This is a genomic window from Pseudomonas sp. NFPP02 (assembly GCF_900119355.1).
GTDB lineage: Bacteria > Pseudomonadota > Gammaproteobacteria > Pseudomonadales > Pseudomonadaceae > Aquipseudomonas > Aquipseudomonas paracarnis.
On the sequence record NZ_FPJI01000002.1, the window covers coordinates 59,489 to 115,405 of the forward strand.

Consider the following 55,917-nt stretch of genomic DNA (forward strand, 5'->3'; position numbering starts at 1 on the left):
TGGGTGTGGGCTGTCATCGTCCCCCGAAGTCTCCAAACCGGTTGAACCGGCGCCTCTCGCCGAGCTGCACAGCGCGCCGATCCAGAATGCAGTGGTCAAACGCATGGCCATGCCGGCACCGATGGCGGTGCGTGAAATGGCGATGATGAATGACCGCAGCGAATCCCGAGAGCAATACGCCAACCTGCCCGACAACCCTGTGCACCGCGTTACCGAAACCCCCGTCTCCACCTTCAGCGTGGATGTCGACACCGGCAGCTACGCCAACGTAAGGCGCTTCCTCAACCAAGGCCGCCTGCCGCCCGAAGGCGCGGTTCGGTTGGAGGAAATGGTCAATTACTTTCCCTATGACTACGCACTGCCCACCGACGGCTCACCCTTTGGCGTCACCACCGAAGTGGCCGCCACATCGTGGAACCCGCGCACAAAACTGCTGCGCATTGGCATCAAGGCCTCCGATAAAACCGTGGCCGAACTGGCGCCCGCCAATCTGGTTTTCCTGGTGGACGTGTCCGGCTCCATGGACCGCCGCGAAGGCTTGCCGTTGGTCAAAAGCACGCTGAAGTTACTGGTGGATCAACTGCGTGATCAGGACCGTGTGTCACTGGTGGTCTATGCCGGTGAATCCCGCGTGGTGCTCAAGCCCACCTCGGGCAGTGAAAAAGCCAAGATCCGCAACGCCATCGACCAACTCACCGCCGGCGGCTCCACCGCAGGCGCGTCGGGCATCGAGTTGGCCTACCAGATGGCCCGCGAAGGCTTTATCGACCAGGGCATCAACCGCATCCTGCTGGCCACCGACGGCGACTTCAACGTGGGCATCAGCGACTTCGACAGCCTCAAGCAGATGGCCGTGGCCCAGCGCAAAAGCGGCGTATCGCTGACCACCCTCGGCTTTGGCGTGGACAACTACAACGAACACCTGATGGAACAACTGGCCGACGCGGGCGACGGTAACTACGCCTACATCGACAACCTGCGCGAAGCACGCAAGGTGCTGGTAGAGCAACTCAGTTCCACCCTGGCCGTGGTGGCGCGGGATGTGAAACTGCAGGTGGAATTCAACCCGGCCCAGGTCAGCGAGTACCGCCTGCTGGGCTATGAAAACCGCGCCCTGAAGCGTGAGGATTTCAACAACGACAAGGTTGATGCCGGTGAGATTGGCGCAGGGCACACAGTGACGGCGTTGTATGAAATCGTGCCCAAGGGCGAGAAGGGCTGGTTGGACCCTTTGCGCTATGCCGCTGCGCATGCGACCGAAGGCCAATCCGCAGAGCTTGCGATGCTACGGGTGCGCTACAAACCCGCTGCGGGCGGCAACAGCCAATTGATCGAACGCCCCATCGCCAACCAAACCACCCCGGCCAGCGACGACCTGCGCTTCTCGTCTGCCGTGGCCGCCTTCGCCCAACAGCTCAAGGGCGATGGCCGCTACACTGGCAGCATGAGCTTGCAAGACACCGCCAGATTGGCACGCTCGGCCCGCGGCGATGACCCGTTCGGGCTGCGCAACGAGTTCGTGCAACTGGTGGAGTTGGCCCAAAGCCTCAAACCCTGACCTCGCTCACAACCGAGATCAAATGTGGGAGGTGGCTTGCTGCTAAAGCTTTTTGTAGGAGCGAGCTTGCTCGCGAAAAACTCACAGGCACCGCGTTTATCCAGGAAGCACCCGTTATCGTTGACGTTCTTCGCGAGCAAGCTCGCTCCTACAGTAACCCTGCTTCGGCTGACCAAAAGGAGTTCGCCCATTACATGGCCGTTCCAGACGACTCACCCAGCGACGAATCGCTGCTGGCCCGCTACCGAACCGGTGACGCGGGCGCCTTCGAAACCTTGTACACGCGCCACCGCCAGGGCCTGTACCGCTTCCTCGTGTCCCTGTGCAACAAAGCCGAACTGGCCGAAGAAATCTACCAGGACACCTGGCTCAGCCTGATCCGCAGCACCACCCAGCCACAAGGCCGGGCGAGTTTTCGCACCTGGTTGTTCCAGATCGCCCGCAACCGCCTGATCGACCACTGGCGCAAGCACGGCATCCACAACCCCCTGCACGACAGCTACGATGAACAGCTCCACGCCCAGGCCGGTGACAGCGACGGCCCCGAGCAACAACTGACCCTCAGCCGCGACCAGGCGCGCCTCGACGCGGCCCTGCAAGCGTTGCCCGAAGACCAGCGCGAAGTGTTTCTGCTGCGCCTGCACGGCGAGCTCGAAGTACCGCAAATCGCCACCCTCACCGGCGCCCCGCTGGAAACCGTAAAAAGCCGCTTGCGCTACGCCCTGCAAAAATTGCGGCGCCTGCTGGCCGAGGAGGTACCCGTATGACTGACTCCCGACACACCCCGGACGACGCGCTGCTTCAGCACTACCGTCAACACAGCACGGGCGAACCGCCCGCGTCCCTCGACGCCTTCATCCTCAACGCCGCCCGCCGCGAAGCCCCGCAGCCGCAACCCAGCCTGTGGCAACGCTGGCTGCAAGCCTGCCAACGCCCGCGCTGGCAAATGGCATTTGCCACCGTCGCCGGGTTGGCACTGATGATCGGCGTGGTCATGCGCTCCCCCGTGCCGCCACCCGAAATCTCCACCGCGACATTCTCTGCGCCGCACCACGAAGAAGCCGCCCAGCCAGCGCCGCAAGCCTTCTCCGCCCCCGCGCCAATGGCCCGGATGGCGATGGCGCCACGCGTTGAAAGTGCTCCGGCTCAAGCCGAAAGCGCATTGGCGGATCAGCCAGCGCTGAAACTCAGCAAACGGGCGCTGCCTACGTTGGAAGCAGGTCTGCAGGAAATTGTGAACCTGCGCCGAGCGGGTGAAGCCAGGGCCGCGGATGAAAAACTGCTGGCGCTGTACCAACGCTTTCCCGAGGAGGACTTGCCGGCGCGGCTAGAGGCGTTGCAACAGCATTGAACCTGTCGCCACGAACCAGCCCCAGGCCTGTCGACCTGGGGCTTTTTATTACAACCCGCCGTAGGCCCGGGACCAGGCCACCGTGTCCGTGAGGGTCTGCTCCAGCACGCGAAAGCTCAACCCCAGTTCTTCTTCACTTTTACGGTGGTCAAAGCGGGTACGGTGCTCCTCGCGTATCAACAGCCGCAACGTCGCCATGCTCAGCAAGATGGGCTTGCCGGTCAGGTAGGCGTAGGCCTCTTGCACCGCTGCCAACAGGTACAGCGCGGGCAGCGGCAGTTGGCGCGAGGGTACCTTGACCCCGGCAATACGCCCCAGCACCGGCATCAGCTGGCGCATGGTCAAGTTGCGACCGGCCGCGAGATAACGCTCGCCCCGTCGCCCGCTTTGGGCGGCAGCAATGTGCGCCCAGGCCACATCGCGGGCATCGACCAGAGAAAAGGTGCCCGGAATCAGCCCCGGCAGCTTGCCGTTGATAACGTCCCGGACCAACTGCCCCGAAGACGTCGGCCCACGGTCACCCGGCCCCCACATCCAACCGGGCAAGACCATGCAAGCGTGCATCTGCGGATGGCTTTCAAGAAACCTCAACACCTCCCGCTCAGCCAGGATCTTGCTGCGGTAGTAGTCATCCGCATCGGCTTCGACCCGCAGGCACGTCTCGTCGATCGGCGTACCGGGGGCACCGTCGAGCACGGCAATCGACGAGGTGTGCACAAACCGTCGCACACCGGCGTCATAGGCCTGTTGCAGCAGGGCTCGGGTACCGACGACATTGATCTTCTCCAGTTCCTCCCAATGGCTGCCGCCCTTGTAGTTATCCCGAAAAAACGCCGCGCAGTGAAACACCGTATCGCAGCCTTGCAACGCCGCCGCGAAGGCATCCACATCCGCCATGTCCCCCACCACCTGCTCCACGCCCGGCACATCGCCGAACTGCTGCGCGCCCTTGGCCGCCGAGCGCACCAGCGCCTTCACCGCATAACCCCGTGCGACCAGCTCCCGTACCAGGTTATTGCCCAGCAAGCCGGTGGCACCGGTCACAAAGGTGCTGCGCAAGCGATTGGGGTTCGTGTTCATACAGGCCATTCCATTTGTTGAGAAGGCCAGTAGATATACCGGTCAGCCCGCGCCGTAAAAACAGCGCCTACGGCATAATGGCTTTGCACATCTGCACACCAGGGAAGCGCGGAGATATGGCATTGCAGGCAAATTGGGACGATCTTCGACTGCTGCTGGCAGTCTCACGGCGCGGCAGCTTTTTACAGGCAGGCCAGTTACTTGGCATTGCGGCGTCTACCGTCTCCCGCCGCCTCACCCAACTGGAAACCGCCCTGGGCGAACCACTGGTGGAACGCGGCGTGGAAGGCTGCCGGCTCACCTCCCGAGGCCAAGCCCTGGTAGACGTCGCCCTGGCAGCCGAATCCGGCCTGCGACGCCAGGCCCCCGCCGACGGCACGCCAGCAACCCTCAGCGGCACCGTGCTGGTGAGCGCCGGCGAAGGCTTTTCCGCCAGCGTGCTTGAGGCCGCCAGCCGCTTCACCTCCCAGCACCCAGGCTGTTCCGTAGAACTACAGGTCACCACCGACTTTCACAAAATCGTACGAGGCGTGGCCGACATCGCCATACGCACCGCACACCTGGGCGAACCTTCCCTGATCTACCGAGGGCTCGGCAAACTCGCTTACGGCGTATTCGCAACTGCTGAATACCTGCAACGGTTTCCTGCGCTAACGCCAGCTACCGCCGCCAGTATCGCCTTGCTGCCGCCGCTGGATCTGCTGCCGCAAATGCGCGCTGCGAAAGCTGCGGGGGTGGACCGTGCGCCGATCAGGGTGAGTTCGTTTGCGGTGCAGCTTGAATCGGTGAAGCGGGGGATGGGGGTGGCGGTGTTGCCGCGTATTTTGGCGACGGGGTTGAGTGAGGTTTTTCAGGAGATAGAACTGCCGGCAATGGAGGTTTATTTGGTTACGCGGCCGCAGGCGTTGAAGCAGGGGCATATTCAGGGGTTTTTTGGGGTGTTGGAGGGGGTGTTGCGCGGTGAAATTTCAAGCCTGGAAAAGCAGCATTCCGGGAATTCATCAAGGCCTTCGTAATACTCAACCCATCGGGATGTAGGCGCTTAGCCACTCGTAGCAACATCGAGTTGCGCGTGCAAGTGGCTCACAAAAAAGCCCCGGGTCTAAAGACCTCGGGTGTTTCATTCATATCTGGCTCCACACTTCTGCGGCGATGGTGCTGGCGTCCTTTGACATTTCCAACACACCAATGCGTTCTTGCCATTCCTCGAATTTGACAGGTAGAAAGGACGCATTTGTAATGCGCAGCGCAGCTTCGGTGATATACCTCTAAGGCATTAACTGCATCTCCGACAAACCGTATTCCCCCAACGAATACAGCAACGTCCCATACCCCAGCTGGACGTAGCCAACCCTGTCAGCACCATAATCCCCGCCACCACCTTCCACTTGGACGTTATTTGCCATGGCCTGCACATTCGGTGCGCTGAGGCCCTTTCGCACGGCGTAGTGGTTGTAGAGCAGTTCCCATATCGGACGGGTTTCGCCGCGATGATCGGCCGAGATGACGGTCTGTTTGAAGCTGCTGTTGGGGATGGGGGTAAACGGCACCTCCTGGCCAAGGTTGTACTTGGCCACATACTCGGCGCCCTGCAGCACGCGGTTGTTCTGGTAGCCGAACAGGTCGTTGCCCTGGCTCCAGGCCATTTGGCAGAAACTGCCGAGCAGGGCTATGTCGAGCATTGCGTGTGACTGATCACGTCCGCTTTCCTGGACTTGACCAAGGCCATCGCCGTAGAGCTTCCACACCGCGTGGGCGATGGCGCCGTTACCGGTGCCGTGCTTGAAGTAGTCGACGGCCTCGTTGTAGAGATCGCGGCGGTCGGTCAGTACGCCGATGGCCAGCATCGAGTTCATGTTGGCTAGGTCCCAGCTGGCCCCATGATGATCAGGCCGGGCGCCGTCGTGGTTCACCAGGAAGTCATGATTGATGGGGTAGAACACAGTGAGCATCATGCCTTGAAAACGCTGGAAATCTTCCGCCCGCCACTTTGGGTAGCTGCGCAGCAGTTCGGCCGCGTTGGCCAGTTGGTAGCCGTACAAGCCTGCCACCAAAGCTCTGCCGGGCTTGTCTTTGATCGCGGTGAGGGTCAAGGCCCACTGGTTCAAAATACTCACGGCCTTGTCGGCATACGCCGGGTTGTTGGAGATCTGCCAGCGCAGGGCCAGTGCATACGCGGCGGCTGCGTCGTTGAACAGAACACTGTCGTTATTCGGGCCGCCTGAAGTGGGGTACACCACCGGCATCGGGTTGGGCTGCCAGGCTAATGAGGCATGGGGGTTGGCGATCAGCTTCTGCCAGCCGGCCAGCCACGGCTGGTTATAGTTGGCCAGCTTCTCGCGTATCCGCGTGAAGTCCTCCCGGGTCTGGAGCAGGCCAGGATGCACGAACGCTTCGGTATGCAGGGTGGGGGAGGCTTGACTGCCGATACTCATCAATAGCGCATAGAGCAGCACGGCTCTTTTGGACAGGTACTTCAAACGGATCATCGTGTGTACGCCCTGATGGGGAGAACCTTGCGCGGTCTGAAAAGCCATTCGCACAGGACTGGAATCTGCCCCAGGGATAGTTCAGATGAAGCCTGCATACCCGGGGCTTGTTGTCAGAACGTGTAGTTGATTGCAAACAGGCCCAAGCCTGCGGTTTCGCGCCTTACCAGCGGGCTGTCGCTGGCCTGGTCAGCGTATTGAGTCAGCGTCAGGCTGGCCAGCGTTGACCAGTGCGCGTCGAAGGTGTGCTGCCAGTTCAAGGCAGCGGAGTAGGCATAGATCCCGGCGTCGGCGGTGTACTTGCTGTAGATCGAGCGTTGGCTCTGAGCCTGGGTGACGCCGAAGAACGTCTGGTTGTAGCGGCTATCGCCGGCATGGGCGTCGATGGCCAGGCTCAGGGTGTCGCGGTCTGTGTGCAACAAGATGCCTTCCAGGCCAAAGCGGTAACGGTTGCCTCGGTGCTCGCCGGCCATGCGCAGTTCGGCTTCGCCGTTGACCGACAGCCAGTCAAGCAGTTGTTGGCTGAGGGTAAAGTCGGCGACGGTTGCGCCGTTGATATCGCCCATACCTCTGAGCTCGTCGCCGCCCGGGCTGGTGATGCTGTCCTTCTCTTTGCGGCCCAGGTCGTAATTGATCGCTGCGCTGGCGCTAAAACCACTGTCGGATTGAAATTGCAGGCCCACGCCGCGAGTGGTGTCGGCGAACAACGCTCCGTGCTGGATGCTGAGCATCGGCAGTACGAGCGGACGGTAGCGGTCAGCACCCATGTAGCGAGGCGTGACACCCATGCCAAGGCCCAGGGTAACGGTGGTTTCTTCGGCTGTCGGGCTGGCGTCGGTCGCCTGAGCCTGGGGCGCGAGCGCGCAGCACAGCAGCGTGACGGCGCCCAACAGAACGTTGTGGGTAGGGGAGGTGGTGAAGTTCATGGTCAAGCCCTATGTGCAAAAGAAGACAGCAGTGCGCCCGCCGACGCGCGACACAACGCCTCCCTCTGATCGAGCTGTTCAGGCCCGTTGATAGGCTTGGACAGCGATGCAGTGGTCGGCATAGGATCGGCTCGCGAAAGCGGGCGTAGGGCAATACTGGCAGCGCACTTTCAATAAACCGTTCGTAAATTATCAAGGTTTCATCAAGAGGCTTCTTTGTGTCAGGAAAACGTATCCTCATCGTCGAAGACGACGCCGACAGCGCCAACATTCTCGAAGCCTACTTGCTCCGGGATGGCTATGAGGTGGCCCTGGCCGAAGACGGCCAGCGCGGTCTGGACCTGTACAAAAGCTGGCAGCCCGACCTGATCCTGCTCGACGTGATGCTTCCGCGCTTGAGCGGCACCGAGGTGTTATCCGCCGTGCGCCGTAGCAGTGACACGCCGGTCATCATGGTCACGGCCATGGGCGACGAACCGGAAAAACTCGGTGCCTTGCGTTATGGCGCGGACGACTATGTGGTCAAGCCTTACAGCCCGCGCGAAGTGGTGGCGCGGGTGCACGCGGTGTTGCGGCGCACCACCGGCAACCAACCGGTCGAACACCTGCTGCGCCATGAAAACCTGCGGGTGGATCTTGTTGCGTTTACCGCGGCCATTGAGCAGGGCGAAGCACCACCGCAATGGCTGGACCTGACCCCAACGGAATTTAAGCTGCTGGTGACGTTGCTCAAGACGCCGTCCAAGGCCTTCACTCGTGATGAGTTGCTGGAAATCTGCCTGCCGGAAAGCGAAGCTCTGGCCCGCGTCGTCGACACCCACGTGCACAACCTGCGCCGCAAGCTGGAAAACCACGGCATCACCGGCGTTCTGGTCACGGTGCGCTCCATTGGCTATCGATTCAGGTAACGCACATGCTTGAGCAACCGCGGGTCAACGACAAACCCATGTGGCGCTGGATCGGCCTGCGCATGAGCCTGCTGGCGATCGGCGCGGTGGTGGTGATCTCGGTGTGCATGTGGATCAACGTCACACTGTCGGACTGGTATTTTGTGCAGCATCTGCCGCCGGGGCCGCGTGAGGAGCTGCTGGCGTTGCGCGCCGAGCCAGAGCTCAATGAGGCACGCTTGCGTCAAGTGGTTGCCCAGTACTATCCGCTGGACTATTTCCAGCCGGCTATCGCCAATCGCGACTGGCTGATACTGATCGGCCTGGTGCTGGCCGCGATCCCTATCATCATTGGCTTCGGCCTGTGGTTTTCGCGGCCCTTGTCCAGCCAGTTCTCGGCAATTGCCCAGGGCGCCCGGCGAGTCGCCGGCGGTGATTTCCTGACTCGCCTGCCGGTGCACCGCGACGCGCCCGACGAGCTGCAACGGCTGGTCAGCGACTTCAACAGCATGACCACGCAACTGGAGCGCTATGAGCGCGATGTGCGTGAATCCAGCGCGGTCATTGCCCACGAACTGCGCACACCCTTGAACGCCGCCATGGGGCGCGTGCAGGGTATGCTCGATGAGGTATTCCCCAGCGATGCCATGCAGTTGGGCATGGTCAAGCGTCAGCTCGATCAACTCAGAAAGCTGGTGGATGATTTGCACCTGTTGTCGATGGCTCGTGCTGGCCGGCTGGTGCTGGAGCGCAGCGAGTTTTCTCTGGCAGCTCTGGTGGCGGAGCGGTTGGCGTGGTTCCAGCCGCAGTTGGATGAGGCTTGCGTGCTGACGCAGGTCAGTATTGCTGATGGGCTTCGTATGCATGCCGATCGTGATCGCCTGGGCCAGGTGATCAACATTCTGGTCGATAACTTGCTGCGTTATGCGGCCGGGGGAGGCGAGTTGAATGTAACGGCGCGCCGGGTTCACGGTTCGGTGGTGATTGAAGTCGGTGACCGAGGGCCAGGTATCGAAGCCCAGCATCTGGACAGCGTGTTCGACCGCTTCTGGCGTGCAGAGCGCTCCAGGGCACGTTACTCGGGGGGGAGCGGGCTAGGCTTGTCCATCGCCCGTGCGATCTGCCACGCCCATGGCGGTACCATTACTGCCCGCAATCTGGCCGAAGGCGGTACGCTGATCAGGGCGGAGGTTCCTGTGTAGGCGTTTTCTTCTTTGCTTGAGACCGGCGCTCAAGGCGGTGAAATCGTAATGATCGTAGAGCTGGAAAACTGCTTGGGAAAAAGGGAGGGGAAAAGGGGATTTATTTTCACCTCTACTATCCCGACGCGACTCAACACTCTCTCACCACCCACCAAACGCACAAAAAAGCCCCAGATCTCCCGACCTGAGGCTTTTTCATTTCATATCTGGTGCACCCGGCGGGATTCGAACCCACGACCCCTGCCTTCGGAGGGCAGTACTCTATCCAGCTGAGCTACGGATGCTTGTGCGGGCGACATCATACCCATGTCGACCTGATGCGTCCATTCCGGCATTTGCCCCGCCCCCTGTCGTCCATTTCCGACAAAAAATGGCTAATCGCCACCCTCATTCACAACTCCCCGCGCCGCACGTCCCTTTGTTTGCTTTGCTCTTGTGGCTTTACACCGCTTCCACGCCGCAATTCCTCAGGTGAACGCATGCATTCCAAAGGAACCGTGATGCTCGATCTCCCGCTCAGACAAACCCTGCTGGCTCGCTCCGATTTGTTTCGAGGTATGCCGGAGCATCTCTTGCGCTACGTTGCCACCCATATGGTGGAGCGCACGCTGGATGATCGTGAGCTGTTGTATTTCAAGGACGACACCCTCGAATTCATTGCGTTGGTGGTGGAGGGGCGGATTTATTCGGTGGTGCATGGGCCGGATGGGCGCGAGCAGATTATCGGCAGTACCGGGGCCGGGCAGGTGGTGGGGGAGACGGCGTTGATCAAGGATCATGGGCGCGAGTCTTCTACCTTTGCCAGCGGGCCCACGCGTTTGTTGCAGTTGGGTAGCCGGCATTTTGCTGTGTTGTTTGAGGAGCCGGTGTTTCTGCGGCGCCTGTTGATGCTGATGATGCTGAGGTTACTGCACGCCATCGAGTTGCTGGAGTTGGTGTGCCTGCATCGGCTGGAGTCGCGGTTGGCGCGGTTTCTGTTGGCCAATCTGGGTGAGATCGACCTGGCGTTGGCCTTGCCCAGTGTGTCGTTGCCCGCAAGCCAAGGGGTGTTGGCGTCGATGCTGAATACCAGCCGGCCCAAGCTGAATGTACAGCTGCAAGTGTGGCGGCGCAGTGGGGTGATCAGCGGCGATCTGGAGCGCATGGTGATCAACGATGTTGAGCAGTTACGGCGCAAGGCTTTTGCGCTGAATTAGTTGTGGCGGTGTTCCCCAGGTAACAGCGTACCCCCGTCGAGCCCTCGCAGACTGGCCCTTCATCAAGGATGCACAGGAGTGCTGGCGATGGGGATGACTGTTCAGTTCAAGGATCAATGGGCCGCCGATGACCGTTTGTTCGAAGCGAGTTGGCGCGCTGTGCACGGCGAGCTCAGGCGCCGGGCGTTGCGGCGGGCCAAGGGCAATCTGGATCAGGGCCAGGAGTGGTTGTCGGCCACGGCGATCAAGGCCCTGCTGTTTTTTCGGCGTTCGCCGGAGCGCATTCGCGACCCTCAGGGGTTTCTGTTTCTGGTGCTCGATCATGTGTTTCTCGACAGCCTGCGGCGCAGCAAGCGCGAGGGGCGGCTGTTCGATGATTCGGTGGACCTTGAGCACGATCACCTGGCCGCGCTCGCCGCGCCCTGCGCTTCGGTGCTGGAGCGGGTGGAATGTTATGAGCGCCTGGAGCAGATCGAGGCGCATGTTGCACGGTTACCGCTGTTGCAGCAGCGCTTGTTCGAGATGCGTTTTGTCGACGACCTGCCTTACCCGCAAATTGCCGCCGAGCTGCACGTGAAGCTGCCGCTGGTGCGCAAGCGTGTGCAACTGCTGCGCAGTGCCTTGCGCTGAAGGTGATTCACACATGTTGGCGTGGGGCGTTCTAGTGGTATGAGCGCAGCACGCCGCCGCTATCCACACCCAAACCTGGGTGAATGCCATCAAGGAGAGATGTATGACAGAGGTCAACAGCCAGATCACCGACGCGGTCACTCAAACCAACGTCAAGGTGGTGGCCGAGGCGCCAGCCCAGGCCATCGCGTCCCTGTACCAGGTGGCCAGCAGCGCGGCGGGCCTGTCGTTGCAGAACGCGGTCAACAGCCAGCAGGCGATGAATCAGATTTCCAACGCGGTGATCTCCAAGGCCGTGGCGCTGATCATGCAGATTGGCGAGAAGGGCTGAGCCCTCGGGAGATTGATTATGTCGTGGTTCAGCAGAAAGAAACCCGCCGCCTCCCAAGCAACGCCCGCCGCCGACCCACCTGCGTCGGCGCCCGCCGCACCGGCCTCGCGCTCGATCATGGCGCGCATGAACGAGCACCTGCTCAACCAGGTGAGCACGCCGTCATCCGACAGCACGGCGGCGCTCAATAGCCAGATCGTGCAGGCGGTGCAGTTCACCAACGCGCAGAACTTTGCCTATGCGCCGGCGCAGATCGCGGTGCCGGCCGACATGATGATCAGCCAGGCGGCCGGGCTGGTGGCGCAAGCGGCGGCGGGGTACTTCGATGGGGTCAGCAAGATCGCCCTGGCGGCCCAGGCCGTGCTGCTCCAGCAAATGACCGAGAACATCGTCAAGGACAACCTGCCGGCCGCTGCCGAAGACGCCTTGGGCGCCTTGGCCACCGACCTGCTGGTAGGCGCCGCTGCCGCCGTGGCTGCCGCTGCCGGTGCGATGGAAGCCGAAGCCGCCAGCGTGGCCATCGACAAGATCGACCAGAGCATCGCCAAGTACGCCGACACCTTGGCCAACCGGGCCGCGCCAGCGGCCTGAACCGAGCACAGCGCTTCGGCGTTCTGCTGGGGCGGTGCAACAGCAACTTGAAAGCAACTTTTCTTGAGTGAGGAGCGACATCATGGACGTTGGAGATCTTATTTTTTCGGTGAAGCAAGAAGATGACAGTACGACGCGGGCTTTCATCAAAGCCGGTCAGTTGGTCAAAGCCAAGGTGTTCTCACAGGACACGACGTATCTGAATGTGGTCCACCCGGCAATTGCGGTGAGCAAGACCATGGTGATCGAAAGCGTCGGCACTGGCCTGGCGTTGACTGACGTGAGCCTGGAAAAACCCCCTCGCACCGCCATGGTGTTTTCCTGCCGTGACACTGAGCTGGGGTTTGCGGCGGCGCTGGCGGCCAAGCAGTTTTATTTCGACAAGCTCGGCGATGAAATCGACGGCAGTTATAGCGCGTGGAACGCGATGCTTTCTGCATTCAAGAACTGGAAGGCCAACGACACCCTGCAGGCTCGGATCAATGAGTCGATAGCGATAGGCAGCGGTTCCTTTTGCTCACAATTCGCGGCCAACGCTTATGAGGTCGGCAACCTCTACAACGCGGCCAATCTGGTTCCGCCACCGCCGGCCATCTTCAATCGGCAACCCTCAGCGATGACACCGGCAGAGCTCGCGACGTTCTGTGCTGCGTCGCCGCGTTTTTTCTTTGCCGGTTTCTGGGAAGACGGCAGAGAGGTGCGGCTTTAGCGGCCCTTTTGCAGGCGACGTAAAACCCAAGGAGATCGACATGGCACCCCCTTCCACACCCTCGGTCCTGTCTGCCGATGACCGCCAGCGGCTCGAAGCGATGCTGCGCAACCCGCAGATCTTCGCCGGAACGCCCCAGGCCACCGTCGACGAAACCCTCAAGCGCGCTACCGAAGTGCTTGCGCAATCGAAGGCCAACGAACAAGCGCTCAAGACCGCTGCCCTGCAACGTGAAGCGGCGCTGCGCCAGGTGTTGGACGGCGCAGCTCCCGACCAGGATGCGCAACGCAAGGAAGTGCAGGCACTGATCCAGGGGTTGATCGCCCAGATTGAAGCGGCGCTGGGCCCCACTGCAAAACCTTGACCCTGCGTTTCACAGCGCCTGTTCCGCAACGTTCATTGATGAACACGGAATGCACCGTGTACTAAATAAGGAAATTGATCATGCCATTAGTCAACGAGCAAATTACCGACGCGGTCACCCAGACCAACGTCAAAGTGGTGGCCGAATCGCCTGCGATGGCGATGAGCACTATCTATCAATCCATGGCGCAGGCCACGGCGATTCTGTTCCAGAACGCGGTGTCGGCCCAGCAGCAGCAAAACACCCTGGCCCAGGCGGCCACCAACCAGGGCGTGATGCAGATCTACAGCGTCGATACCACCGCAGGTGCGGCGGCCACCGAGAAAGTCGCCCAGGGCGGCGTGTCGGATAACCTCACCAGCCTGTTGACCGTGCTCAAGTCTTTCCAGCCTTAAGCACTGAGCAATAACGGATGTTGTTCTTTCTCAACCCAGGAGTTTCAACCATGAGTACAGTCAGCCCGCAAATCACCGATGCCGTCACCCAGACCAACGTCAAGGTCGTTGCCGAATCACCCGCGATGGCCATGAGCACCATCTATCAATCCATGGGCCAGGCCACGGCGATCCTGTTCCAGAACTCGGTCTCGGCCCAACAGCAACAAAACACCCTGGCCCAGGCGGCCACCAACCAGGGCGTGATGCAGATCTACAGCGTCGACACCACCGCTGGCGCCGCCGCCACCGAAAAAGTCGCCCAGGGCGGCGTGGCCGACAACTTGACCAGCCTGTTGGCCGTGCTCAAGTCGTTCCAACCTTAAGCTGCAGAGCCCCCAGCAGCCCCGGCGCCCACCAGGCTCCGGGGCTGTTGTCGTGTGTGCGTTTGATCCGAAAGATGAACCGGATGCGCCATATTCGTTCTTTTTTTCGAACATCCTATTGCCCTGTACCCCCATTGATCCTAGGATTCGTTTGAGATTTCAAACGCTCTGTCTCCCGTGCGCTCTTTCATTTCTTCTGCGCGCTGGGGCTGATTTCCCTGACGGCAGCCCACAAGGCGCCTTTCAACAACTCTAATTCGCTCCGCGTGCGCGCGGTGCTGTTAAGGAAAGCCGACATGCAGCTTAAAGACACCCAGTTGTTCCGCCAGCAAGCCTTTATCGATGGCGCTTGGGTCGATGCGGACAATGGTCAAACCATCAAGGTCAACAACCCGGCCACGGGCGAGATTCTCGGCACCGTGCCGAAGATGGGCGCCGCGGAAACCCGCCGCGCCATCGAAGCAGCCGACAAGGCCCTGCCAGCCTGGCGTGCGCTCACCGCCAAGGAGCGCGCCAACAAGCTGCGCCGCTGGTTCGAACTGCTTATCGAAAACCAGGACGACCTCGGCCGCCTGATGACCCTCGAACAAGGCAAGCCGCTGGCCGAGGCCAAGGGCGAAATCGTCTACGCCGCTTCTTTTATCGAGTGGTTCGCTGAAGAAGCCAAGCGCATCTATGGCGACGTGATCCCCGGCCACCAGCCCGACAAGCGCCTGATCGTGATCAAGCAGCCCATCGGCGTGACCGCAGCCATCACCCCGTGGAACTTCCCGGCGGCGATGATCACCCGCAAAGCCGGCCCGGCCCTGGCTGCCGGTTGCACCATGGTGATCAAGCCGGCCTCGCAAACCCCGTTCTCGGCCCTCGCCCTGGTTGAGCTGGCGCACCGCGCCGGTATCCCCAAAGGCGTGCTCAGCGTAGTCACCGGCAGTGCTGGCGACATCGGCGGCGAGCTGACCAGCAACCCCATTGTGCGTAAATTGTCCTTCACCGGCTCGACCGAAATTGGTCGCCAGCTGATGGCCGAATGCGCCAAGGACATCAAGAAAGTCTCCCTGGAGCTGGGCGGTAACGCACCGTTCATCGTGTTCGACGACGCTGACCTGGATAAGGCCGTCGAAGGCGCGATCATCTCCAAGTACCGCAACAACGGCCAGACCTGCGTCTGCGCCAACCGCCTGTACATCCAGGATTCGGTGTACGAAGCCTTCGCTGAAAAGCTCAAGGTGGCGGTGACCAAATTGAAGATCGGTAACGGTCTGGAAGACGGCACCACCACCGGCCCGCTGATCGACGAAAAAGCCGTGGCCAAGGTGCAGGAACATATCGCTGATGCCCTGAGCAAAGGCGCCAAGTTGTTGGCCGGTGGCAAGGTGATGGAAGGCAACTTTTTCGAACCGACCATCCTGGTCGACGTGCCGAAAAACGCCGCCGTGGCCAAGGAAGAAACCTTCGGCCCGCTGGCGCCACTGTTCCGCTTCAAAGACGAAGCCGAAGTGATCGCCATGTCCAACGACACCGAGTTCGGCCTGGCCTCCTACTTCTATGCCCGCGACCTGGGCCGAGTGTTCCGCGTGGCTGAAGCCCTGGAATACGGCATGGTCGGCGTCAACACCGGGTTGATCTCCAACGAAGTGGCGCCGTTCGGCGGCATCAAGGCCTCGGGCCTGGGCCGTGAAGGCTCCAAGTACGGGATCGAGGACTACCTGGAAATCAAATACCTCTGCCTGGGTATCTAAGGCACGGGATTGCAGTAAACGCAGAGGGCACGAGAGCGCTGCCCCTTTGCGTGTTTCACATGGTTATTCGCAGTGGCCGGGAAAGCTGTGGCAGTCGATCATCGCATGCTGCCGTAGTTGCCTCCCCGCCACCTATCCTTGAGCCACGCCGCCCGATGAGCGGCGAATGAGGACTTTATGAGCAAGACCAACGCATCCCTGATGAAACGCCGCGAAGCCGCTGTACCGCGCGGTGTTGGCCAGATTCACCCGATCTTCGCCGACTCCGCGAAGAACGCCACCGTGACCGACGTTGAAGGTCGCGAGTTCATCGACTTCGCCGGCGGTATCGCCGTGCTGAACACCGGCCACGTGCACCCGAAAATCATCGCGGCCGTGACCGAGCAACTCAACAAGCTGACCCACACCTGCTTCCAGGTATTGGCCTACGAGCCCTACGTAGAAGTGTGCGAAAAAGTCGCCGCCAAGGTGCCGGGTGATTTCGCCAAGAAAACCCTGCTGGTCACCACCGGTTCCGAAGCGGTGGAGAACGCCGTGAAGATCGCCCGCGCCGCCACGGGCCGTGCCGGTGTGATCGCCTTCACCGGCGCCTACCACGGCCGCACCATGATGACCCTGGGCCTCACCGGTAAGGTCGTGCCTTACTCGGCCGGCATGGGCTTGATGCCGGGCGGCGTGTTCCGTGCGCTGTACCCGAACGAACTGCACGGTGTGAGCGTCGACGACTCCATCGCCAGCATCGAGCGCATCTTCAAGAACGACGCCGAGCCGCGTGATATCGCCGCCATCATCATCGAGCCGGTGCAGGGCGAGGGCGGTTTCTACGTCGCGCCAAAAGCCTTCATGAAGCGCCTGCGCGAACTGTGCGACAAGCACGGCATCCTGTTGATCGCCGACGAAGTGCAAACCGGTGCCGGCCGTACCGGTACCTTCTTCGCCATGGAACAGATGGGCGTTGCCGCCGACCTGACCACCTTCGCCAAATCCATCGCAGGCGGCTTCCCGCTGGCCGGTGTGTGCGGCAAGGCCGAGTACATGGACGCCATCGCCCCAGGCGGCCTGGGTGGCACCTATGCCGGTAGCCCGATTGCCTGCGCAGCAGCCCTGGCCGTGATGGAAGTGTTCGAAGAAGAGCACCTGCTGGACCGCTGCAAGGCCGTGGGCGAGCGCCTGGTGACTGGCCTCAAGGCCATCCAGGCCAAGTACCCGGTGATCGGCGAAGTGCGTGCCCTGGGCGCGATGATCGCGGTCGAGCTGTTTGAAGACGGCGACACCCACAAGCCAAACGCTGCCGCCGTTGCCTCCGTGGTAGCCAAGGCACGTGACAAGGGCCTGATCCTGCTGTCCTGCGGTACCTACGGCAACGTATTGCGCGTACTGGTGCCCCTGACCTCGCCGGACGAGCAGTTGGACAAAGGCCTGGCGATCATCGAAGAGTGTTTCTCCGAACTCTGACCAACCTTAGTCACTGTGGCGAGGGAGCTTGCTCCCGCTGGGGCGCGAAGCGGCCCCGCTCTTTGATTTGGGACTGCTGCGCAGTCCAGCGGGAGCAAGCTCCCTCGCCACAGGTTACAGCCCGTACAAAAAAACCGCTTCGGCGGTTTTTTTGTGCCTGCTTCATTGTACGCACGCGCCTGCATTGTCTAAGGTGCAAGCATTGCCGATGGAGCGTGCTGGATGACTGCTGTTGATTTACCCGCTGTACCTCGAGTGTTAATCGCCGAAGCAGACCCTTGGTCGCGGGACCTGCTCAAGCAAGTGCTGTTGAATGTGCGCTGTGACGCACGGCTGGATGTGTGCGCCGATGGGCAGCACGCCGCCACGCTGTTGGGCGAAAAAACCTATGACCTGATCCTGGCGGATTGGGAGTTGCCGGGCGTGGATGGCCTGAGCCTGCTGCGCAGCGTGCGCCAGAAGCGCCGTTCGCTGCCGTTTATCTTGCTGAGCAGTCGCAACGACAGCGCCAGCGTGCGCGAAGCCTTGCCCCTGGCGCCCACCGCCTACCTGACCCGCCCACTGAACATGGAAAGCCTGACCCAGCGCTTGCAAGACCTGCTGCTCAATGAAGGCGAAAGCGTGTACTGCGAAATTCCACCCCTGGCGCCAGGCATGACTTTGCCAGCTTTCCTGGAGCGGCGCCGGGAGGTCTGCGATGGGGCGCCGTTGCGTGTGGATGTGAAAACCGCCGTGCAACGCAGCCTGGGGCCCGAAGGCCTGGACCTCAAGCAGTTGGAAGACCAGGTGCACAGCGACCCGCAAATCACCGCCGTATTGATCGCCGCCGCCAACAGCGCCGGCTACCACGGCACGCCAGTGCAGACCCTGTCAGAGGCCCTGCATAAGTTGGTGCCCGGCCAGAGCATGAACCTCATCCTGGGCCTGGCGCTCAAGCACAACGTGGTGTTGGGCGACCCTGGGCTGGTGGCCTACGCCGAGCGGCACTGGCAATTGTCCCAGGACAGCGCCGACTACGCCCGGCGCCTGGCGCGCATGCTGGAGCTCGACCACCAGCGCTGCTACAGCGCCTGCATCCTGCATCGCTTGGGCGACCTGGCCTTGTTGCGCTGCCTGGAAGACTGGCGCCAGGGCGGCGGCGCCCTGGATGATGAAGCCATCGGCGAATCCCTCGACGCCTTTGGCGCCGCCTACGGTTCGGCGTTGCGCACGCGTTGGCGCTTGCCGCTGGAGTTGCGGCAGTTGATCGCAGGGATCTATTCACTGGAAGGCGGGGTGTATTCGCGCGAAGCCCTGGTGGTGAACCTGGCGGTGCAAATGGCGCGGCTGACCGAGCACGAAGGGCTTGAAGAACTAGCCGCCAGCAAGACCGCGCGGCTGCTCAAGGTCGGCTTGTCGGAACTGACCCGAGTGCGCAAAACCTGAAACACACACCGAACGCATGTAGGAGCGAGCTTGCTCGCGAAAAACGTCAACGATGACGCGGGCTTCCTGGATAAACGCGGCGCCTGTGAGTTTTTCGCGAGCAAGCTCGCTCCTACAAAAAGGCATAAATGCCAAGCGGTGTTACCCGGCGATAACACGGTTCTTGCCTTGGCGTTTTGCCTCGTACATTGCCGCATCCGCCCGAGCAAACAGGCTGTCGAGGGTGGAGTCGTCTTCGCGCAGGCCGGCCAGGCCCTGGCTGACGGTCACATTGAATTCATGCCCATCGTAGCTGAACACCAACGCCTGGATTTCCTTGCCCAACCGCTCGGCCACCTGCAGGGCCATCTCCGGTGGGCAACCCGGCAGGACGGCGGCGAATTCTTCGCCGCCAATGCGCCCGAACAGGTCGCCACGGCGCAATACCCCGCGACCGCTCTCAGCGATGCGCCGCAGCACCTGGTCGCCCTCCAGGTGGCCGTAGGTGTCGTTGATGTCTTTGAAATCATCGATGTCCAGCAACAGGAACGCCAGCGGGGTGCCCTGCACGCAGGCGTTGTCGAAGGCCTGGTTGGCGAGTTCGAAGAAGTGTCGGCGGTTGCTGCTTTGGGTCAGTACGTCGGTGGTGGCGAGGCGATGGAGTTCCAGCTCAAGTTGCTTCTTTTCGGTGATGTCTTCGGCGATGCCCACCACGATCAGCGCTTCACCGGGCACAACCTGCTGGTTGATGTAGCACTTGTCACTCAACCAGCGGATCTGACCGTCAGCGGTGATGATGCGGTACTCGCGGTCCTCCACGGCGCCCTGTTCCAGCACACGGGCCAGGCTGTGTTCGGCGTAGTCGAGGTCTTCGGGGTGGACGCTGTTGCGCCATTCACGGTGGTCGGCCAGCAGCAGGCCGGCGGAGCGGCCAAACAGGCGCTCGTACGCCGGGCTCACATACAGCACACGGCGTGTTTCCCAATCGATGGCCCACAGCACGGCGTTCACGCTGACCAGCAGGGAACTGAGCAGTTGCTCACGCTCACTCAGCCGCTCGACTTCACCTTGAGCATGCATAAGCGCCAACAGGGTCGCCGCCGCGGCCGGGCGCGGCGGCTCTGCGGTGGGCACATCGGGCAGGCTGGGCTTTTCGTGAACCATCGGTACAACTCTCTCTGGGCGCGCCGCAGGGTGCAAAAGCGGTCACTACAAGGGGTCACCATGATGGCGAAGTGTTCTTTGAGAGAGGGGAATTGCGGTGAAGTTCCGTGATCAGCATGCATTGTCGGTGCCCGGAAAATGGCGCCAAAAAGCCAGTGCGTGGGAGGGCGAACCCTCCCACGGCGCCCTCACGCCGCTGTAGGACGCAACGAGTAAGTCTTCAACTGGTGGGCAAAATCGCGCAGGGATTGGATGCCACTGGCCTCGGCTTCATGCACCCATTCCTTGATCGCAGCCAGCATGTCGTGGCCGTTGGAACTGGTCTTGAGCCAGATCTGCTGCAGCGCCAGGCGCTTCTCGTAGATCACCGTGAGGGCATGGCTGTGTTCCAGCATGCTCTGGATGCGCAAGTGGTGGCGGTCTTCCAGCAAGCTGGTTTCCCGCGACAGCAGGCGCTTGGCGCGGTGGAACTGGTGGCGCACCGAATGATCGACCTTCTCCAGCTCCTGCTTGACCAGCGGGCCAATCACCAACTTGCGGTATTGGGCCATGATCTGGAAGCGGTTGTTGAGGATCGCCATGGCGGTGTCCATGTCCAGGCTGCCCTTGCCTTCGACGCGGTGGGCGATGGGGGCCACGCGCTGCACCTTGGCCAGGCGCAGGAAGCTGAACACTTTTATCCAGGCCCAACCCAGGTCGAACTCCCACTTCTTCACCGACAGCTTGGCGGAGTTGGGGTAAGTGTGGTGGTTGTTGTGCAGCTCTTCGCCGCCGACGATGATGCCCCACGGCACCAGGTTGGTGGCGGCGTCACGGCATTCGAAGTTGCGATAGCCCACGGCATGCCCCAGGCCATTGATCACGCCTGCGGCCCAGAACGGAATCCACATCATCTGGATCGCCCAGATGGTGATACCGATGGTGCCGAACAGCAGCAGGTCGATTACGCCCATGAGCGCCACGCCCAGCAGCGGGTAGCGCGTGTAAAGCTTGCGTTCGATCCAGTCGTCCGGGCAGTTTTTGCCGTAGATACGCAGGGTCTCGGGGTTTTCCGCCTCGGCGCGGTACAGCTCGGCACCTTTGCGCAGCACGGTGGACAAGCCCTTGATCACCGGGCTGTGCGGGTCATCGACGGTTTCGCACTTGGCGTGGTGCTTGCGGTGGATGGCGGTCCATTCGCGGGTGTTCTGCGCCGTGGTCAGCCACAGCCAGAAGCGGAAGAAGTGTTTAAGGCCGGCATTGAGCTCGAGCGAGCGATGGGCCGAATAACGGTGCAGATAGACAGTGACCCCAATAATGGTCACGTGGGTCATCAACAGCGTGACTGCCACCAGTTGCCAGGCGGACAGATCAAGAAAACCGTTGTACCACATAGGCTGTATGGCCCTCAGATAAAGAAAAAAACAGCACCCGCATTATCACTTCCTTTGCAGATAAAACCAGTCACCGTTTCAGATAAGACTTACAAAGTGTTTCCTACTCTATAATCCTGATCCTTTGTAGGGCGATTCTGGTTATTTAGTAAGGATTACTAAGCATATGCTGTTTTCATACCGAGGTGCCCTACGTGCGGGGTTGGTGTACCTGCTGGTTTCCATCCTTTGGCTCCAGCTCAGCCATTACCTATTAATCAACTTTATCGATGAACCCCTGGAGCTGGGACGTTGGCTGCAAGCGCGCGGTTATGTGTGGGTCAGCCTCAGCGCCTTGGTCATCTACTGGATAGGCCGGCGTTTTGCCCGTGCCCATGCGTTGCAACAACCCCTGAAAGAGAACCGCGAGCGCCTGCGCCAGGCCGCTGCGGTGTTCGATTGCACCCGCGAAGGGGTGCTGGTCACCGATACCCAAGGGCTGATCGTGCACGTTAACCGCGCTTTCATGGAGATCACCGGCTACCAGTGCGAAGACGTCATGGGCCAACGGCCAAGCCTGTTCAAGTCCGGACGCCACTCGGCGCATTTCTACCAGCAAATGTTCCAGGCCCTGGAAAGCACCGGCGAATGGAGCGGCGAAATCTGGAACCGCCGTAAAAGCGGCGAGGTTTACCCCCAGTGGCAAACCATACGGGTGATTCACGATGACCAGGGCCAGGTCAGCCACTACGTGGCGGTGTTTTCGGACATCAGCGCCATGAAGAACTCTGAGCACGAATTGGCGCACCTGGCCCATCACGACCCGCTCACCGACCTGCCCAACCGCCTGCTGTTCACCGATCGCGCCGAGCAGGCCCTGGCTTCCGCGCAGGTGCATAAGCGTGGCTGCGCTCTGCTGTTGATGGACCTGGACCACTTCAAGATCATCAACGACAGCCTCGGCCATAACGTTGGCGATCAGTTGCTCAAACTGGTGGCCGAACGCCTGAGCGGCCTGTTTGGGCCGGGGGTTACCCTGGCGCGCCTGGGGGGCGACGAATTTGCCGTGCTGGCAGAAAGCTGCCCGCAGGTGGTGCAAGCGGCGGCCTTGGCGCAGCGCATGCTCAACGCCATGAAGGATCCGTTCATTTTTGACGGCAACCAGCTGTTTATCAGCGCCAGTATCGGTATCAGCCTGTTCCCCAGTGACGCCCTGAGCGCCGAGCAACTGCTGCGCAACGCCGATTCCGCGTTGTTCAAGGCCAAGAGCGCCGGGCGCGAAGGCTACGCGTTGTACACCGAAGAACTGACCGCCCACGCCCAGCATCGGGTGGAAATCGCTGGCGAGCTGCGTCGCGCCCTCGACCAACATGAGCTGCGCGTCTATTACCAGCCGGTGCACGACCTGCATGATAGCCGTTTGGTCGGCGTTGAAGCACTGGTGCGCTGGCAGCACCCGGAGCGCGGCCTGGTACCCCCGGGCGAGTTCATCCCCATCGCCGAACGCACCGGGCTGATTGCCGAGATCGATGCGTGGGTGATGGACCAGGCCTGCCGCCAAATGTGCCAGTGGCTGGCCGACGGCGTGCCGCTGAGCTTTATCGCAATCAATGTCTCCAGCCGCCTGTTTGCCCGGCGCGAGCTGTATGAGCAAGTGGCCCAAGTGCTGCACACCACTGGGCTGGATCCGGCCTTCCTGGAGCTGGAGGTCACCGAGAGCGCAGTGATGGACGACCCGGAAGTCGCACTGGAGCAACTGCACCGCCTGCGCGAACTGGGCCTGCGCCTGGCGATCGACGACTTTGGCACCGGCTATTCCTCGTTGTTGCGCCTCAAACGCCTGCCGGTGCAGAAGCTCAAGATCGACCAGGGCTTTGTGGCGGGCTTGCCGTGGGACGAAGACGACGCCGCGATTGTGCGCGTGGTGATCGCCCTGGCCAAAAGCATGGGCATGCAGGTGCACGCCGAAGGGATCGAGCAGGTGGAACAGGCGCGGTTCCTGCTGGATCAGGAATGCGACATGGGCCAGGGGTACTGGTTTGGACGGCCCATGCCGGCCCAGGAGATTGATTGGACGCGGGCACCTCTGATCCGCCAGGACTGACTCGGTAAATGTGGGAGCCGGGCCTGCCCGCGAAGGCGGTGTGTCAGTCACTGCATGTGTTACTGCACCACCGCTTTCGCAGGCAAGCCAGCTCCCACAGGGGGCTGCGGCGCCTGTGCGTGGGAGTTTTTTCTGTGGAAACCCTCGCAACCCCATGCCCTATCAGAAAATTCTTTCTGGTTATATAAACATTCTTAAATAGTATTTTTAAGAATATCCGCGCTTATCTACTATCGCCCTCACGCCGCAAGCAGTGCCGCCACTGCCAGGCACTACTCATTTTCAGGAGCGAGACCATGAGCGCATCTCTACGTAGCGTTGACGGCCAGGACGAAGCAGCCATTTTGCGTGAAATCCAGAGCGCCCTGCGCGACCTGCGGTTTGGCGCGGTGGAAATCACCGTACACAACGCCCAAGTGGTACAGATCGAACGCAAGGAAAAATTCCGTCTGCAGAACCCCGGTAACAAACCGAGCTGAGCAAGAACGGCGATAGACCCGCAATTACAAGAAAAGCCAACACTCAAGAATTTCAGGAGCTTCTATGACGTCGATTCGCCGTTATGCCTTGGCCGCATTGGCCAGTGCCGTGTTTGCCGGTTCCGCCGTTGCCAAGGACTACGAGTTGCTCAACGTCTCGTACGACCCCACCCGTGAGCTGTACCAGGATTACAACGCTGAATTCACCAGCTTCTGGAAACAGTCCCACCCCGGCGACAACGTCAAGATCCAGCAGTCCCACGGTGGCTCAGGCAAGCAAGGCCGGGCGGTGATCGATGGGCTGCGTGCCGACGTCGTCACCCTGGCCCTGGCCGGTGACATCGACGAAATCGCCAAGCTGGGCAAGACCCTGCCGGAGAACTGGCAGACCCGCCTGCCGGACGCCAGCACGCCCTACACCTCCACCATTGTGTTCCTGGTGCGCAAGGGCAATCCCAAGGGCATCAAGGACTGGGGCGACCTGATCAAAAAAGACGTGTCGGTGATCACGCCCAACCCGAAAACCTCCGGCGGTGCACGCTGGAACTTCCTTGCCGCCTGGGCCTACGGCCTCAAGGCCGGCGGCAGCGAAGCCAAGGCCCAGGAATACGTCAAGGAGCTGTTCAAGCACGTCCCGATACTGGACACCGGCGCACGCGGTTCTACCATTACCTTCGTCAACAACGGCCAGGGTGACGTGCTGCTGGCGTGGGAAAACGAGGCGTTCCTGGCCTTGAAGGAAGACGGCGGCGCCGACAAGTTCGACATCGTCGTGCCGTCCCTGTCGATCCTGGCAGAACCGCCTGTGGCCGTGGTCGACAAGAACGCCGAGAAAAAGGGCAACACCGAGATCGCCACGGCGTACCTCAACCACCTGTACAGCCCGGCGGGCCAGGAGATTGCGGCGAAGAACTTCTACCGTCCACGGGATGAAAAAGTCGCCGCCAAATACGCCCAGCAGTTCCCGAAACTGGACCTGGTGACTATCGACAAAGACTTCGGCGGCTGGAAAACTGCCCAACCGAAATTCTTCAATGATGGTGGTGTGTTCGACCAGATCTACACGGCGCAATAATCAACACCGACTATTGCGCGGGGCTTGTTGTGGCGAGGGAGCTTGCTCCCGCTGGAGTGCGAAGCACTCCCAAAACCGGTACTCACGGTACATCGTGGTTGCCTGGTTCTGGGGCCGCTTCGCAGCCCAGCGGGAGCAAGCTCCCTCGCCACAGTGGGCCGCACGCATATCCGTTCCGCTAACCAAGGACTCTTATGTCGCGTCGTATCTCCCCCGTCATACCCGGCTTCGGGCTGACGCTGGGCTACACCGTCGTGTACCTCAGCCTGATCGTACTCATCCCGCTGGCGGCGATGTTTGTACACGCCGCTCAACTCACCTGGGATCAGTTCTGGAACATCATTTCCGCACCTCGTGTACTGGCGGCCTTGAAGCTGAGCTTCAGCACCGCGCTGTACGCCGCACTCATCAACGGTGTGATTGGCACTTTGCTGGCCTGGGTGCTGGTGCGCTACACCTTCCCCGGGCGCAAGGTCATCGACGCGATGATCGACCTGCCGTTCGCCCTGCCCACTGCCGTCGCCGGTATTGCGCTGACCGCGCTGTACGCACCCAACGGCCTGGTTGGCCAGTTTGCCACCGACCTGGGGTTCAAAATCGCCTACACCCCCCTGGGTATCACCCTGGCGCTGACCTTCGTCACGTTGCCCTTCGTGGTGCGCACGGTGCAGCCGGTACTGGCCGATATCCCCCGGGAAATCGAAGAGGCCGCCGCCTGCCTCGGCGCCAAGCCGTTGCAAGTGTTCCGCTACATCCTAGTGCCGGCATTGCTGCCCGCCTGGCTGACCGGCTTCGCCCTGGCCTTTGCCCGAGGCGTGGGTGAGTACGGTTCGGTGATCTTCATCGCCGGCAATATGCCGATGAAAACCGAAATCCTGCCATTGCTGATCATGGTCAAGCTCGACCAATACGACTACCGCGGCGCCACCTCCATTGGTGTGCTGATGCTGGTGGTGTCCTTCGTCTTGCTGCTGCTGATCAACCTGTTGCAGCGGCGCATCGAACGTCCATAAGGAGGCGCGGAACATGTCCCAATCGTCTATTTCTGCCGCGTCCTCGGCCAACGCCGCCCGCCGTGGCAGCGCGACCTCGCGACGTATCCTGATCGGCCTTGGCTGGCTGGTATTCGCGCTGTTCCTGCTGCTGCCGTTGCTGGTGGTGGTGTCCCAGGGCTTGAAAAACGGCCTCGGCACGTTCTTCAGCGCAATCCTTGAACCCGACGCGCTGTCGGCGCTGAAACTCACGGTGATCGCCGTGGTGATTTCGGTGCCGCTCAACCTGGTGTTCGGCGTCAGCGCCGCCTGGTGCGTGAGCAAGTACTCGTTCCGTGGCAAGAGCATCCTGGTCACGCTGATCGACCTGCCGTTCTCGGTGTCGCCGGTGATCGCAGGCCTGGTGTACGTGTTGATGTTCGGCGCCCAGGGCTTCTTCGGGCCGTGGCTGCAAGACCACGACATCCAGATCGTGTTCGCCCTGCCGGGCATCGTGCTGGCGACCATCTTCGTCACCGTGCCGTTCGTGGCCCGTGAGCTGATCCCGCTGATGCAGGAGCAGGGCACCCAGGAAGAAGAAGCCGCACGCCTGCTGGGCGCCAATGGCTGGCAGATGTTCTGGCATGTCACCGTGCCGAACATCAAGTGGGGTCTGATCTACGGCGTGGTGCTGTGTACGGCGCGAGCCATGGGTGAGTTCGGCGCAGTGTCGGTGGTGTCCGGCCACATTCGCGGCGTCACCAACACGCTGCCGCTGCATGTCGAGATTCTCTACAACGAATACAACCACGTTGCCGCGTTTGCGGTGGCCAGCCTGTTGCTGATCCTGGCGCTCTTCATCCTGCTGCTCAAGCAGTGGAGCGAGAACCGAATCAACCGCCTGCGCAACAGCGCGGGTGAGGAATAAGTCATGTCGATCGAAGTCCGTAATGTCAGCAAGAACTTCAACGCCTTCAAGGCCCTGGACAGCATCAACCTGGATATCCAGAGTGGCGAGCTGGTGGCGTTGCTGGGCCCGTCCGGCTGCGGCAAGACCACGCTGCTGCGCATCATTGCCGGCCTGGAAACCCCGGATACCGGCAGTATTGTGTTCCACGGCGAAGACGTCTCCGGCCACGATGTGCGTGATCGCAACGTGGGCTTTGTGTTCCAGCACTACGCGCTGTTCCGCCACATGACCGTGTTCGACAACGTCGCTTTCGGCCTGCGCATGAAGCCGAAAAACCAACGCCCCACCGAAAGCCAGATCGCCAGCAAGGTTCACGAGCTGCTGAACATGGTGCAGCTTGATTGGTTGTCGGACCGTTACCCGGAACAACTCTCCGGTGGCCAGCGCCAGCGTATCGCCCTGGCCCGCGCCCTGGCGGTGGAGCCCAAGGTGTTGCTGCTCGACGAACCCTTCGGCGCCCTCGACGCCAAGGTGCGTAAAGAACTGCGCCGCTGGCTGGCGCGCCTGCACGAAGACATCAACCTGACCTCGGTCTTCGTGACCCACGACCAGGAGGAGGCCATGGAAGTCGCCGACCGTATCGTGGTGATGAACAAGGGCGTGATCGAGCAGATCGGTTCACCGGGCGACGTCTACGAAAACCCGGCCAGCGATTTTGTGTACCACTTCCTGGGGGACTCCAACCGCCTGCATTTGGGCGAAGACAAGCACCTGCTGTTCCGCCCCCACGAAGTGTCGCTGTCACGCCATGAACTGGAAGATCACCATGCGGCGCAAGTGCGGGATATTCGGCCGTTGGGCGCGACCACTCGCGTGACCTTGAAGGTTGAAGGCCAGAGTGAATTGATCGAGGCCGAAGTGGTGAAAGACCATGACAGCCTCACCGGCCTGGCGCGGGGCGAGACCCTGTTCTTCAAACCCAAAACCTGAGCCTCACGTGATCGTTCCCACGCTCTGCGTGGGAACGCCTCTGGTGACGCTCTGCGTCACGCTTTTGGACGCGGAGCGTCCTGGCCTGCATTCCCACGCAGAGCATGGGAACGATCAAGACCGCGGCGCGCCACCGGCCCAGAGCGCTCTTCAATCTGGCGCTTGAGGTCCTGCCGCAACCCCAGCAAAAACGCCAACTCCGCCACCACAAACAACGGCCCCACGATCAGCCCGGACACATCGTCCACAAACGCAGGCTTCCTGCCTTCGTAGTAATGCCCGATGAACTGAATCACCCAGCCCACCACAAACATCCCCACGCCGCTGCTCAGCCACACCGCCGTGCTTTGCGCCGCCAGCACATGCCCGGCCCACACCGACAAGCCCATCAGCATAGTCATCAACACGCCCAGGGCCAGTTCCAGGCGCAGATAAAACCACGCCGAAAACAGCGCCAACAGCACCGCAGGTGATAGCCACAGCCCGCCCACCGACCATTCGGGGCGCGACAGCAGCACGGCTACGGCCACCACAATCAACGGAATACCGATGAAGTGGCTGGCGATGTTGCGTGGGTCGCGGTGGTACGCGGCGTATTGACTGAGGTGGTCGACGAGGCTTTTCATTGTTGTTCCTCCTGTAGGATGTTTGATCATGCCCTGTCAGTCGGTGCCTAACTGTCAACTGGGCGACAATCTTCGGAGTTCGCATGGACACAGGGACATGGCACGCGCAATTGGCTCGCGGTCATTGGTTCAGCCATTTGCCGCCTGACTTGCAGCGTAGCCTGCTGGAGGCGGCGCGGTTGCGTGTGCTGACGGCGGGGCAGTACCTGTTCAAGCGCGGTGACCCGCCGTGCGGCGTGTATGCGGTGCTGGAAGGCACGGTGCGCATCAGTGCGGTCAGTGCTCAGGGCAAGGAAGCGGTGTTGAGCCTGGTGGAAACGCCCTACTGGTTCGGCGAGATCTGCCTGTTCGACAACCTGCCGCGCACCCACGATGCCATGGCCACGGGTGCTTGCAGGCTGCTGCAGGTGCCGCAGGCGGCGATGCTCGGCATTCTCGAGCAGCATCCGCTGTTCTGGCGGGAGATGGCGCTGTTGATGAGCCATAAACTACGGCTGTCGTTGATCAATATCGAACAGACAAGCCTGATGCCCGCCTCAGAGCGGCTGGCCCATCGGTTGCTGATGATTGCCCAAGGCTACGGCGAAGTGGATCATGCGCGCCGCGTGCTGCAACTGCCCCAGGAGGATCTGGCGGCGATGCTGGGCCTGTCGCGCCAGACCATCAACAGTCTGCTCAAGGCGCTGGAGCAACAGGGCATTATCGGCTTGAGTTACGGTGCCATCGAGATACGCGACCTCAATGGGCTGCGGCTGGCCGCGGGCCTATGAACCGCGATAGGTAGAGAAACCGTAAGGGCTGAGCAACAGCGGGATGTGGTAGTGCTGGTCGGCCTGCTTGACCTGGAATATCACCGGTACCTCAGGGAAAAACGTCTCGCGGTTAGCCTTCTTGTAGTAATCGCCGGTCTTGAACACCACGCGGTACTCGCCCGGCTGCATGCTGCGGTTGGCCGGGAACAGCTCGGCGATGCGGCCTTGCTGGTTGGTCACACCTTCAGACAGCGACTGCCATTTATCGCCCACGTGCTGTTCCAGGGTCACGTTGACACCGGCGCTTGGCAGGCCGTTTTCCAGGTTGAGTACGTGCACGCTCAGGGGGTTGCCGTCGGCCAGGGCCAGGTTGCACAGGCCACTCAGGCTCAGTGCGGCAAGGGTCATGCTCAAGGTTTTCATCGCGAAGTCCTTTGAAGGAAGTGGAATCAAGGGGTGATTTTCAAGCCCAGTTGCTCGGCGGCCTGCACGGCGCAGGCTTCATCCTGCGCGGCGCCACCGGCACCGGCGATGCCGAGGGCACCGACCAGTTCTGCGTCGGCAAACAGCGGCACGCCACCGCCGAGCAACAGCAGCTCGGGCAAGCTGTTGAGGTTGGCGGCCTCGGGGTTATTACGCGCCCGTTCGGCAAACAGCCGGGTCGGGGTTTTTGTCGACAGCGCCGTGTACGCCTTGCGTTGGCTGGCGAGGCTGTTGTGCGGGCCGACACCGTCAGCGCGCAGGCCCAGCAACAGGTTGCCACCGCGGTCGAGTACGGTCAGCGCAGCGGTGCAGTGGGCCAGGCTGGCGTCGGCCAGTTGGCGAGCGGTGTGCAGATCCAGCTCGGCATGGCGTGGTAATTGTGGCGCCGCCTGGGCGACGGTGGCCACGGCGAGGCTCAGGAACAAGGCAGTGCGGTACATAGTGAGGGCTCCAGAAAGCAGGCCGTCACGGTAACCAGCGGACGCGGACAAAAGCCGCACAATTGGATGACAGGTTTGTAATCAAACTCAGGGATTTGTGGTGTTTGTACTGGCCTCATCGCAGGCAAGCCAGCTCCCACATGATGTGAACCCCATTCCCCTGTGGGAGCTGGTTTGCCTGCGATGAGGCTCTTACTACTGCAATCCGTCGCGAAACTGCCCCGGCGTCATCCCCGTCCAGCGCTTGAACGCACGATTGAAACTGCTGGTATCGGCAAACCCCAGCAAATGGCTGATCTCGGCCAATGAGCACTGCGGGTCGCGCAGGTGCAATAACGCCAGGTTTTGCCGACACTCATTGAGCAAGGCGTCAAACCGACACCCTTCATCGGCCAGATGCCGCTGCAAGCTGCGCAGGCTCAAATGCAGCGCTTGAGCAATGTGTTCGGCGCTTGGCTCGCCGTCTGGCAATTGCGCCTCGATGGCGGCGCGCACCTTGCGTTCCCAGGTCAGCGGTTGCAGTTGGGCGAGGGTGCGCTTGAGCACGGTTTCGTTGTGTTCGGCCAGCTCCGGGTTGGCGTCGTCCAGATGGCTGTCGAAGTCGCTGGCGGCGAATTCCAGGCGGTCTTCGTCGGCGGCAAACCGTACCGGCGCGCGAAATACCCTGTGCCACGGCTCGGGGTCGGCGGGTTCCGGGCGCCGCAGGTAAACGGCCAACGGCGCATAGTCGCGACCCAGGCGGTTGCGACACGTGCGCACGTAGATCGCCGCAAAGGCATCAATCGCTTCCGGCGCGGGCGCAGGGCTGCCTGGGGGTTGGAGCAGGCGAAAACGGTAGACGTCGCCGTGGCGGCTCAGCTCCAGGTCCAAGGCATCACTGACCACCTGGTGATAGCGCACGATGCGCTCGAACACCTCGCGCAAGCTGCCGCTGGCCACCAATGCGTAACCCAGCGCATGAAAGGTGGTGGGGCTGACAAACCGCGACACCCGCAGCCCAATCGCCGGGTCGCCACTGGCCTGTACCGCCAGCGCCCATAGGCGCGTGGTGGCCGACAACCGGTAGCGGGCGTTGGGGTCGTCCATCTGCTGCGGGTCGAGCCCGGCCTCGGCGCACAGCGCGGCGCTGTCGAGGCCCAGGGCGTCGAGCTGCTTGCGCAGGGCACGGGTCCAGCTGGCGAGGGAAGTGGGTTCGGTCATGGCAATTGGCGCTTGTGGTCAACAGATTGGCGTGCGCGGCTAGCGCCCTGCGCTAGGGTTAGGTGCAGGATGCAGGCATCACTTCACCAAGAGAATGGAAGCATGGACGGTACTTCTGCAAGCCCCCAGCCGTTGAACGCACAACAGCGTTCGGCGCATATCCGCGAGGTGGTGATGGCCGAAGGCGTGCGCTTGCGCCAGCGGCACCCCTGGTTGTTGCATCAGGACGCGCTGGGCGCAGGCATCCTGGCCTTTGCCCTGCTGGGCATGTTCGGCTCGGCAGCGCTCTATATCAGCGGTCATATGGCCTGGTGGGTGTGTCTGCTGCTCAATGCCTTCTTCGCCTCGCTCACCCACGAGCTGGAACACGACCTGATCCACAGCATGTACTTTCGCAAGCAACGCGTGCCCCACAACCTGATGATGGGCCTGGTATGGCTGGCGCGGCCAAGCACCATCAACCCATGGATACGCCGGCACCTGCACCTCAACCATCACAAGGTCTCGGGCACCGAAGCCGACATGGAAGAGCGCGCGATCACCAATGGCGAACCCTGGGGCATCGCACGGTTGCTGATGGTGGGGGACAACATGATGTCGGCCTTGATCCGCCTGTTGCGCGCCAAGACCTGGCCGCACAGGTTCAGCATCCTCAAGCGCGTGCTGCTGGTGTACGCACCGCTGGCCTTGCTGCATTGGGGCGCGTGGTACGTCTTCCTGGGCTTTCATGCCGCCAATGGGATTGCCAGTTTGATGGGCGCGCCCATTCAGTGGTCAGCCGGTACCTTGCAGGTGATGCAGGTGATCGATATCGCTGCGGTGGTGATCATCGGCCCGAACGTGTTGCGCACCTTCTGCCTGCACTTTGTCAGCTCCAACATGCATTACTACGGCGATGTGGAACTGGGCAATGTGATGCAGCAAACCCAAGTGCTGAACCCTTGGTGGCTGTGGCCGTTGCAGGCGTTCTGCTTCAACTTCGGCAGCACCCACGGCATCCATCACTTTGTGGTGAAAGAACCGTTCTACATCCGCCAGATGACCGCCAAGGTGGCGCACAAGGTCATGGCCGAGATGGGGGTGCGCTTCAATGATTTGGGCACGTTTGCGCGAGCCAATCGCCTGGAGCCCCAGGAACACCCGCGCACTGAGCTCTCTTTCAGCAAGCAATGAACGCCAATGGCAGGTCGCGGATCTGTTCGCGCACCGGCGGTTGGTAATGGTCGTCGCTGGTTAATTCGTGCAACAGCTCTTCGCGTAGCTGGTGGAATTCAAAACTGCTGCGCTGGCGCGGATGAGGCAGGGTGATCTCGACGACCTGCTTGATTCGCCCCGGACGCGGCTCCATCACCACCACGCGATCGGCGAGGAAAATCGCCTCTTCCACATCGTGGGTCACCAGTACCGTGGTGATCCTGGCGCGGGCACGAATCGCCAGCAGTTCGTCCTGCATCTGCTGGCGCGTCAGTGCATCCAGGGCGCCGAAGGGTTCGTCCAGCAACAGGATGCGCGGGCTGGCCACCAGGCCGCGGGCAATCGCCACCCGTTGCGCCATGCCGCCGGAGAGTTGGTGGGGGTAGGCGCGAGTGAAATCGGTGAGGCCCACCAGTTCGATAAAGTCGCTGATGCGCCGGTTGCGCTCGGCCTCGTTCAGGGGCTCGTTGACCAGGCCCAGGCCGATGTTTTGCGCCACGGTCAGCCACGGGAACAGGCGGTGCTCCTGGAACACAATGCCGCGTTCGCCGCCGATCCCGCTGACGGCTTTGCCATCGACCTGGATCTCGCCGCGAAACTGCGTATCCAAGCCCACCAGCAAGCGCAGCAGTGTGGATTTCCCGCATCCACTGGAGCCGACAATCGCAACAAATTCCCCTTCGGCCACCTCCAGGTTGAATTCACGGATGGCTTCCAGTTCGAAGCCATCGACGTCGAAGGACTTACCCACGTGGTTGAAGCTGACAATCGGTGCGTTCATGCGTGTCTCCAGCGGGTGGCACGGGTTTCGATGCGTTGGCCGATCAGGTTCAGAGCGGCGCCGGTGAGGCCGACCAGCAGCATGCCGCTCATGATCAAATCCATGCGCAGCAACTGTTGGGCGCCGATCATCAGGCTGCCGATGCCGCCATCTGAGGGCATGAAATATTCGGCGCCGAGGGTGCCCATCCAGGCGTAGATCAGGCTCAGGCGCAGGCCGGCGAAAATCCCCGACGCGGCGCCCGGCAGTACCAGGCGGCGCATGCGTTGCCAGAGGTTCAGGCGCAGCACCTGCGCGGCTTCGCGCAGCTGGGGCGACAAGTTGAGCACGCTGCGCTGGGTGGCAATAAACAACGGGAAGAAGGCGGCGAGGGCGATAAACACCCACTTGGCCAGTTCACCCAGGCCGAACCAGGCGGTGAGCAGCGGCACCCAGGCGAAAATCGCGATCTGGCGCAGCGCGGACAAAGTGGGGCCAAGTAGCCGCTCACTGCGCCGCGACAGCCCCAGCCACAGGCCCATGGCAAAGCCCAGGCTACCGCCCAGCAGCAACCCGGCCAGGGCCCGGCCAAGGCTTTTGCCCAGCGCCGTAGTCAGGCTGCCATCCAGCACGCCCGCCACGCTGGTTTGCAGCACCGCCCAGGGGCTGATCAGAATGTTTGGATCGACCCAATCCTGCTGAGTCGCTACTTGCCATAACGCCAATAGCAGCAGCGGCAACAGCCAGGGTTGCAAGCGCTGCCAGCCTTCGTAGCGTGGCCCGCGTCGAATCTGCGCAGTGGCCGGATGGGGCCAGTGCACCCACTTGCGGTCCAGCCAGCCGATGCCGCGGTCCATCACCACACCCAGCACGCCAATGACCACGATGCACACGAAGACGATATCGAGCATGAACAACTGGCGCGCCCACACCATCAGGTAACCGATGCCTTCGCTGGAGGCCAGCAGCTCCACGGCCAGCAGGGAGGTCCAGCCCGCCGCCAGGGCCAGGCGTACACCGGCCATGAACGCAGGCAGTGCGGCGGGCAGGACCAGACGGCGGATCAGCAAGTGGCCAGGCAGGCGCAGTACACGGGCGGCTTCGCGCAGGTTGGGCTGGGCGTCGCGAACGCCTACCAGGGTATGCAGGGTCACGGGCACCACGATGGCCTTGACCAGCACCACCAGCTTGAGGGTTTCGCCAATCCCGAAAAACACCATGAACAGCGGGATCCAGGCGAGGGTCGGCACTTGCGCCAGCGCGCTGAACGTCGGGAACACCAAGCGCTCGGCGCGCGCACTGAAACCCAGGAACGCGCCCAGTATCGCGCCGCCACTGACACCGGCCAGCAGGCCCCAGAACAAGCGCTGCAAGCTGATGGCCAGATGGCTCCATAACTCGCCGCCGGCCAACTCCACCGCGCTGCTCCACACCAGGGCGGGAGTGGGCAGAATCTGCTCGCTCATCCAATGATTGCGGCTGGCCAGCCACCATAAGGCAAACAGCGTGAGCGGCAGCAGCCACGGCAATAAACGCTGGCCCAGCTGCGGCAAGCGCGGCGCGATGCCTTTGGGCGGGGCCGCCAGCGGCAGGCTCAGAAGTGAAATCCGGGCCATGGAAGACCTCCGAATGCGTTATGTGATTTCGATCTTACAAAAGCGTGATCAAGATGATTGTGAGATAAGAAAAGTCATTTAAAGCCTCACGCCGCCACGCATCCAATGCATTCGAAGAATATTTTCGATGCTGTTTATGCATAGGCCTCTGGAGGCTGCGGGTTAGCTTGCATATTTCTAAAAGCTATTAAATTGTGAATTTATAGTATTTAAAGTTTTGTTCAGTCTGTGACTACTTTTTGCTCCCCAGGCGACCGTCGCCCACCAGGAGCTGCGCTTATGAAACTGCCCTTTAAACGTCTGATCAGCCTGTTCGCCGGCACCGCCCTGGCCGGGTTGGTGCATGCCGCCGACCTCAAGGAAATCCGCATCGCGGTGCCCGACCTCAGTGCCGGCAGCCAGCACAGCGGCGGTGGCATCACCGACGTGTTGCGTGAACAGCAGATCTTTGAAAAAGCCTTTGCCGACCAAGGCATCAAGATCCAATGGAATTACTTCAAGGGCGCCGGCCCGGTGATCAATGAAGCGTTCGCCAACGGCCAGGTGGACCTGGCCTATCTGGGCGACCTGGCAGCGATCATCGGCCGCTCCAATGGCCTGGACACGCGGCTGCTCAGCGCCTCTGCACGGGGAGTGAAACACTACCTCGGCGTGGTGCCGGGCTCCGGCATCAAGACCCTGCAAGACCTCAAGGGCAAGCGCGTGGCGGTGTTCCGTGGCACGGCCAGCCAGTTGTCGTTCGACAGCGCTTTGGCCAGCCAGGGCTTGAGCGAGAAGGACCTTAAGGTGATCAACCTGGACTTCAACGCGGCCGCTGCCGCCCTGGCGGCCAAGCAGATTGACGCCACCTGGGGCGGGTCCACCCTGACGGCGTTGCAGGCCAAAGGTTTGGCAGAAATACCGCTGACCACCAAAGACCTGGGCGATGCCGGCAGCATCCAGGCCGTGCTGGTGGGCAGCGCCAAGTTTGTCGATGAACATCCCGATGCGGTGGCCAAGCTGCTCAAGGCCCAGCAGCAAGCGGTGCAGTGGTTGACCGATGACAACAACAAACAGGCGTACATAGCGCTGGTATCAGGGCTGGCCAGTTACCCCCCGGTGATCCTCACCAATGATTTGAAAGACCAGAAACTCAGCGAAGTTTTCCCCTCGACCCTAGACCCGGTGTTCCTGGGCAAATTGCAGGATGCGGTGGACCTGGCGTCCAGGGAGAAGTTGATTCGCAAGTCGTTTCAGGTGAGTGATTGGGTGGCGCCTGGGTTGGTGGCGGCGGGGCTCTGAGCTTGTCGGTGCCTGGGCTATCGCTATCGCAGGCAAGCCAGCTCCCACACTTGAACGTGTTCACCGCTCAATGTGGGAGCTGGCTTGCCTGCGATGAGGCCCTTCAAACCGCCACACTGACCTGCTGGCTATCCACCTCCACCAATGTCTCGATCATCGCCTTCGCCGCCGGCGACAACCGCGACCCCGTGCGGCTGACGATCCCGCAGCGTGCGCTCAGGGTATCCATGTGCTGCGGCAAGTTGCGCCAGTGCAGCAGCACCAGCGCCCCCCTGGCAATGTCCTCGGCAAAGGCTTCTTCAGTGCCGACGCCGATGGCATTGGTTTGCAGCACGATGCTCACCAGTGCCGGGAAGTGCTCGGTCTGGATACTCGGGGAGAAATCCATACGCCCACTCAGGTTCGCCAGCAGTTTGCGAATGCCTTGGGAGATCAGCGGCGCCGCCAGCGGGTAGTCGAACATATCGTTGGTGGACAGGCTGTCCTTGGCGAGCAAGGGGTGGCCGGGGCGGCAGAAAAACACCCCGCGTTTGGGGGTGAGTGCGCGGGTCTGGAAATTCGGGTCGGCTTCGAACTGGCGGATGTCGGCGATAAAGAATTCGATCTCTTCACGGCTCAGGCGGCGGCTGAGGGTTTCCCAGTTATCCACCTGAAACGTGGTGCGGATTTTCGGGTGGGCGTTGATAAACCGCGCCACCGCATCCGGCACCAGTTTCACGGCTGGCGCCGGGCCGCAGCCGAAGCGCAGGTCGCCGGCGTCGAGCTTGGTCATGCGCGTCACTTCACTGCTCAGCAGCGCTGCGCCATGCACCAGGCTCAGGGCGTGCTGCAACACCACCTGGCCTTCCGGCGTGGGGCGCAAGTCCTTGTGGCCACGGTCTACCAACACGCAACCGAACTCCTGTTCCAGCCCCTGGATGCTGCGGCTGAACGCTGGTTGGGTGATGCCCATGGCGTCCGCGGCGCGCACGAAACTGCGGTGTTCGTTGAGCGCGATGAAGTAGCGCAGTTGGCGAAGATCCATATGCTTTCCCGGCATTTTAAAAATAGGTCGAAGGCATTTGCGACCGAGCAAGCTGAGGTTTTAAATGCAAGCTCTTATTCCGTCAACGAAGCATTCATTCATTTGCTAGACCTAAATTGCATATGGATAGAGCGTTGCTGGAAGCGTCCCCCCACCGTTTCGCAGGCACATGAGGGTCATCACAATGAGCAACGCCGCATTAGCCGTTCAACCCATCGCCCAACCACTTGATATTCACCCGGTAGCCGGGCGGATCGGCGCCGAAATCCGTGGCATCAAACTGTCCGGTGAGCTGGATGCCGCCACCGTCGAGGCCATCCAGCAGGCGCTGGTGCAGTACAAGGTGATCTTCTTCCGCGAACAAACCCATCTCGATGACCAGAGCCAGGAAGCCTTTGCTCACCTGCTCGGCGAGCCGATCGCCCACCCCACCGTACCGGTACGAGACGGCACGCGGTTCCTGATGGAGTTGGATGGCACCCGTGGTCAGCGCGCCAATTCCTGGCACACCGACGTGACGTTCGTCGATGCCTACCCTAAGGCCTCGATCCTGCGTTCGGTGCTGGCGCCTGTGTCCGGCGGCGACACCGTATGGGCCAACACAGCCGCTGCCTACAACGACCTCAGCGTGGAACTGCGCGCACTGGCTGATCACCTGTGGGCGGTGCACAGCAACGAATACGACTACGCCGCACGCAAGCCGGATGTGGCGGTGGAGAAGCTGGAGGAATACCGCAAAGTATTCACTTCCACGGTGTATGAAACCGAACACCCGGTGGTGCGCGTGCATCCGGTCAGCGGTGAGAAAACCCTGCTGTTGGGGCACTTCGTCAAACGCCTGAAAGGCTACTCCCAGGCAGAGTCGGCGCAGTTGTTCAACCTGCTGCAAGGCCATGTCACCCGCCTGGAAAACACCGTGCGCTGGCGCTGGAACACCGGTGACGTGGCGATCTGGGATAACCGCGCCACCCAGCATTACGCGGTGGACGACTACGGCACCCAGGAGCGCATCGTGCGCCGGGTTACGCTCAAGGGGGATGTGCCGGTGGGGGTGCAGGGGCAATCAAGCAAAACCACTAAAGGTCTTTAAGCCGGGTGAGGATAAAAATATGGGAGCGGGCTTGCTCGCGAATGCAGTGGGTCAGTTGATGAATACGTCGACTGACGCTGCGCATTCGCGAGCAAGCCCGCTCCCACATTTGGATTTGTGGTGTTTACCAGACCCCGATCTTCACCACTTTCTCTGCCTCTGGCTCACCATAACGAAACCATTGCCCGCGCACCTCAACCTCCGTGTGGCTGATGGTGGTGCGCCGTTTCAACCCGCGCAACCAGTCGAACAGATAACCCAAGTGCGTCTCGCGCACCTCGGCATAGGCAGGATCGCTGCCCAAGTCGTGCAGTTCTTGCGGGTCGTTTTCCAAGTCGAACAGTTGCGGGCGAAAGCCGTCGTACGCCAGGTACTTCCAGCGCTCGCTGCGCACCATGGTCATGCGGCAACGGTCGATGGGTTGCTCCAGGCGCTCGCGAGCGGGGGCCTGGAAGGCGTAGTCGTATTCGGCAATGGCGTAGCGGCGCCAGGCGGGTTGCGCGCCGTGCAGCAATGGAATCAGTGAGCGACCTTCCAGGCGATGGTCGGCGGCGGGCAAGCCCAAGGCGTCGAGGAAGGTGGGCAAGGCGTCGATGGTTTCCACCAGACGCTCATCCACGGTGCCGCGGCTGACATCGGCGCTGGCACGTGGGTCGCGCACGATCAGCGGTACACCCACCGCAGGCTCCAGCAAGAATTCTTTTTCACCGAGGAAATGATCGCCCAGGAAGTCGCCGTGGTCGCTGGTAAACACGATCAGCGTGTCGTCCCAGCGGCCAGCGCTTTGCAGAAAGTCGAACAGCCGCCCGAGTTGATCGTCAATCTGTTTGATCAGGCCCATGTAGGTCGGAATCACCGTGAGGCGCACCTCGTCACGGGAGAAATTCTGGCTCTCCTGGTGTTGGCGAAATGCCTGGTACACCGGGTGATCGCTGGTGTGGTCAGGTTGAATCGGCGCTTGCACATGCTCGGTTCCGTACAGCGCGTGATACGGCGCCGGCGCGATGTAGGGCCAGTGCGGCTTGATATACGACAGGTGCAGGCACCAGGGCTGTTCACCTTGTTCGTCGATAAAGTCGATGGCGCGGTCGGTGGTGTAGACGGTCTCCGAATGTTCTTCGGCCACCCGTGCGGGTTTGCCGGCGTTGCGCATATGCCAGCCGCTGAGCACTTCGCCGTTCTCACCTTCGGCGGCGTTGGCCCATTCGTGCCAAGGGTTGCTGCCGTGGTAGCCGTGATCACGCAAGTATTGGGTGTAGGGCGCGGACTCGCGCTTATCCTCGAACAGCGGGCTGTCGGGGTAGATGCCGTCGTGACGCAGATACGCGTCGAAGCCGACCTCATTGAGTGGCTCGGCCTGGGCACTGTCGGGGTCTATCTGCAGGCGCTGCAAGGCCTCAATATTCGGCGTGGCGTGGGTCTTGCCCACCAGGGCGGTGCGGATGCCGTGGGGGCGCAGGTAGTCGCCGATCGTCAGCTCTTCGAGCGGCAGCGGCACTGCATTCCACGCCACCTGATGGCTGCTGACATAGCGCCCGGTGTAGGCCGACATGCGCGACGGGCCGCAGATGGTGCCTTGTGTATAGGCCCGACTGAAACGCACGCCAGCGGCGGCCAGGCGGTCGATATTCGGCGTGTGCAGATGGGCATGGCCGTAGCAGGACAGGTAGTCGCGGCGCAGTTGGTCGCACATGATGTAGAGCACGTTGCGCAGGGGTTTGGGGTCAGACATAGGAATTTACCGAACGGAGGACAGGTGGGTTTTTTCGCCGTTCGAGGGGCGCTCTGGCAAGTGCATTTGGGGACTGGGTTCTATGCATTGAGTGCATGGGTGTGGCTGCTGGCGTCATCGCAGGCAAGCCAGCTCCCACAGTTGAAATGCATTTCCCTGTGGGAGCTGGCTTGCCTGCGATGACGGCCTGACAGCAGATACATATCTACCTGCCACCCCGCGATCAAATGGTGGGAGCAGGCTTACCCGGCGAAGGACCTGATGTGAGCGGCCAATCCTGCCAGCGCTTTATCATCTGCCCTGGCAGCGTCATGGGAGGAGACATAGCCTTCATAACGCTCAAAATATTTGTCCTGGGACGAACTGATTTTTTTGAAGGCGCTATCTTCCCCGGTCCCGTGCATCGGGAATAATTTGGCGTGCAGATGATCGACGCCATAACCCTCCAGAATCATGCCCGTTCTAGCCACACCTTTTAGCGCTTTGTCCAAAAGCTTCGCCGTCTTCTTGGCTGCGATGACCAAGTCACATAGCACGGTGTCCGGTTCGGCAAACGCATAGCTGCCGTGATGGGTTTTGGGGATAACCACACTGAACCCCGGCGTATTGGGAAATATGGAGAGAAAGGCCATGTGGGTCTGGTCTTCCCACAGGAGGTGGGAGGGTGCAGTACCGCGGGCAATGCTGCAAAAGATACAGTCCATCAAATGCGCTTCCTCGTGCGGGTCAAAAGGTTATAGACCCTCTTGTAGGTGATCTTTGTTATCTAATGATGACTTCACTGACGTTGCGGGCCGCTGTTCACCGCTTGGTCAGACCGCAATATTTTCCAACGCATAAGCATCCTCGTCTCTCTCATCAATCTCCTTGATTTGCTCAATCATCGCCTGCGCCAGCGGCGACAACCGATACCCTGCACGGCTGACGATCCCGTAGCGGGTGTAGCGCTCCTCCAGGTTTTCGTCCAATCCCTCAATCTGCAAACACACCAGTTCGCCGCGGGCCATGTGCAGCACGTCGCTGTTGGCGCTGACGATGCCGATGGCGTCCGAGCGCAGCACCACGCCCATCAAGCTATAGCCGTTTTCGCATTCCACATTGGGCTGGTAATCCGGCCGGCCGCTGAGGTCGACGATGACTTTGCGCAGGTTCGGCGGGCGGATGGTCACTGCCAGGGGGTAGCTCATCAGCTCGGCGGCGCTGACGCTGTTGCGCACGGTCAGGGGGTGCCCGGCGCGGCAGCAGAAGTGCCAACGGCGCGGGCGCAGGCGGTGGGTGTGGTAGTCGGGGTTGGCTTCGAAGTGGCGGGTGTCGGCGACGAAGAATTCGAACTCTTCGCTGAGCAGACGCTTGCCCAGGCTTTGCCAGTCATCCACCTGGAACTGCACGCGGGCCTTGGGGTAGCGCCCGATAAAACTGCCAATGGCACGTGGTACTAACCCAGCTGCCGGCGCGGGGCCGCAACCGAAGCGCAGTTCACCGGCTTCCAGGCCGTTGAACTGGCTGATTTCGTTGGCCAGTTGTTGTGCGCCACTGACCAGGCGGCGTGCATGTTCGAGCAGCACCAGGCCTTGTTTGGTGGGGGCCAGGTCTTTGCGTCCACGGTCCACCAGTTGGCAACCGACACTGTGTTCCAGGGCCTGGATGCTGCGGCTGAACGCCGACTGCGACAGGTTCACCGCTGCGGCTGCCGCGACGAAACTGCGCTGTTCGGCGAGGGCGATGAAGTGGCGAAGCTGGCGCAGATCGATATGCATTTTTCACATCAAAAATATCCGGGAAATGCATTGGCTATGCATTACGTCGACTCCTTATAAAGGCTATCTCTTATGCAGTAAATGTTCGTAAAAACATAAATAAATAACCTTTAGGAATATAAGGCGACGAGTATTCCGGGGTTTTGGAGCCGCTTATGAGTTTGTTCAAGTCCTTGCCCCTGGCTGTTCTAGTGGCCGGTAGCAGCAGTTGGTCGCCGGCCCGGGCCGCTGAAACACCCGCGCCTGCCGGCAAGGGCGAAAGCGCCAGTGGCCAACTGGAAACTGTCACGGTCACTGCCCGGCGGCGTACCGAAAGTGCCCAGGCCGTGCCGACGCCCATGAGCGTGGTCGGTGGCCAGGCCCTGGAAACCCAGCGGGTGTACCGCATCCAGGATTTGCAGCAACTGGTGCCCAGCGTCAACGTCGCCTATATGCATGCGCGCCAGTCCAGCGTGTCGATCCGCGGCCTGGGCAACAACCCGGCCAGCGATGGCCTGGAAGGCAGCGTGGGGCTGTATATCGACAACGTCTACCTCGGGCGCCCGGGCATGGCGGTGTTCGACCTGATGGACATTGAGCAGCTTGAAGTTTTGCGCGGCCCCCAGGGCACGTTGTTCGGCAAGAACACCACTGCCGGGGTCATCAACATCAGCACCCGCGCACCGAGCTTTACCCCGGAGCGCAGCATCGAAACCTCCTTGGGCGAGGACGGTTATTTCCAGACCAAGGGCACGATTTCCGGCCCCCTGACCGATGACCTGGCAGGGCGTTTCTCGGCCTATCGCACCCGCAGCGACGGCGACATCAAGAATGAACACGATGGCCATGATCTGAACGGCGGTTCACGCCAGGGCTTTCGCGGGCAACTGCTGTACAAGCCCAACGAAGCGTTCAACCTGCGCTGGATCGGCGACTACAACGAAGAAGACTCCAGCGCCGGCACCCGCGTGCTGTACAGCACCGGGCCGACCATCAATGGCACCAACCTGTATCAATCCCGGGCCAACGCGGCAGGCGCCACCCTGGTGGACGGCACCCATCGCAAGGTCAACCTGGACAACGACCAGCACGTCACGGTGTTCCAGGGCGGTACCTCGCTGGAAGCCAATTGGACGCTGCCCAGCGACTTCACCCTGACCTCGGTGAGTGCTTACCGCTGGTGGAATTTCACCCCGCGCAACGATGATGGCCTCAACGTACCGGCGTCGTATAACGCTGGGGTTTCGGTGGAAGATAAGCAGTGGTCCCAGGAATTCCGCTTGGCGTCGCCCAGCGGTGGTTTCTTCGATTACGTGCTCGGCGCCTACTACTTCGGCTCCGACCTGGATAACAAATCCTTTGCCTACTACGGGCCCAAGGCCGATATCTGGAACGGCACGCCCGCCGGTGCGTTGAGCAATGTGAGCAGTGTGGGCAACGGGCATATCCGCACCGACAGTTTCGCGCTGTTCGCCCAAGGCACCTGGCACCTGACTGAGCGCCTGGATTTCACCGCCGGTGTACGCGGCACCTACGAAGAAAAAAGCGCCTGGGTCACGCGCAATGCGCCCGTCGGTGGCGCGGCGGTCAGCGGGGCCGCCGCCATGGCGCGGCGTGGGCGTACCGGGGCCTATGACTCGGGCGACCTGTCGCAATACAGCGCTACGCCGTCGGGGCTGCTCAACCTCAGTTATCACTTCAATGAAAACCTGCTGGGCTACGCGACGCTGTCTCATGGCGAGAAGTCCGGCGGTGTGAACCTGGCGGTGGGGTCTGCGCCGACGGCCGGAGCCGACTCGTTGCTGATCGGCACCGAGCGCGCCAACAACGCCGAGCTAGGCTTCAAGAGCACGTTGTGGGACCGCCGCCTGCAGCTCAATGCCAACCTGTTCTGGACCCAGGTCAACGGCTACCAAACCAACGCCTACGACCAGGACAACCGCGTTCAGTACCTGACCAACGCCGGCTCGGTACGCTCGCGGGGGGTGGAGGTGGAAAGCACCCTGGTGCCGATCAAGGGCCTGACCCTGAACATCAACGGTTCCTTCAATGACGTGACGTACCTGTCTTACAAGGATGCGCCATGCCCGCCGGAAACCAGCCTGCGTCCCGGTGCGCCGGCGTCCTGCGACTTGAGCGGCCACCAGGTGGTGGGCGCGTCCAAGTGGATCGCCAACGCCAACGGCGAGTACAAGTGGAACCTGGCGAACGGCTTCGAACCCTACGTCACCGCCAGCTACGCGTTTCGTTCCAAGGCGGTGGGCACGGTGGAGGATTCCGACTACGGGCAGATCCCGGCGTATGCGGTGGTCAACCTGTCTACCGGTTTGCGCGGCGACTATGACCAGGGGCAGTGGGATGTGTCGCTGTGGCTGAAAAACGCTTTCGACAAAACCTACTACACCACCCTGTGGACCGGTGGTAACGGCGGTTACGAGGGCCTGCTGGGCACGCCGCGCACCCTAGGCGTGACTGGGCGCTACGACTTCTAGGTCGGTGCGATAGGTGGCCGGGCTGAACACCCGCGTCACCAGCAGCATCGCCACCACCGTCACCGTCAGCACCACCCATGCACTGACAAAGTTGCCGGTAAGCTCGCGCAGCCAGCCGGTCAGCCACGGCGAAATCGCATTGATCAAAAAGCCTACGCCTTGCACGAACGCCGCCAGTTGCCCCGCTTGGCGTGGGTCGCGATGGTGGTCGAGGGTCAGCAGCAGGCTCAGGGCAAAGCACGCCCCTAACCCGAAGCCGCACAAGGCCACCCACAGGTGGGGATATTCCTGCGGCGCAATGATCAGGCCCAGATAACCGATGGTTTGCGCCAGCAGGCTGATGCTGAGCAATGGGCGGCGGTCGATACCGCGTTGCGCCAGCACCGGCATCAGCAGGGCGGCCGCCACCTGAAAGATCGTCATGAATGCCAGCAACGACCCGCTGGGCAGCACGGCCCAGCCCAGTTGCTGATAGTAGGCCGGCAGCCACGCGACCATGCTCATGTAGCCGCAATTGACCAGGCCGAAATACAGCGCCAGCAGCCAGGCGCGACGGTTGCGCAACCCTTTGAACGCAGGCGCCTGCAGTGGATTGCGCGCGGCGCCCAGCGGTAGCCAGGCCCACAGCAGCAATGCCCCCAGCGCCGGCAAGAGCCACACACCCAGGCCTGCCTGCCATTGCTCGAAATGCGTGGCTACCACCGGACTGAGCAGCGCCGCCAGGCCGCCACCGGCCATCAGCGAGGCCGAATACACGCCCATCGCCACCGGCACACGGTGATGGAATTCACGCTTGATCATCGCCGGCACCAGCGCCTGGATCAGCGCAACACCCGCACCGCCAAGCAGCGCGGTAACCAGCAGTGCCGAGGCTTCGCCTATCAACCAGCGCGCCAGGCACGCCAGCAGAATCATCAACAAGCCCAGGGCGATGCCGCGACGCTCGCCCAAGCGAGCCTCCACGCGCACGCCCACCAGTGCCACCAACCCCATGCAGATCACCGGCAGGCTGGTGAGCAGGGCACTGCTCTGAAAGCTCAGGCCGGTGGCCTGGCGAATCTCGCCGAGCAGTGGGCTGATGGAACTGAGGATCGGGCGCAGGTTCAGGCCGAGCACCACCAGCAGGCCCCAGCCGGCGAGGGATTTATTCAGGGTCATGCAGGGTTTTCCACTGGTGATACAGCGCAGTCATTGCGGCATCGGGCAGGTGCTGAATGGGCAGGCGTTGCGCGTCGATGGGCAAGCCAACCTGTTGGCTGATGGCTGCGGTCGACAGGCCGTAAGGCTCGGCCATTTCGTTGCTGGCGGCAAACACTACGCGTTCTACACCGCACAGGTACATGGCGCTCAAGCACATCGGGCAAGGCTGTCCGCTGGCATAGATCACACACCCTTCCAGGCGCGCACCCAGTTGTCGGCTCGCTGCGCGGATCGCCAGCAGCTCGGCGTGGGCGGTGGGGTCCTGGGTCAGGTGGATCTCATTCACGGCTTCCACCAGCACCTCATCGTCGCGCGTGAGCACCGCGCCGAAGGGGCGGCCACCTTGGGCGACGTTGGCGCGGGCCAACGCAATAGCGCGTTGCAGGTGTGGTTGATCGTTGGTCATACAAGGCCCCGGGGTGCGATGAAAGGTGAAGTATGGTCAGCCAGCAAGGTATGCTGAAATTAAATATAAACATGCCAATCAGTGGCAAACGCAATGGTGATGACGTTGTTCGATCCCGTGTTGTTGCGCAGCTTTGTCGCCGTGGTGGACTGCGGCAATTTCACCCGGGCGGCCGAGCGCCTGCATTTGACTCAATCCACCGTCAGCCAGCAGATCCGCCGTCTGGAAGACGCAGTGGCCTGTCAGTTATTGGACCGCGATCAGCGCCGGGTAGTGGCCACCGCCGAGGGTGAGCGTCTGCTCGCGTATGCGCGCCGTATTCTCGCGTTGCACGAAGAAGCCGCCGACGTGCTGATCAACCAGCAAAGCGACGGTGTGTTGCGCCTCGGCGTGCCGGAGGATTTCGCCGCCGAGCGCCTGATGCCGCTGCTATCGGCGTTTGTGGTGGCCTATCCACGGGTGCGTCTGGAGGTCACCAGCGGTCTGGGCCCTGAATTGCAGCGCCAGTACCGGGGCGGTGAGTTCGATGTGTTGCTGGTCAAGCAGATGGGCGACAGCGACGACTGCGTGGCGTCGTGGCCCGAGCCCTTGTATTGGGTCGACAGCCTGAGCACCCCGGCCCTGGGCCGCGACCCGCTGCCGCTGGTGGCTTTCCCCGTGGGCGGCCTGTATCGCAACGACATGCTGCACCATCTGGAACGGGCCGGCTGGCGTTGGCGCATCGGTTATTCCAGCGCCAGCCTGGCCAGTGTGTGCTCGGCGGTGGCGGCAGGCTTGGGCATCAGTTTATTGCCAGAACGGGTGTTGCAACCGGGCCATCGCATACTCGGCCCAGAGAGTGGCTTGCCACCTGTTCATGGCGTGCGGTTGGCCCTGTATGGCCGCAGTGGTTTGGGCGCAGCGGGCCAGAGTTTGCTGGGTGAATTGCTGGCCTTGTGCAGTGGAAACCCGCACTGAGCTCATACCTTTGCCGAATATTTTGTATGCCTTTAAGGCATTGAAAAACAACGGCTTGAAGCCAGGCCACGGACCCCGTGGCTTTGGTGTGATCGGCTGTTTTGTTTATGCGTTTTTGTTCTATCTATAACTTTAAAGATTACTTTAAGAGATAAGTGTCTGGCACCGATGATTCAGCCCTCGACGGGCCTTCACGCTGGCCCGTCGGTTTTTCAAAACCGCAGGGAGTGAATCAATGGGCAATGTCCAGACCGCCGCCAGTGCACCTGAGGCGCAGTGGCGTCAGGCACCGAGTGGTGAGTTGGTCGACCTTGGCCGGCCGCATCGCGCGCCGTTGGGTCAATTGCGCCTGCAGAAAACCCCGAAGCGTTTTTCCAGCCGCCGCGAAGGGGTTTTGCTCGGGTTGCTGGTGTTGGCGCTGCACGGTGCAGTGATCTATTGGGTGAGCCAGAAACCCACGCCGGTGCTGCCGATTGTGCCGCCGGAAATTCCACCGATGACCATCGAATTTTCCCAGCCGGCGCCGCCGGTGGTTGAGCCGCCACCGCCTGTACCGCCACCACCGCCTCCGCCTGTGGTCGAGCCCCCGCCGCCGCTGGTGGATGAGTTGGCGGCCAAGCCGGCGGCGCCCAAACCCATTGTGAAACCCAAGCCCAAGCCGGTGCCTAAACCTGAGCCCAAGCCGGCCCCCAAGGCCGTCGAGCAGCCACCTGCACCACCGACGCCAGCGCCACCTGCACCGCCCGCACCTGCGGCGCCAGCGCCGGTGACGCCTGCTTCGGCCAACGCCGCGTACCTGAAAAACCCGGCGCCGGAATACCCGTCACTGGCTCAGCGTCGCGGTTGGGAAGGCACGGTGTTGCTGCGGGTGCAGGTGCTGGCCAGCGGTAAACCGGGTGAGATCCAGGTGCAAAAAAGCAGTGGTCGCCAGCAGTTGGATGACGCGGCATTGGCGGCGGTGAAGCGCTGGAGTTTCGTGCCTGCCAAGCAGGGCGATGTGGCCCAGAACGGCTGGGTGAGCGTGCCCATCGATTTCAAGATTCATTAATTATTCAGCGGCGCAGAGGGAAAACATCATGGCATTGGCATCTCCACTTGAATCCATCGAAAGCACGGTGATCTGGCTGCTGGTGGCCTTTTCGGTCGCCACTTGGGGCCTGGCCTTGCTCAAGGGCGTGCAGTTCGGTCGCCTCAAGGCCCAGGATCGCAAGTTTCACAAACAGTTCTGGGCGGCATCGAGCCTCGACTCGGCCGCCGAACTCGCCGAAACCCAGCCTGGCGCCGCCGCCCGTGTAGCCCAGGCCGGTTATGCCGCGATCCAGGTGGGCGATACCACCCACGCTGCGGATTTGAGCCAGGCGATCAATCACCAGGACCGCCTCGAACGCGCTCTGCGCCAGCAAATTGTGCGTGAGCGCCGCTCCCTGGAAACCGGTCTGGCTGTAGTCGCCAGTATCGGCAGCACCTCGCCGTTTATCGGCCTGTTTGGCACCGTGTGGGGGATCATGGAAGCGCTGAAGGGGATCAGTGCTGCCGGGTCCGCCAGCCTGGAAACCGTGGCCGGGCCCATCGGCGCGGCACTGGTGGCGACCGGCGTGGGGATCGCCGTCGCGGTGCCTGCGGTGCTGGTCTACAACTACTTTTTGCGCCGCCTGAAGCTGACGGCGGCAGACCTGGATGACTTTGCCCACGACTTCTACAGCCTGGCGCAGAAAAACGCGTTCCGCGTGCTGCTGCACCCGGCGCTGACCAAGGCCGGCGCCGGCAGCCCGCAGAAAGTGAAGGAGGCGTCCTGACATGGCCTTCTCCACGCAAGACAGTGATGAGGTGCTGAGCGAGATCAACGTCACGCCGTTGGTGGACGTGATGCTGGTGCTGCTGGTGGTGTTTATCGTCACCGCGCCGCTGTTGACCAACTCCATCCCGATCAACCTGCCCAAGACCCAGGCCGTGGCACCGGTTGAGCAGAAGGATCCATTGGTGGTGAGCATCGACGGCGCCGGCAAATTGTTTATCAACAAGGACGAAATCCAGCCGGATCTGCTGGAGTTCAACCTGCAGGCGGCGAAGGCCAAGGACCCCGATGTGCGGGTGCAACTGCAGGCTGACGATGGAGTGAACTACGGCGAAGTGGCACGAGCCATGGCGTCGATTGAGCGTGCGGGCATCACCAAGTTGTCGGTGATCACTGCACGTTAGTTTCAAAAAGTCTCGACAGTTTTTGGGCCGCTTTCCTTGGCAGGGTGCGGCCCTTTTTTTATCTAAGCATTGCATGTTTACAGATGTTGCACAGGAAAAGAATTTACATGTATCCGAGCGTGCAATTCTCGGCTGCATGCTTATTCTGGTCGGCGCATAGAGTGATTTAATTAATGGAGTAATTGCATGTCTATACGCGTTCCTGTCCAAGTCGTGAATACGTTCGTTAATCCCCATTTAACGGTTGAAAAGCCTGAAGAAAAGCCTGCGGTAATGGCATCTTCGAACGATCGTATGGCCGGCCTGAGACATCCATCAGCCTGTATTTTGCCCACGCTGGCTGACTATAAGAGAAAACAGAGTTTACTGCAGGGCGCTGAAGCAAGCCCTACGCCAGGAGGTGGGAGCAACTCGGCATTCAAAAAAAATACTCGTTTAGAATCTTATATCAGCAAGCAAACCGCCGACTTTGTAACGCCCGAAAAAGAAATTTCCACTATTTTATCTGCAAAGATAAAGCAGCAGTGGGGTGTGGATATTGATCCAGATAAAACCTATCTGGTGACATTTAAAGATGACAGTGAGGATGAAAAAGAGGTGGTAGAAAAAATCACCCTGACACAAGCGGCATTGAAAAACAGGCAAGATGTAACAATTAAGAAAGATGAAAGCTGGTTCGTAAAGATTGGCAAGTACTTTTCGCCAGCGATATATATTTACAACCAGATTGACGGTTGGGTGCAGGAAGCAAACACTCGACAAGGTATTTATCGGGAGCCCAGTGCGCCGGGCGATGCCCCCTATAACGCCGACACCCGCGTTTCCATACCGGTGGATGACTTCAAGGCATTAGTCTGGGATACAGACCGGACCCAACTGTATAAGAAGACCCTTGATGGGTTTTGGGACAAGCACAGCGAATCTTATACGGCATTGAGTAAAATCTCGTTTGTCAAAGCCATCAATCTGCAGCGCCTGGAAGGGAGCCTTGGCTCTGCCGAGACGGCACTCGCTCAGCGAGCGTTGGGGCCTGTTGCGCAAAAGGATTGGTCCAAGCTGACGGTCCAGGATTTTGAAGGGCCTGCCGTGAAGGACCCGGATCTGGACATCGGCCTGCTGAGCATCAATGGGTTTGAGTCGACCGACTTGATGTGTGTGACCGATCGGAAAACCCAGTTGACGTTGCTTTACATCCCTGGCAACTCCTCGCCAATACATCGCTTCGATAATCCCCAGCAAATGACAACGTGGCTGGCCGGGCAAGCCTCGGACCCCGTAAAGCGCGCGTCCTTGTTGACGCACTTTTCCCTCAAGGATCAAGCTGACAGAACGTTTTCAGACGGCGTACGTCAGACCCTGCAGGGGATGGGAAACTGGTCCGATGCGCAGGCATCAGGCAATGCTTTCCTTGCGAGCCTCAACGGTTGGGTGCCGGATCGTTTCATCGCTGTTGAGCAGTTGCACGGCGATCCTTTCGAAGCGGTCAAGGTTCGGCAAAAAGCACGGTCCTATTCGGACGCCGACAATGCGATTGTCAGTGACGGGGACTACACCAAGAACCAGGTGCTGCATGTCGTGGAAGAGGCTACCAAGGTCGCCATGTTCATGACGCCGCTGGCGCTGGTGATGCCCGAAGTCGCTATAGGGCTGGATGTTTTCTTCCTGGCCGCCGGGGCTGCCCAGACAGGTATCGGTATTGATGATGCCGTCCAGGGAAAAGCAACGGCTTCCGACCGCATTGTGTTTGGCGTGTTGAACGCCGTACCGCCGTTGGCCACTCGCGCGGGGGCACCACTGGCGAAAGCGCTGACAGAGAGGGTGTCCGGCGGTGGCGTTGCAGCAGGGGTTGATGCTGCAACCCGCACACCCACCCAAGTGACTGAACAAGCGCGCCCATTCTTCAGGCCACCACAACGTGTCAATGGGCATATCGGATACCCGATGGGGCCCGTCTCACCTCCAGTGATCCTTGAGGAGGTCAGGGTTCCCATGGATGACGTAAGGCGCATGATCGGGAAAGACTATATGGTTTATGTCGGTCAATACGGTACCAAAGTTACGTATGACGTCGAAGCGGGTCTTTGGCGCGGGCTCCAGGCCAATGGTCAGGTGAACGACATCTTTTATTGGCGTAAAGGTCAAGGACGGTGGCTGGGTGGCACTCAAGCCGAAGCGATTGAGGCCAGTAAAAATGCGCCTGCTTCGATGACAACCAAAGTACTGAAACTACCGAGAATGCCGGTACTGCCGTCCGGTGCTACAGACGTGCCGAAAGTGATCCACTATTTTTGGGCCGGCAATGAAATGCCGGAAAATTTGCTCAATAATATTATTGAAAATTCCCGGAAAAGCCCCGGGTATAAATCGATTGTTCACGTCGATGCCAATGACACGGATACTTTTCAGAAAATACATTCAGCGTTGGATCATAAAGTGGGCGGGCTTGAAGTACATGATTTAAAGGCCGATGAAAGTTTTCAGGCTCTGAATGCAGGTCAATACGGCGAGATGTATCAGTTTTTCCGTTCAGGGCGCGGGCAGAATTTAGCGGCCTCATCGGACGTCATGCGCGCGGTGCTAATGAAAAAGTACGGTGGCATCTATCTGGATACGGATGATGCACTGACCTTTAATGTGGGCGAGGTCACATTGAAAGCCACGCCCAATGACATCTTGATGAACGTGCCGGTTACTTACGAACCTGCGGACTTCAATGGGTTCAACACCAGTAATTTTGCCAGCCACCCAGACAACCCTGTATTTGACGAGATTCTGGAGACGGCGTATGAGCGATACAAGGCAAACGAAGAATGGTTGAACGCTAATCGTCCCTTTCTGAAGGAAAACTCGACAGCCGCAGAGCGGCAAATTTATAACGAGTATGTAAAGAAAATTTTCGAGATCACTGGGCCGAGAATGTTTGGTGATGTATTGGCGCAAAAAGAATATGGGTTTTTTTCAGAAGTTGAGGAGCTGACGGAACTGTTGGAAGCGCGTATTTTACTTCCGCAAGCGTATGCGGAAAAACTTACACAAGTGCGTGATTATTATATGGCGATGAACCATAAGCTCGGAGTTGCGATCGGCTCGGAACACTCTATGCATCATTCTCGCTGAGGTTGGCTCGGTCATTGCGCCGCGGTGGCAGGGACGCAATGGCCGGTTTTAATGAAGGGCTTGGTAAAGCAAGTTCTGAAAAGGGCGTAAATTCCTTTTGGTTATTAATAAATTCTTTTTTATTCCTTATTGGTGTGTGAGCCTCACCCTATACTGACCAGCAACGTTAAACGCTGCAGGAGGGCACACCCATGCACAGCGAGTCGATTCGTTATCTGATCGTGCCGGGCTGGCAAGGATCGCCAGAAGATCATTGGCAAACCCATTGGCAAAACAGCTTGCCCAACAGCGCACGGGTGGAACAGGCCGATTGGCTGACGCCGCGTCGCGAGGATTGGGTCGCCGCACTGGCCGAGGCCATCGCTGCCGACAGCACGCCGGTCATCCTGATCGCTCATAGCCTGGGTTGCATCACCGTGGCCCACTGGGCCGCCACTGCCCCCGTGCACTTCTTGCGGCAGGTACGCGGCGCATTGCTGGTGGCACCGGCGGATGTCGAGCGTCCTGCGTGTGCCCCTGCACTGCGCAATTTCGCCCCTATTCCAACTGACCTGCTGCCATTTCCCAGCCAGGTGGTCAGCTCCGACAACGACAGTGCCGTAAGCGCCCCCAGGGCTCTGGAACTGGCGCGTCAGTGGGGCGCCGAAGCCGGCATCTTGTCGGGCGCCGGGCATATCAATGTGAAGTCCGGCCACCGGCGCTGGGAGCAAGGGTTTGCTTACCTCTATCGCCTGCAACATCGCCTCGAGCACCACGCTCGGCGCAGCGCCTAATATTTTCAACGCCCCGTCCCTGTGTGGATTGGGGCGGGAGCCTGCCATGAGTCTGCATGAAACCTTCGGCCAGCCATTGCTGACCTTCCCGGACGCGGAAAAGAGTCCGCTGAGTATTCGCGCCAAAGCTCTGGTGTTTGTCGACCCACGCTCACGCCAACTGCGCGAAGAGCTGGAAAGCCTCGCACCGCGAGCCTTGCCTGTGCTGATCCGCGGCGAGACCGGTAGCGGTAAAGAACTGCTGGCACGGCATATCCACCGTGGCAGTGACCGTACTGGCCTGTTTGTCTCGGTCAATTGTGGCGCAATCAGCCCCACCTATGCCGATGCCGAGTTGTTTGGCTATGCCGCCGGTAGCCACAGTGGCGCGGCCAGTAGCCGCGCGGGTTGGTTCGGCTCGGCCAATGGCGGCACCTTGTACCTGGATGAGATCGGCGACTTGCCGCTGCCGATCCAGGTGAAATTGCTCGCGGCTTTGGAAAACCACGAAGTCACCCGCGTCGGTGCCCCCCAGCCCAGCCCGGTGGATGTGCGCTTGGTGGCCGCCACTAGCATCGACCTGGCCCAGGCGGTGGCCGTGGGCAAGTTTCATGAGCGTCTGTTCCATTATTTGAGTGAGGGCCGGTTGGACCTGCCGGCGTTGCGCGAGCGGGTGGGGGATATCTTGTCCCTGGCCGAATATTTCCTCGGCATCTACAGCCAGCGCCTGGACCTGCCGGTGCCACTGATCAGCGACGCCGCCCAGCAGGTGCTGGAACACCACACTTGGCCGGGTAACACCCGCGAACTGGAAAACGTCATTCACTTTGCCTTGCTGGTGAGCAGCGGCGATGAAATCTTGCCCGAGCATTTGAACTTGCCAGCGGCGGGTTCGCCGCTGGAGCAAGTGCGACGAATTTTGGCCAGCGCCAGCCCGGCCGAGCAGGAATCGGTGCGTAAATTCCTGTATGAGCAAAATGGAATATCAACGTGAATAAAAGATATTGTTCGGGAATAAAAAATCTAGGTATTGTCCTTTCCACGCCGCGATAGCACTTCGCTGGCACCTCACATAAAAACGGTCGTTAGAAGGACATTGCATGAAAAAGGTTCTGTTGTTTACCGCTCTGGCGGCTGCCCTGACTGCTGGCTTTGCCCAGGCCAGCGAGAAACTGGTGGTGGCTGCTACGCCGATTCCCCACGCCGAAATCCTCGAGCTGATCAAGCCGACCCTGGCCAAGGAAGGTGTGGACCTGCAGATCAAAGTCTTTACCGACTACGTACAGCCAAACGTGCAAGTCGCTGAGAAACGCCTGGATGCCAACTATTTCCAGACCCTGCCGTACCTGGAAAACTTCAACAAGGGTAAAGGTACCAATCTGATTACCGTGGTGGGCGTGCACGTTGAACCCTTCGGCGGCTACTCGAAAAAGATCAAGAAAATCGAAGATCTGAAAGACGGCGCCACCGTGGCGATTCCGAACGAAGGCTCCAACAGCGGCCGCGCCCTGTTGCTGCTGCAAAAGGCCGGTGTGATCACCCTCAAAGACCCGACCAACGCCCTGGCCACGCCGAAAGACATCGCCAGCAACCCGAAGAACCTGAAGTTCAAAGAGCTGGAATCGGCCCTGCTGCCACGGGTGCTGGACCAGGTTGACCTCGACCTGATCAACACCAACTACGCCCTGGAAGCTGGCCTGAACCCGGCCAAGGACGCGTTGATCATCGAAGACGCCAAATCACCTTACGTAAACTTCCTGGTGGCCCGCCCGGACAACAAGGACAGCGATGCTATCCAGAAGTTGGCCAAGGCCCTGACCAGCCCGGAAGTCAAAGCTTTCATCGAGAAGAAGTACAACGGCGCGGTGGTGCCTGCGTTCTGATGTAAGCCAAAACCCCCTTCAAGGTTTCAACGCCGACGGCTACTACAGCGTCGGCGTTTTTTTATCTGAAATACAGTCAAAACTGTGCGATTGCTCGTTCCCACGCTCCGCGTGGGAACGTCTCCTGTGACGCTCTGCGTCACGACTTTAGAGCGGACGCAGAGCGTCCTGGGCTGCATTCCCACGCTCCGCGTGGGAACGTCTCCTGTGACGCTCTGCGTCACGACTTTAGAGCGGACGCAGAGCGTCCTGGGCTGCATTCCCACGCAGAGCGCGGGAATGATCGACAGCTCCCGCAGGGGTTAGGTTTTTGGGTGATATCAATATGCTATTTTGGTATTTAAATTTTGATTTTTATACCTTTAAAGTTCGCGCTACCCGACGTTATCCACGTCGGAACGGACTGCGCTCGCGGCATTACCCATGCGGCGATATGGACTGCACATGACCTTCGATTTCGCTTTTATCCTCAGCACGCTGCCGGCGTTTCTCAAGGCTGTGGGTGTGACGCTGCAAGTCGGCCTGATCGCCATTGCCACGTCCTTGCTGGTGGCGCTGATCAACGCTGCGCTGCTGGTGTTTCGCACGCCTTACCTGTCGCGCCTGGTGGCGCTCTATGTGGAGCTGGCGCGTAACACGCCGCTGTTGATCCAACTGTTCTTCGTCTACTTCGCGCTGCCGGCCCTGGGTTTCAATATTTCCGGGTTCTGGGCGGCGATCATCACCATGACCTTTCTGGGCGGTGCCTATCTCACCGAGGTGCTGCGTGCTGGTGTGGAAGCGGTGCCGCTGGCGCAAATCGAGTCGGGCAAGTCCATTGGCCTGTCCGATTGGCAGCTGTTGCGCCATGTGATCCTGCCCCAGGCCGGTATCCTCAGCCTGCCGGCGCTGTTCGCCAATTTCATCTTTCTGCTCAAGGAAACCACGGTGGTTTCTGCCGTGGCGGTGCCGGAAATTCTCTACACCACCAAGAGCTACATCGCCCTCTACTACAAGACCTACGAAATGCTCGCTGTGCTGACGCTGATTAGCGTGCTGTTGTTCCTGCCGTTGTCGCTGTTGCTCAGCCGCCTGGAAAGGAGGCTCCAGCATGGCCAGTTCGGGTCTTGAGTTGCTGTGGGTGTCGTTGCCGCAACTGGGCAAGGGCGCTGCGCAAACCCTGTTGATTTCTTTTTTGAGCATCGCCTTCAGTACGGTTGGCGGCGTGCTCTACGGCGTGCTGCGCACTTTGAATAACAAAGCGATCAACGGCGTGCTGCG

General features: G+C 60.8%; 55 protein-coding genes and 1 tRNA gene (2 of these 56 only partly in view). 38 read left to right on the top strand and 18 right to left on the bottom strand.

From position 1 onward, the window contains the following. The 3 genes from BT204_RS03680 to BT204_RS03690 form a co-directional block, all read left to right on the top strand. Positions 1–1,558, top strand: partial view of a vWA domain-containing protein gene (locus tag BT204_RS03680; protein ID WP_072445733.1) — the 3' portion only. Its footprint begins 71 nt before the window's first position; only the last 1,558 of its 1,629 coding nucleotides appear in the window; the start codon falls outside the window, past its left edge; it ends in the stop codon at positions 1,556–1,558. 194 nt (positions 1,559–1,752) lie between these two features. Continuing rightward, complete coding sequence (locus tag BT204_RS03685) at positions 1,753–2,325, top strand: RNA polymerase sigma factor (protein ID WP_072445734.1); 573 nt, start codon at positions 1,753–1,755, stop codon at positions 2,323–2,325. Then, positions 2,322–2,909 carry a hypothetical protein gene (locus tag BT204_RS03690; protein WP_072445735.1) on the top strand — a complete coding sequence of 196 codons (588 nt, stop codon included), beginning with the start codon at positions 2,322–2,324 and terminating at the stop codon, positions 2,907–2,909. Before BT204_RS03685 ends, BT204_RS03690 begins: the two co-directional genes overlap by 4 nt. A 48-nt stretch (positions 2,910–2,957) precedes the next feature. On the opposite strand, the gene BT204_RS03695 is transcribed toward BT204_RS03690, so the two are convergent. Continuing rightward, positions 2,958–3,989, bottom strand: coding sequence for an SDR family oxidoreductase (locus BT204_RS03695; protein ID WP_054896829.1), 1,032 nt, complete (start codon positions 3,987–3,989; stop codon positions 2,958–2,960). A 116-nt stretch (positions 3,990–4,105) separates the two neighbouring features. Here BT204_RS03695 and BT204_RS03700 point away from each other — a divergent pair, with 116 nt between their 5' ends. Then, on the top strand, positions 4,106–5,005 hold the full coding sequence (locus BT204_RS03700) for a LysR family transcriptional regulator (protein WP_054896828.1): 900 nt from the start codon (positions 4,106–4,108) through the stop codon (positions 5,003–5,005). Between the two features lie 252 nt (positions 5,006–5,257). Here the strand turns inward: BT204_RS03700 and BT204_RS03705 are convergent, their stop codons facing one another. After that, positions 5,258–6,478 carry an alginate lyase family protein gene (locus tag BT204_RS03705; RefSeq protein ID WP_054896827.1) on the bottom strand — a complete coding sequence of 407 codons (1,221 nt, stop codon included), beginning with the start codon at positions 6,476–6,478 and terminating at the stop codon, positions 5,258–5,260. 113 nt (positions 6,479–6,591) lie between these two features. Further along, positions 6,592–7,404, bottom strand: a complete 813-nt coding sequence (locus tag BT204_RS03710) for a MipA/OmpV family protein (protein ID WP_054896826.1) — start codon at positions 7,402–7,404, stop codon at positions 6,592–6,594. A 218-nt stretch (positions 7,405–7,622) separates the two neighbouring features. On the opposite strand from BT204_RS03710, the gene BT204_RS03715 reads away from it, so the two are divergent. Both BT204_RS03715 and BT204_RS03720 read left to right on the top strand, forming a co-directional pair. Further along, on the top strand, positions 7,623–8,312 hold the full coding sequence (locus BT204_RS03715; RefSeq protein WP_003187519.1) for a response regulator: 690 nt from the start codon (positions 7,623–7,625) through the stop codon (positions 8,310–8,312). Positions 8,313–8,317: 5 nt separating this feature from the next. Further along, positions 8,318–9,493, top strand: a complete 1,176-nt coding sequence (locus BT204_RS03720) for a sensor histidine kinase (protein WP_072434685.1) — start codon at positions 8,318–8,320, stop codon at positions 9,491–9,493. Between the two features lie 207 nt (positions 9,494–9,700). Here BT204_RS03720 and BT204_RS03725 read toward each other — a convergent pair. Next, positions 9,701–9,777, bottom strand: a tRNA-Arg gene (locus tag BT204_RS03725). A 195-nt stretch (positions 9,778–9,972) separates the two neighbouring features. On the opposite strand from BT204_RS03725, the gene BT204_RS03730 reads away from it, so the two are divergent. From BT204_RS03730 to BT204_RS03780, 11 genes are all read left to right on the top strand, one after another. Continuing rightward, a complete protein-coding gene (locus tag BT204_RS03730; protein ID WP_158068757.1) occupies positions 9,973–10,689 on the top strand; it encodes a Crp/Fnr family transcriptional regulator in 717 nt (238 codons plus the stop codon). Positions 10,690–10,776: 87 nt separating this feature from the next. After that, a complete protein-coding gene (locus BT204_RS03735; protein ID WP_175550956.1) occupies positions 10,777–11,319 on the top strand; it encodes an RNA polymerase sigma factor in 543 nt (180 codons plus the stop codon). A gap of 103 nt (positions 11,320–11,422) precedes the next feature. Next, a complete protein-coding gene (locus tag BT204_RS03740; protein ID WP_003187543.1) occupies positions 11,423–11,650 on the top strand; it encodes a RebB family R body protein in 228 nt (75 codons plus the stop codon). Positions 11,651–11,668: 18 nt separating this feature from the next. Beyond that, a complete protein-coding gene (locus BT204_RS03745) occupies positions 11,669–12,241 on the top strand; it encodes a hypothetical protein (RefSeq protein WP_057978429.1) in 573 nt (190 codons plus the stop codon). An 82-nt stretch (positions 12,242–12,323) separates the two neighbouring features. After that, a complete protein-coding gene (locus BT204_RS03750; protein WP_034125445.1) occupies positions 12,324–12,950 on the top strand; it encodes a hypothetical protein in 627 nt (208 codons plus the stop codon). A gap of 40 nt (positions 12,951–12,990) precedes the next feature. Beyond that, on the top strand, positions 12,991–13,314 hold the full coding sequence (locus tag BT204_RS03755; RefSeq protein WP_057978433.1) for a hypothetical protein: 324 nt from the start codon (positions 12,991–12,993) through the stop codon (positions 13,312–13,314). An 80-nt stretch (positions 13,315–13,394) separates the two neighbouring features. Further along, a complete protein-coding gene (locus tag BT204_RS03760) occupies positions 13,395–13,709 on the top strand; it encodes a RebB family R body protein (RefSeq protein ID WP_003187550.1) in 315 nt (104 codons plus the stop codon). Positions 13,710–13,759: 50 nt separating this feature from the next. Further along, entirely contained in the window at positions 13,760–14,074 is a 315-nt protein-coding gene (locus BT204_RS03765) for a RebB family R body protein (RefSeq protein WP_003187551.1), read from the top strand. Between the two features lie 296 nt (positions 14,075–14,370). Continuing rightward, a complete protein-coding gene (gabD, locus tag BT204_RS03770) occupies positions 14,371–15,813 on the top strand; it encodes an NADP-dependent succinate-semialdehyde dehydrogenase (protein ID WP_057978435.1) in 1,443 nt (480 codons plus the stop codon). A 177-nt stretch (positions 15,814–15,990) separates the two neighbouring features. Then, positions 15,991–17,268, top strand: a complete 1,278-nt coding sequence (gene gabT, locus BT204_RS03775; RefSeq protein WP_014716416.1) for a 4-aminobutyrate--2-oxoglutarate transaminase — start codon at positions 15,991–15,993, stop codon at positions 17,266–17,268. 222 nt (positions 17,269–17,490) lie between these two features. Next, positions 17,491–18,693, top strand: coding sequence for an HDOD domain-containing protein (locus BT204_RS03780; protein ID WP_072445738.1), 1,203 nt, complete (start codon positions 17,491–17,493; stop codon positions 18,691–18,693). Between the two features lie 141 nt (positions 18,694–18,834). On the opposite strand, the gene BT204_RS03785 is transcribed toward BT204_RS03780, so the two are convergent. After that, positions 18,835–19,836: a GGDEF domain-containing protein gene (locus tag BT204_RS03785; RefSeq protein WP_072445739.1), complete on the bottom strand. Its 1,002-nt coding sequence runs from the start codon at positions 19,834–19,836 to the stop codon at positions 18,835–18,837. A gap of 188 nt (positions 19,837–20,024) precedes the next feature. Beyond that, positions 20,025–21,209, bottom strand: a complete 1,185-nt coding sequence (desA, locus tag BT204_RS03790) for a delta-9 fatty acid desaturase DesA (RefSeq protein ID WP_032894197.1) — start codon at positions 21,207–21,209, stop codon at positions 20,025–20,027. A gap of 166 nt (positions 21,210–21,375) precedes the next feature. On the opposite strand from desA, the gene dibA reads away from it, so the two are divergent. From dibA to BT204_RS03820, 6 genes are all read left to right on the top strand, one after another. Further along, positions 21,376–23,292, top strand: a complete 1,917-nt coding sequence (dibA, locus tag BT204_RS03795; RefSeq protein ID WP_072445740.1) for a phosphodiesterase DibA — start codon at positions 21,376–21,378, stop codon at positions 23,290–23,292. Between the two features lie 296 nt (positions 23,293–23,588). Beyond that, on the top strand, positions 23,589–23,771 hold the full coding sequence (oscA, locus tag BT204_RS03800) for a sulfur starvation response protein OscA (RefSeq protein ID WP_003170956.1): 183 nt from the start codon (positions 23,589–23,591) through the stop codon (positions 23,769–23,771). 64 nt (positions 23,772–23,835) lie between these two features. Then, a complete protein-coding gene (locus BT204_RS03805) occupies positions 23,836–24,846 on the top strand; it encodes a sulfate ABC transporter substrate-binding protein (RefSeq protein WP_072445741.1) in 1,011 nt (336 codons plus the stop codon). Positions 24,847–25,040: 194 nt separating this feature from the next. Then, a complete protein-coding gene (cysT, locus tag BT204_RS03810) occupies positions 25,041–25,859 on the top strand; it encodes a sulfate ABC transporter permease subunit CysT (RefSeq protein ID WP_032894195.1) in 819 nt (272 codons plus the stop codon). 13 nt (positions 25,860–25,872) lie between these two features. After that, the gene (gene cysW, locus BT204_RS03815) at positions 25,873–26,745 is read left to right on the top strand and encodes a sulfate ABC transporter permease subunit CysW (RefSeq protein WP_054896816.1); all 873 of its coding nucleotides are present in this window, start codon (positions 25,873–25,875) and stop codon (positions 26,743–26,745) included. Between the two features lie 3 nt (positions 26,746–26,748). Then, complete coding sequence (locus BT204_RS03820; RefSeq protein ID WP_034125451.1) at positions 26,749–27,717, top strand: sulfate/molybdate ABC transporter ATP-binding protein; 969 nt, start codon at positions 26,749–26,751, stop codon at positions 27,715–27,717. Positions 27,718–27,773: 56 nt separating this feature from the next. On the opposite strand, the gene BT204_RS03825 is transcribed toward BT204_RS03820, so the two are convergent. Beyond that, positions 27,774–28,343, bottom strand: coding sequence for an Mpo1 family 2-hydroxy fatty acid dioxygenase (locus BT204_RS03825; RefSeq protein WP_054896689.1), 570 nt, complete (start codon positions 28,341–28,343; stop codon positions 27,774–27,776). An 83-nt stretch (positions 28,344–28,426) separates the two neighbouring features. Here BT204_RS03825 and BT204_RS03830 point away from each other — a divergent pair, with 83 nt between their 5' ends. Continuing rightward, a complete protein-coding gene (locus BT204_RS03830; RefSeq protein ID WP_072445742.1) occupies positions 28,427–29,113 on the top strand; it encodes a Crp/Fnr family transcriptional regulator in 687 nt (228 codons plus the stop codon). On the opposite strand, the gene uraH is transcribed toward BT204_RS03830, so the two are convergent. The 3 genes from uraH to BT204_RS03845 all read right to left on the bottom strand — a co-directional run bounded on the left by uraH (position 29,108) and on the right by BT204_RS03845 (position 31,218). Next, a complete protein-coding gene (gene uraH, locus BT204_RS03835) occupies positions 29,108–29,518 on the bottom strand; it encodes a hydroxyisourate hydrolase (protein ID WP_014716425.1) in 411 nt (136 codons plus the stop codon). The genes BT204_RS03830 and uraH overlap by 6 nt on opposite strands. A gap of 26 nt (positions 29,519–29,544) precedes the next feature. Further along, positions 29,545–30,018 (bottom strand): GlcG/HbpS family heme-binding protein, encoded by a 474-nt coding sequence (locus tag BT204_RS03840; protein WP_034125453.1) that lies wholly within the window; start codon positions 30,016–30,018, stop codon positions 29,545–29,547. Positions 30,019–30,213: 195 nt separating this feature from the next. Next, positions 30,214–31,218: an AraC family transcriptional regulator gene (locus BT204_RS03845; protein ID WP_034125454.1), complete on the bottom strand. Its 1,005-nt coding sequence runs from the start codon at positions 31,216–31,218 to the stop codon at positions 30,214–30,216. Between the two features lie 102 nt (positions 31,219–31,320). On the opposite strand from BT204_RS03845, the gene BT204_RS03850 reads away from it, so the two are divergent. Next, positions 31,321–32,391 (top strand): fatty acid desaturase, encoded by a 1,071-nt coding sequence (locus BT204_RS03850; RefSeq protein ID WP_054920343.1) that lies wholly within the window; start codon positions 31,321–31,323, stop codon positions 32,389–32,391. Here the strand turns inward: BT204_RS03850 and BT204_RS03855 are convergent. Continuing rightward, entirely contained in the window at positions 32,378–33,193 is an 816-nt protein-coding gene (locus BT204_RS03855; protein ID WP_034125456.1) for an ABC transporter ATP-binding protein, read from the bottom strand. The two genes, BT204_RS03850 and BT204_RS03855, sit on opposite strands and share 14 nt — an antisense overlap. Then, a complete protein-coding gene (locus tag BT204_RS03860) occupies positions 33,190–34,788 on the bottom strand; it encodes an ABC transporter permease (protein ID WP_072445743.1) in 1,599 nt (532 codons plus the stop codon). The genes BT204_RS03855 and BT204_RS03860 overlap by 4 nt, the downstream gene beginning before the upstream one ends. A gap of 279 nt (positions 34,789–35,067) precedes the next feature. On the opposite strand from BT204_RS03860, the gene BT204_RS03865 reads away from it, so the two are divergent. Then, positions 35,068–36,069: an ABC transporter substrate-binding protein gene (locus BT204_RS03865; RefSeq protein WP_072445744.1), complete on the top strand. Its 1,002-nt coding sequence runs from the start codon at positions 35,068–35,070 to the stop codon at positions 36,067–36,069. A 103-nt stretch (positions 36,070–36,172) separates the two neighbouring features. Here the strand turns inward: BT204_RS03865 and BT204_RS03870 are convergent, their stop codons facing one another. Then, positions 36,173–37,093 carry a LysR family transcriptional regulator gene (locus tag BT204_RS03870; RefSeq protein ID WP_003187586.1) on the bottom strand — a complete coding sequence of 307 codons (921 nt, stop codon included), beginning with the start codon at positions 37,091–37,093 and terminating at the stop codon, positions 36,173–36,175. A 184-nt stretch (positions 37,094–37,277) separates the two neighbouring features. Between BT204_RS03870 and BT204_RS03875 the strand changes: the two genes are divergently transcribed. Beyond that, positions 37,278–38,183 carry a TauD/TfdA dioxygenase family protein gene (locus BT204_RS03875; protein WP_034125458.1) on the top strand — a complete coding sequence of 302 codons (906 nt, stop codon included), beginning with the start codon at positions 37,278–37,280 and terminating at the stop codon, positions 38,181–38,183. 124 nt (positions 38,184–38,307) lie between these two features. Here the strand turns inward: BT204_RS03875 and BT204_RS03880 are convergent, their stop codons facing one another. The 3 genes from BT204_RS03880 to BT204_RS03890 form a co-directional block, all read right to left on the bottom strand. Further along, positions 38,308–39,915, bottom strand: a complete 1,608-nt coding sequence (locus tag BT204_RS03880; RefSeq protein WP_072445745.1) for an alkaline phosphatase family protein — start codon at positions 39,913–39,915, stop codon at positions 38,308–38,310. 242 nt (positions 39,916–40,157) lie between these two features. Continuing rightward, entirely contained in the window at positions 40,158–40,619 is a 462-nt protein-coding gene (locus BT204_RS03885) for an HIT family protein (protein ID WP_054920331.1), read from the bottom strand. 108 nt (positions 40,620–40,727) lie between these two features. Next, positions 40,728–41,672, bottom strand: coding sequence for a LysR family transcriptional regulator (locus BT204_RS03890; protein WP_054920329.1), 945 nt, complete (start codon positions 41,670–41,672; stop codon positions 40,728–40,730). A 155-nt stretch (positions 41,673–41,827) separates the two neighbouring features. Between BT204_RS03890 and BT204_RS03895 the strand changes: the two genes are divergently transcribed. Continuing rightward, complete coding sequence (locus BT204_RS03895; protein ID WP_072445746.1) at positions 41,828–44,143, top strand: TonB-dependent receptor; 2,316 nt, start codon at positions 41,828–41,830, stop codon at positions 44,141–44,143. On the opposite strand, the gene BT204_RS03900 is transcribed toward BT204_RS03895, so the two are convergent. Both BT204_RS03900 and BT204_RS03905 read right to left on the bottom strand, forming a co-directional pair. Next, positions 44,114–45,301 (bottom strand): CynX/NimT family MFS transporter, encoded by a 1,188-nt coding sequence (locus BT204_RS03900; protein WP_072445747.1) that lies wholly within the window; start codon positions 45,299–45,301, stop codon positions 44,114–44,116. The two genes, BT204_RS03895 and BT204_RS03900, sit on opposite strands and share 30 nt — an antisense overlap. Beyond that, positions 45,288–45,749, bottom strand: coding sequence for a nucleoside deaminase (locus BT204_RS03905; protein ID WP_072445748.1), 462 nt, complete (start codon positions 45,747–45,749; stop codon positions 45,288–45,290). The genes BT204_RS03900 and BT204_RS03905 overlap by 14 nt, the downstream gene beginning before the upstream one ends. 105 nt (positions 45,750–45,854) lie before the next feature. Between BT204_RS03905 and BT204_RS03910 the strand changes: the two genes are divergently transcribed. The 10 genes from BT204_RS03910 to BT204_RS03955 form a co-directional block, all read left to right on the top strand. After that, positions 45,855–46,706, top strand: coding sequence for a LysR family transcriptional regulator (locus BT204_RS03910; protein WP_005783745.1), 852 nt, complete (start codon positions 45,855–45,857; stop codon positions 46,704–46,706). 235 nt (positions 46,707–46,941) lie between these two features. Further along, a complete protein-coding gene (locus tag BT204_RS03915; protein ID WP_072445749.1) occupies positions 46,942–47,754 on the top strand; it encodes an energy transducer TonB in 813 nt (270 codons plus the stop codon). A 25-nt stretch (positions 47,755–47,779) separates the two neighbouring features. Beyond that, positions 47,780–48,502, top strand: a complete 723-nt coding sequence (locus BT204_RS03920) for a MotA/TolQ/ExbB proton channel family protein (protein ID WP_087149534.1) — start codon at positions 47,780–47,782, stop codon at positions 48,500–48,502. A gap of 1 nt (position 48,503) precedes the next feature. Then, positions 48,504–48,905: an ExbD/TolR family protein gene (locus BT204_RS03925; protein ID WP_034125467.1), complete on the top strand. Its 402-nt coding sequence runs from the start codon at positions 48,504–48,506 to the stop codon at positions 48,903–48,905. Positions 48,906–49,091: 186 nt separating this feature from the next. Beyond that, positions 49,092–52,022: a glycosyltransferase family 32 protein gene (locus tag BT204_RS03930; protein ID WP_083544050.1), complete on the top strand. Its 2,931-nt coding sequence runs from the start codon at positions 49,092–49,094 to the stop codon at positions 52,020–52,022. 191 nt (positions 52,023–52,213) lie between these two features. Beyond that, positions 52,214–52,795, top strand: coding sequence for an alpha/beta hydrolase (locus BT204_RS03935; RefSeq protein ID WP_034125468.1), 582 nt, complete (start codon positions 52,214–52,216; stop codon positions 52,793–52,795). A 46-nt stretch (positions 52,796–52,841) separates the two neighbouring features. After that, a complete protein-coding gene (locus BT204_RS03940; protein ID WP_072445750.1) occupies positions 52,842–53,768 on the top strand; it encodes a sigma 54-interacting transcriptional regulator in 927 nt (308 codons plus the stop codon). Between the two features lie 106 nt (positions 53,769–53,874). Continuing rightward, on the top strand, positions 53,875–54,657 hold the full coding sequence (locus tag BT204_RS03945; protein WP_034125470.1) for a MetQ/NlpA family ABC transporter substrate-binding protein: 783 nt from the start codon (positions 53,875–53,877) through the stop codon (positions 54,655–54,657). Between the two features lie 444 nt (positions 54,658–55,101). Further along, entirely contained in the window at positions 55,102–55,767 is a 666-nt protein-coding gene (locus BT204_RS03950) for an amino acid ABC transporter permease (RefSeq protein ID WP_072445751.1), read from the top strand. After that, on the top strand, positions 55,748–55,917 hold the start of the coding sequence (locus tag BT204_RS03955; RefSeq protein ID WP_072445752.1) for an amino acid ABC transporter permease. It continues 490 nt past the right edge of the window; 170 of the gene's 660 nt are visible here — the first part of the coding sequence; its start codon is at positions 55,748–55,750; its stop codon lies off the right edge, out of view. The genes BT204_RS03950 and BT204_RS03955 overlap by 20 nt, the downstream gene beginning before the upstream one ends.

What these genes read in the sequence shown, in the direction of transcription:
- BT204_RS03685 (WP_072445734.1), top strand. Translation starts at nt 1,753, where the DNA reads ATGGCCGTTCCAGACGACTCACCCAGCGACGAATCGCTGCTGGCCCGC.
- BT204_RS03690 (WP_072445735.1), top strand. Translation starts at nt 2,322, where the DNA reads ATGACTGACTCCCGACACACCCCGGACGACGCGCTGCTTCAGCACTAC.
- BT204_RS03695 (WP_054896829.1), bottom strand. Translation starts at nt 3,989, where the DNA reads ATGAACACGAACCCCAATCGCTTGCGCAGCACCTTTGTGACCGGTGCC.
- BT204_RS03700 (WP_054896828.1), top strand. Translation starts at nt 4,106, where the DNA reads ATGGCATTGCAGGCAAATTGGGACGATCTTCGACTGCTGCTGGCAGTC.
- BT204_RS03705 (WP_054896827.1), bottom strand. Translation starts at nt 6,478, where the DNA reads ATGATCCGTTTGAAGTACCTGTCCAAAAGAGCCGTGCTGCTCTATGCG.
- BT204_RS03710 (WP_054896826.1), bottom strand. Translation starts at nt 7,404, where the DNA reads ATGAACTTCACCACCTCCCCTACCCACAACGTTCTGTTGGGCGCCGTC.
- BT204_RS03720 (WP_072434685.1), top strand. Translation starts at nt 8,318, where the DNA reads ATGCTTGAGCAACCGCGGGTCAACGACAAACCCATGTGGCGCTGGATC.
- BT204_RS03730 (WP_158068757.1), top strand. Translation starts at nt 9,973, where the DNA reads ATGCATTCCAAAGGAACCGTGATGCTCGATCTCCCGCTCAGACAAACC.
- BT204_RS03735 (WP_175550956.1), top strand. Translation starts at nt 10,777, where the DNA reads ATGGGGATGACTGTTCAGTTCAAGGATCAATGGGCCGCCGATGACCGT.
- BT204_RS03740 (WP_003187543.1), top strand. Translation starts at nt 11,423, where the DNA reads ATGACAGAGGTCAACAGCCAGATCACCGACGCGGTCACTCAAACCAAC.
- BT204_RS03745 (WP_057978429.1), top strand. Translation starts at nt 11,669, where the DNA reads ATGTCGTGGTTCAGCAGAAAGAAACCCGCCGCCTCCCAAGCAACGCCC.
- BT204_RS03750 (WP_034125445.1), top strand. Translation starts at nt 12,324, where the DNA reads ATGGACGTTGGAGATCTTATTTTTTCGGTGAAGCAAGAAGATGACAGT.
- BT204_RS03755 (WP_057978433.1), top strand. Translation starts at nt 12,991, where the DNA reads ATGGCACCCCCTTCCACACCCTCGGTCCTGTCTGCCGATGACCGCCAG.
- BT204_RS03760 (WP_003187550.1), top strand. Translation starts at nt 13,395, where the DNA reads ATGCCATTAGTCAACGAGCAAATTACCGACGCGGTCACCCAGACCAAC.
- BT204_RS03765 (WP_003187551.1), top strand. Translation starts at nt 13,760, where the DNA reads ATGAGTACAGTCAGCCCGCAAATCACCGATGCCGTCACCCAGACCAAC.
- gabD (WP_057978435.1), top strand. Translation starts at nt 14,371, where the DNA reads ATGCAGCTTAAAGACACCCAGTTGTTCCGCCAGCAAGCCTTTATCGAT.
- gabT (WP_014716416.1), top strand. Translation starts at nt 15,991, where the DNA reads ATGAGCAAGACCAACGCATCCCTGATGAAACGCCGCGAAGCCGCTGTA.
- BT204_RS03780 (WP_072445738.1), top strand. Translation starts at nt 17,491, where the DNA reads ATGACTGCTGTTGATTTACCCGCTGTACCTCGAGTGTTAATCGCCGAA.
- BT204_RS03785 (WP_072445739.1), bottom strand. Translation starts at nt 19,836, where the DNA reads ATGGTTCACGAAAAGCCCAGCCTGCCCGATGTGCCCACCGCAGAGCCG.
- desA (WP_032894197.1), bottom strand. Translation starts at nt 21,209, where the DNA reads ATGTGGTACAACGGTTTTCTTGATCTGTCCGCCTGGCAACTGGTGGCA.
- dibA (WP_072445740.1), top strand. Translation starts at nt 21,376, where the DNA reads ATGCTGTTTTCATACCGAGGTGCCCTACGTGCGGGGTTGGTGTACCTG.
- oscA (WP_003170956.1), top strand. Translation starts at nt 23,589, where the DNA reads ATGAGCGCATCTCTACGTAGCGTTGACGGCCAGGACGAAGCAGCCATT.
- BT204_RS03805 (WP_072445741.1), top strand. Translation starts at nt 23,836, where the DNA reads ATGACGTCGATTCGCCGTTATGCCTTGGCCGCATTGGCCAGTGCCGTG.
- cysT (WP_032894195.1), top strand. Translation starts at nt 25,041, where the DNA reads ATGTCGCGTCGTATCTCCCCCGTCATACCCGGCTTCGGGCTGACGCTG.
- cysW (WP_054896816.1), top strand. Translation starts at nt 25,873, where the DNA reads ATGTCCCAATCGTCTATTTCTGCCGCGTCCTCGGCCAACGCCGCCCGC.
- BT204_RS03820 (WP_034125451.1), top strand. Translation starts at nt 26,749, where the DNA reads ATGTCGATCGAAGTCCGTAATGTCAGCAAGAACTTCAACGCCTTCAAG.
- BT204_RS03825 (WP_054896689.1), bottom strand. Translation starts at nt 28,343, where the DNA reads ATGAAAAGCCTCGTCGACCACCTCAGTCAATACGCCGCGTACCACCGC.
- BT204_RS03830 (WP_072445742.1), top strand. Translation starts at nt 28,427, where the DNA reads ATGGACACAGGGACATGGCACGCGCAATTGGCTCGCGGTCATTGGTTC.
- uraH (WP_014716425.1), bottom strand. Translation starts at nt 29,518, where the DNA reads ATGAAAACCTTGAGCATGACCCTTGCCGCACTGAGCCTGAGTGGCCTG.
- BT204_RS03840 (WP_034125453.1), bottom strand. Translation starts at nt 30,018, where the DNA reads ATGTACCGCACTGCCTTGTTCCTGAGCCTCGCCGTGGCCACCGTCGCC.
- BT204_RS03845 (WP_034125454.1), bottom strand. Translation starts at nt 31,218, where the DNA reads ATGACCGAACCCACTTCCCTCGCCAGCTGGACCCGTGCCCTGCGCAAG.
- BT204_RS03850 (WP_054920343.1), top strand. Translation starts at nt 31,321, where the DNA reads ATGGACGGTACTTCTGCAAGCCCCCAGCCGTTGAACGCACAACAGCGT.
- BT204_RS03855 (WP_034125456.1), bottom strand. Translation starts at nt 33,193, where the DNA reads ATGAACGCACCGATTGTCAGCTTCAACCACGTGGGTAAGTCCTTCGAC.
- BT204_RS03860 (WP_072445743.1), bottom strand. Translation starts at nt 34,788, where the DNA reads ATGGCCCGGATTTCACTTCTGAGCCTGCCGCTGGCGGCCCCGCCCAAA.
- BT204_RS03865 (WP_072445744.1), top strand. Translation starts at nt 35,068, where the DNA reads ATGAAACTGCCCTTTAAACGTCTGATCAGCCTGTTCGCCGGCACCGCC.
- BT204_RS03870 (WP_003187586.1), bottom strand. Translation starts at nt 37,093, where the DNA reads ATGGATCTTCGCCAACTGCGCTACTTCATCGCGCTCAACGAACACCGC.
- BT204_RS03875 (WP_034125458.1), top strand. Translation starts at nt 37,278, where the DNA reads ATGAGCAACGCCGCATTAGCCGTTCAACCCATCGCCCAACCACTTGAT.
- BT204_RS03880 (WP_072445745.1), bottom strand. Translation starts at nt 39,915, where the DNA reads ATGTCTGACCCCAAACCCCTGCGCAACGTGCTCTACATCATGTGCGAC.
- BT204_RS03885 (WP_054920331.1), bottom strand. Translation starts at nt 40,619, where the DNA reads ATGGACTGTATCTTTTGCAGCATTGCCCGCGGTACTGCACCCTCCCAC.
- BT204_RS03890 (WP_054920329.1), bottom strand. Translation starts at nt 41,672, where the DNA reads ATGCATATCGATCTGCGCCAGCTTCGCCACTTCATCGCCCTCGCCGAA.
- BT204_RS03895 (WP_072445746.1), top strand. Translation starts at nt 41,828, where the DNA reads ATGAGTTTGTTCAAGTCCTTGCCCCTGGCTGTTCTAGTGGCCGGTAGC.
- BT204_RS03900 (WP_072445747.1), bottom strand. Translation starts at nt 45,301, where the DNA reads ATGACCCTGAATAAATCCCTCGCCGGCTGGGGCCTGCTGGTGGTGCTC.
- BT204_RS03905 (WP_072445748.1), bottom strand. Translation starts at nt 45,749, where the DNA reads ATGACCAACGATCAACCACACCTGCAACGCGCTATTGCGTTGGCCCGC.
- BT204_RS03915 (WP_072445749.1), top strand. Translation starts at nt 46,942, where the DNA reads ATGGGCAATGTCCAGACCGCCGCCAGTGCACCTGAGGCGCAGTGGCGT.
- BT204_RS03925 (WP_034125467.1), top strand. Translation starts at nt 48,504, where the DNA reads ATGGCCTTCTCCACGCAAGACAGTGATGAGGTGCTGAGCGAGATCAAC.
- BT204_RS03930 (WP_083544050.1), top strand. Translation starts at nt 49,092, where the DNA reads ATGTCTATACGCGTTCCTGTCCAAGTCGTGAATACGTTCGTTAATCCC.
- BT204_RS03935 (WP_034125468.1), top strand. Translation starts at nt 52,214, where the DNA reads ATGCACAGCGAGTCGATTCGTTATCTGATCGTGCCGGGCTGGCAAGGA.
- BT204_RS03940 (WP_072445750.1), top strand. Translation starts at nt 52,842, where the DNA reads ATGAGTCTGCATGAAACCTTCGGCCAGCCATTGCTGACCTTCCCGGAC.
- BT204_RS03945 (WP_034125470.1), top strand. Translation starts at nt 53,875, where the DNA reads ATGAAAAAGGTTCTGTTGTTTACCGCTCTGGCGGCTGCCCTGACTGCT.
- BT204_RS03950 (WP_072445751.1), top strand. Translation starts at nt 55,102, where the DNA reads ATGACCTTCGATTTCGCTTTTATCCTCAGCACGCTGCCGGCGTTTCTC.